Raw genomic sequence first — 57,671 nt, 5'->3', positions numbered from 1 at the left:
CATGAGCGCAGGCGACGTGACCGATGCGCAGCAGGCCGACTGGCTGGCCTGGCGCAACAGCAGCCGGGCCCGAGCAAGCGCTTGGCAGCGCGCGGAGCGGTTGATGGGCAAGTTGGGTAGCCTGCCACCGGCACTGTCGATGCCTGCACTGGACCGCCCGGCCGACCCTGGCCGTCGTGCACTGGTCAGCCGGCTGGCGCTGCTGCTGGCCCTGGCCCCGGCCAGCTGGGCAGGCTGGCGGCTGACCGAGCAACAAGGCTGGGCAGCCGACTACCGCTCCGGCATTGGCGAACGCCGTGACCTTACCCTGGCCGATGGCACGCAGGTTGTGCTCAATACCGACTCCGCCATCGATGTGCGTTTCAATGCCGGCGAGCGGTTCATCCGTTTGCTCCGTGGTGAAATCCTGGTGCAGACGGCCCCCGACATCGTGGTCCCTGCTCGCCCCCTGTGGGTAGGGACGCGGGAGGGGCGCATGCAAGCCTTGGGCACCCGGTTCACCGTGCGGGAGGTCGGCGGGCGCACCTACCTGGCGGTCATCGAAGGTGCAATTCGCATCGAACCTGGCAATGCCGATCACCTTGCCCGCCGCGTCGTGCAAGCCGGCCAACGCGCTGACTTCGACGCCCGAACGATCGCTGCACCAAGGCCGGTAGACGAGGCTGTCACGGCCTGGACCCAGGGCATGCTGCTGGCGGACAAGATGAGGCTGGACGCTTTCGTTGCCGAGCTCGCACGTTACCAACGGGGGTTCATTCGTTGTGACCAAGGCATTGCCGACCTTCGCGTATCGGGGGCATTTCCCATCAGCGACCCGCGTCGAACGTTGAGCATGCTGGAGTCGACTTATGCCCTGCGGGTGGAGGCGCACATGGGGGGCTACTGGACGATGCTTGCGCCGCGCTGACCGCACTGCAAAAAAAGTCGTGCCCCAGGTGATACTTTTTTCCGCCTCGGCTGGCAGTAGGAGTGAACACCTCCATTCCTGGTCAGAAGGACCCTCCTGTCATGCCTGTTGCAAGTCGTCCCCAGCTCGCCATTGCAATCCGTCGCGCCCTGTTCAGCTGTGTGCTGGTGGCAGGTGCCAGCCATTCATGGGCGGCGCTCGCACAACCACTGGAGGCGACGGCTACCAGGCCGTACGAGATCGCCCCAGGGCCGCTCGGCCGGGTCATGGCCAGCTTCGCGCTGGCCTCCGGTGTGGCCCTGTCGTTCGAGCCTGCATTGACGGAAGGCCTGTACAGCCCAGGCCTCAACGGTCGCTATTCCCCGCGTGACGGCATGGCGCAACTGCTCGCCGGCAGTGGGCTCGAACTGGTCGAGCTGGGCGACGGCAGCTTCAAACTGATCAGGCAAGTGGCCAGTGGCGACGGCCTAACCCTGGCCGCGACCACCATCGACGCCAACAGCATGCGCCACGAAACCCTGCCAGAGGCTTATGCCGGCGGGCAAGTTGCCCGTGGCGGGCGGCTGGGCATGCTGGGCAACAAGGACGTGATGGACACGCCCTTCAACGTCACCAGCTATACCGCCAAAACCCTGTCGGATTTGCAGACGGTCACCGTCGCCGATGCCCTGGAGCGTGACCCTTCGGTGCGCTCCACGGGGCAGACCGGTGGCATCGTCGATTCGTTTTTCATTCGTGGCTTCCCTGTCGGTGAGGGCAACCTAGGGGAGCTTGCTTTCGACGGCGTGTATGGCGTGGCGCCCAACTACCGCGTGTTTACCGAATATGCCGAGCGCGTCGAGGTGCTCAAAGGGCCAGGCGCGCTGATGTATGGGATTTCGCCTAACAGCGGGGTCGGCGGCGTGATCAACATCGTCCCCAAGCGCGCCCTGGCCGAGGACCTGAGCCGTTTCACCGCCAGCTACAGCTCTGACACACAGACCGGTGGCCACCTCGACATCAGCCGCCGCTTTGGTGATCAGCGGCAATGGGGCGTGCGTTTCAACGGCAGCCTCGCCCAGGGCGACACGGCCATCGATGACCAGCAACGGGCGTTGGATATCGGTGCCATCGCCCTGGATTACCAAGGTGAGCGCCTGCGCCTGAACCTGGACTTCATCAGCCAGCGGGAGCGCTGGGATGCCGCGTCTCGGCCCTTCACCGTGGCGCCGGGTGTCGACGTGCCTTCGGCCGCCAATGGCCGCACCAACCTGCCACAGGACTGGGGCTGGTCGGACACCCGCGAGCAATCCGCGCTGCTGGGTGGGGAATACGACTTGAGCGATTCGTTGACTGTGTTTGCCCATGCGGGTGGCGGCAGGGCGGATGTCGCGCGGATGTCCGACCAGGTGCCGAAAATTCTCAATGACGCGGGCGACACCAGCAATACTCCGGGCTACTACAAGTTCAATGTCGACCGCTCCACCGCCGACGTGGGCGTACGCGGGCTGTTCGAAACCGGGCCGATCAACCATACCGTCACGCTCATGGCGACCCGTTACCAGGATGAGCTGTCGCAGGGCATCAACAATGGCACGGAAATAATCTCGAACATCTATCACCCCGTAGCGGTGCCCAAGCAGTACATCAGTGCGCCAAACGTGAATCGGGTGTCTGAAGCCGAGTTGTCCGGCGTAGCCATGACCGACACCTTGGCGGTGCTCGATGACCGCGTGCAACTGACCCTGGGCGTGCGCAGGCAAGCGATCGAGTCGCGTAACTACAGCACCGCAGGCGCTATGACTACCCGCTACAAAGACAGTGCGACGACGCCCGTTGTCGGGGTGGTGGTGAAACCCTGGGAGAATGTCTCGCTGTACTACAACTACGTCGAAGGCTTGAGCAAAGGCGATGTGGCACCGGCCACGGCGGACAATGCCGGTGAAGCCTTTGCCCCCTATGAAACCAAGCAGCACGAACTCGGGGTGAAGTTTGAACGGGACACCTTCATGACCACCTTGGCGCTGTTCCAGATCGAAAAACCCAGTGGCGAACTGGGCGCTGGCAACCTGTTTTCGGTGCAGGCGCAGCAGCGCAACCGTGGCATCGAGTTGAGCATGTTCGGTGAAGTCGCGCCCGGTACCCGATTGCTGGGCGGCGTGACCCTGCTGGACGGCGAACTGACCGATTCGGCCACGGCGGCCAACAAGGGCAATGAGCCTGTGGGCGTGCCCGATGTGCAGGCCAACCTCTGGGCCGAGTGGGACACGCCTTGGCTCGAAGGTGTCACCTTGACCGGTGGCGCGATCTACACCGGCAGCCAGTACATCAACCAGGCCAACACCCAGGAGCTCGATGCCTGGACACGTTTCGATGTGGGTGCGCGCTACACCACCCACATCGAAGGCCGTCCTACCACCTTCCGGGCCACGGTGCAGAACGTCTTCGACCGTGAGTACTGGTCGGGGGTCGCTTCGTATGGCGCGATATCGCCTGGCTACCCACGCGCCCTGCAGCTGTCGGCCACGGTCGATTTCTGAGGCCGGTTCGGCCTGGGCGCGTTCAGGGTTTTGCGGTCACTTGTTCATACGCCAGGGTCATGGTGTGCCAGGTATGCGTGTCTGCAGGTATCAGGTGTTCTATGCGCAGCGAGGCCACGGTCACGTCCAGCGGCATGCCAAAGGTGGTGAAGGTGGACAGGAACTTCAGCTCACCGTGGGCCGAGCGCAGGCGCGTCAACACGACCGGCGAAGGCGATGGGGCAATCGCCAGCGCGGCGGGGCAGGGCAGGTCTTGCAGTAGCTGCGCCAACTCAGGGTTGCCCGCCGCTTCCCGCGAGGCCCTGTGCCACGCGGTGGCGCGGATTTCATCGGCATTGATCAACTGGTCGCCCAGGCCCTCGGGGCGCAGCAGCGTTTCCAGCAGGTTGAGCGGCGCATCATCACGGGGCTGTACCCCCGCCATCTGCAACAGCAGCCCGGCGCTGGTGTTGGCGGCGGTGATGTACCACCTGCTATCCAGGACGATCGCTGGAGCGGGGTTGTTGGCCTGCAAAATATGCGCAATCGCCTCGTGCACCATTGCCATGGCGGGCGCATTCAGCGGCGACGCGGTGTAGCGGGGCGCATAACCTGCCGCGAGGAAAACCTCGTTGCACTCCTCCAACGGTACGTCCAACGCAGAAAGCAGGGCATGCAACGTGCCTGGGCTTGGTTTGGCGCGACCGGTCTCCACGCAGCTCAGGTGACGCTGGGATACGTTGGCGCGTAGCGCCAGCTCAAGCTGACTCAAACCTGCCTGTTGACGGTGCCGGCGCAAGTGGTTGCCTGCCGGGTTACCGGCTGAGGCGGTCGGGTGGAAAGGGTGGTTACTCATGGGGCAACTCTGACGGGGCGTGAGCGGGGGCGTCGATGACCTGTGAGGTCATTGAGCAGGCTGCAACCATAGCACTACCTTGGCGCGGTATTGGTTAAGGAGCGTTGCAGATGAAAAGCACGTGGATCGCGCTGGCTACCCTGATGTCATTTTCGCTATACACCGGCTGGACGATGCTCATTGCAGAGCAATCATTGCTCGCATTTGGCCTTGAACTGATGGCCCGGCCTGACACTGCGCAGGTTGTCATCGACTTGTACGTGATGGCTGGGCTTGCGTGCGCCTGGATGATCACGGATGCCCGTTCGAAAGGGCGATCGTGGTTACGGGTTGCCCCTTTTTTGATGCTCACGGCTGTGTTTGTGTCGGCGGGGCCGCTTCTGTACATCGTGTTTGAAGGCTTTGGCAGGCGCTCGGCACATCCTGCTCAGGAGGGGGCGTGATGCACGGTGCCCTGTCTGTCTATGCGGTCTGTGTGGTCGCGCTGTTCCTGAAGATGCTGGCGATTTCTTGCTACCAAGGCTATTACCGCCTGCGTTACCAGGCCTTAAGCGCCCCCAACAATCTCAAGCTTAAACAAAGCCAGAGCAGGTCAGTTACTCACCATCAACTCCGGCCCAAGGTAATTATTGACCAGCTCGATATCGTCATCCCCCAGGCTGCCCACCGATGACGCCAGGCGCAGGCGCGACATCAGGTAGTTCAACTTGGCCTCGAACAGGTCATGCCGTGCGTCGAACAGCAATTCCTCGGCATTAAGCACATCCGAGTTGGTACTGGTACCGCCCTCCTTGAAGCCCTTGCGTGTCGAGGTCAGCGAGCGTTCGTTGGACGCGACGGCCTTTTCCAGCGCATGGATACGCATGGCGCCACTCTGCACACCTCGGTACTCACGGGTGGTGCCGGATATGACTTCCTGGCGGGTGGCGTCGAGCTCGTCCAGCGCTTTCGAACTGTTGGCGCTGGCCTGGCGGGTCAGCGCGCTGGTGCTGCCGCCGCTGTACAACGGGATGTTCAGTTCCAAGCCGATCGAGCTGTACTGGTTGCGCTGGTTCAGCTCTGAAATCGATTGGCTGCTGCCCGCGGTGTAACCGGCAACGAAGTCCAGGGTCGGCCAGTGCCCGGCCTTGGCCCGGTTCACCTCTTCTTCTGCCAGTTCGTAGCTGTGCCGGCGGGCGTGAATCAGCGGGCTGTCGGTTTGTGCTTTGACCAGCCAGTCCTGCAGGTTGCCCGGTAGCAGCGGCGGGGTGGTGAAGCCTGGCTGCAAGGTGGTCAGCGATGCAGGGGTTTCACCGATGTACTCCTCGAGCTTGCGACGGGCGTTGACCAGGTTGTCCTGCGCCTCGATCAGGTCGGCTTCTGCCAGGTCGCGGCGAGCGACCGATTCGTCGATGTCGGTCACCGTGCCGGCGCCCAGCTCCATGCGCCGTTTCGCTGACGCAAGCTGCTCCTCGAAAGCGTTCAGCTTGGCCCTGGCCAGGGTGATGGTTTCGCTGGCCAACAGCACATCGAAATAACTGTCTGCCAGGCGCACGGCGGCATCCTGGCTCTTGGCATCGAACACCGCGACGCTGTAGTCGGCACGCTGTTGGCCCTGGCGGTATTCGGCCATCTTCTGCTTGTTGAACAGCGGTTGGCGCAGGCGCACGCTGGCGCCTTTGGAGTCGTAATCCAGGTCGTTGTCCTGGCCGCTCTGGCGCTGCGAGCCATTGACCTTGTTGTAATAAGCCGTGGCATTGATCTGCGGTAGCAGGCCGGCTTGGCCGATGGCCCGGTTTTCCAGGCCGGCTTGTTTCTCATGCTCGGCGGCATGGTAGATGGGCCCTTGGTACTGCAGCAGGTCCCAGGCTTGCTTCAGGTCCATGGCACTGGCTGGCAAGGACAACCCCAACAGGCACAACATCAGGCAGTGGCGGTTCATCTCATTGCTCCTTGAACGCGCTGTCGACGCGTTCGAGCATGGGTTTGAGCAGGTAGCTGAGCAGGTTGCGCTCGCCGGTCTTGATAGTGACGGTGGCCGGCATGCCGGGGCGTATGTGGTTGCTGCCCAGCAAGCTCATGCCGGCGGGTGAAACGTCCACCTGCGCCAGGTAGAACGGCTGCTTGCTCTCTTCATCGAGCAGGCGGTCGGCAGAGATGGTTTTCACACGGCCGGGGATGTTTGGGGTCTGAGCGTGGTTGAAGGCCGGGAAGGCGATGTCCACGGCAAGCCCTGGGACCATTTTGTCGATGGCCTGTACCGGGATCATTGCGTCGACCTGCAACGGCTCGTCGAGCGGGACGATTTCCATCAGCTTGGCGCCAGGCTGGATAACCCCGCCGACCGTGGCGATGCCCAGCGCCTGGACCATGCCATCGATGGGTGAGCGGATCACCGTGTGGGTCACTTCGTAGTCCAATGCACGCAAGCGGTCGGCGAGGGTGGTGTTTTCCTTGGCGGTGTCGGTCAGTTGCGACTCGACCTCTTTCAAGTAATCGTGCTGGCGCTGAAGCATGCGCAGCTTGATCTCCGTGGCCTGGCTGCGCACCCGGGCGATGTTGTTGAGGTTTTCGGCCTGGCCGGCGGAGAGGTCGGCGTTGCTGCGCTCCAGTTCCAGCAGGCGGTTGCGCGGCACATAACCTTCGGCGGCCAGCACGCGGGTCCCTTGCAGCTCCTGGCCGAGGAAGTTGATCTGCGAGGCGCGGGCACCGTACACCTGCTGCAGGCCTTTGAGCTGCACGGCCGATGCCGCCAAGTTCTCTTCGAGGATGCTGAGTTCGCCCGCCAGGCCGGCGCGGCGGGTGTCCAGCAAGCGCTGCTGCAAGTCCATGGCGGCCAGCAGGCGTGGGTCTGCGCCGAAGCGCTTGAGCAGCGCGGGGTCGAAGGTTACCGTGTCGCGGTTGTCGCGCTCGGCTTCGAGGCGGTTTTCCACGGTCTTGCTGACAATGTACTGGGCGCTGACTGCGCCCTGTTCGGCCACGGCCCGCAGGGCATCGAGGCGAACCAGTTCCTGGTCCTTCTTCACCACGTCGCCTTCGCGCACCAGGATCGCCTCCACGGTGCCGCCGCTCAAGTGCTGCACGGCCTTGCGATTGCTGGTGACCTTGACCGTGCCGGTGGCGACCACGCCGGCATCCAGCGGCGCCAGCCAGGCCCACAGCAAAAAGCCGCCGAAGCCGGCCAGCACCAGCCACAGGCCCCAGCGCACCGGCTTGCTGGCATCCAGGTCGATCAGGCTCTTGGTCTCGGCAGGGATCAACTCGGTCGGTTGGCTCATGTGCATGATCGGTTACTCCCGTACTTTTACCGAAGCCAGCGGCGCTGCTGCGGCCGCCGGTATCACGCTTGCCTTGCGCAGGGCGGCAAAGACTTCGTCGCGCGTGCCCAGCATCTGCACACCGCCGTCACGCAACATCAGCACCTTGTCGACGGCGCACAGCACGTTGGGCCGGTGAGAAACCAGCACCACCGTGGCGCCACGGCCTTTGAGTTCGCCCAGGGCATCGACCAGGGCCTTTTCCCCGACATCGTCGAGGTTGGCGTTGGGCTCATCCAGCACCACCAGGTTAGGTTCGCCATACAGCGCACGGGCCAGGGCAATGCGCTGTTTCTGGCCACCGGAAAGCGGGCTGCCATCGGTGCCCAGGCGGGTGTCGTAGCCCTGCGGGAAGCGCAGGATCATCTCGTGCACGCCGGTGCTCTTGGCTGCGCGGATGACCGCATCGCTGTCCACCTCGGCAAACCGCGCGATGTTGTCGGCGATGGTCCCTTCGAACAGTTCGACGTCCTGCGGCAGGTAGCCGAGCCACGGGCCCAGTTCGCCTTTGTTCCAGGTGAAGATGTCGGCGCCGTCCAGGCGCACCTTGCCGGCCTGGGTCGGCCAGACGCCAACCAGCAGGCGGGCGAGGGTGGACTTGCCCGAGGCGGAGGGGCCGATGATGCCGAGGCTTTCGCCCGGCGCCAGGCTGAAGCTCACCCCGCGCAGAATGGTGGTGTTGGTGCCGGGGGCGCCAGCAAACACATTCTCCACGGCGAGCATGCCCAGGGGCCGTTGCAGCGACATGCTCGGTGGGCGGCGCGGATAGTCCTGCAGCAGCTCGGTCAGCCGCCCCCAGGCTGAGCGGCAGCCAAGCAGTTGCTTCCACGAGGCGATGACCTGTTCCACCGGCCCCAGTGCGCGACCGGTGAGGATCGAGCAGGCGATCATCATGCCCGGGGTGATCTTGCCTTCGATCGCCAGCAGCGCACCGGTGCCGAGGATCAGCGATTGCAGGGTGATACGCACGAAGCGCCCGGCGCTGCTGATCAAGGCCGCACGGTCGGACGCCAGCGTCTGCATCTGCAGGATGCGCAGATGGCTCTGGTACCAACGCTTGCTGATCGACGGCAGCATGCCCATGGCCTCGATGACTTCGGCATTGCGCAGGTTGTTGTTGGCGTAGTTGGCAGACGACAGCGCCGCGTGGTTGGCCTCGGCCAACGGCTTGTGGGTGGCCTTTTCGGTGAGGTACGCCAGGCCGGCGAGGATCATCGAGCCGATCATCGTGACCAGCCCCAGCAGCGGGTGGATCAGGTAGCACACCAGCAGGTAGATGGGCGTCCACGGTGCATCGAAGAAGGCGAACAAGCCATTACCGGTCAAGAACTGGCGGACCTGTGCCAGGTCTTGCAGGGCCTGGGCCGGGTTGCCACCGGCGCGGTTCAGGTTGCGCTCGAAGGCGGCGCTGAAGATGCGCCGGTTGAGGTCCATGTCCAGGCAGTTGCCGACCCGGATTAACACGCGGGTGCGGATCATTTCCAAGGCGGACATCAGCAGAAACAGCCCGACCACCAGCACGGTGAGCATCGTCAATGTGGTGACGTTACGGCTGACCAGGGCGCGGTCGTAGACCTGGAGCATGTAGACAGCTGGCGTCAACATCATGACGTTTATCACGCCGCTGAAGCCTGCCAGTGAGTAGAAGCTGCGGCGCAGGCGAAAGAGCGCCTCTGCCAGCTCGGAACGGGTGCGCGGCTGCTTGTGCATCTGGGGCCTCCCTCTGTACCAAACCGGAGGCCGTTGCGGCGCTCTGGACTGCTCTAGATGTGGCTTCTGGACGGCACGCAGGCGGGTCGCTCTGTAGGCGAATCATCCGAAAACGCTGCGGTGCCCCACAAGCACGAGCGTAGGTTGCAACGAAATATCTTGTAATATCATTTCGCTCTATAAATTCTTTGAACTTTTTATAAGTCACGTAAAAACAGCGAGTTGCAACGCATTATCATCGAGAGTCATTTTTTCGACGGCTTATTGACAAGGTTTGAACCTACGACTTTAGTCTTGATTATTCGGGCCGCTCCAACGGGCCGCGCTTGACCAGAAGTCATCGCACCACCGATCCCGGAAAACCGAACCACGAACTGCGCACGTCAGCACTGACTGGGCGCGGGATGGACCCTGTTGCCCTGTGTCTTTCTCCCGATAGATCGAGGGCAATCTAAATGGCCAATTTCAGCAAGTCGGACCTGGAGTTCATCCTCAAGCAGATCTTCATCGCCGAAGCCCACGCCAAGGGCGCCAATCTCATCGATCTGCTGCCCAACAGCCAGGTGCCGTTTGGCTTGCGCACCGTGGACGGCAGCTACAACAACCTGGTGGCCGGGCAAAGTGAGTTCGGTGCCGCCGACAATTCCTTCCTGCGTTTGCTTGATGCGTCGTACCGCGCGGCCTATGCCGGCACCGGCACGGTGGTCGACGGGCAGCCGCGTACCATCAGCAACCTGATCGTCGACCAGACGCCGAACAACCCCGCCGCCGTAGAAGCCAATGGCGGCGCGGCGCCGGTGATGAGCCCTGGCCTCGATGGGGTGTTCGGCACGGCTGACGACAAGCCCGTGTTCTTCATCCCCAACCAGTCTGCAGACGCGGGCCTGACTGCCGGTTTCAACGCCTGGATGACTTTCTTCGGCCAGTTCTTCGATCACGGCCTGGACCTGGTGACCAAGAGCACCACCGACATCGTGTTCATCCCGTTGCAGCCGGACGACCCGTTGTACGTGCCCAACAGCCCGACCAACTTCATGGTGCTGCCACGTGCCGTGCGCACGGCCGGCGCGGACGGTGTGCTGGGCACGGCCGACGATGGCCAGCCCAACACCACCTCGCCGTTCGTGGACCAGAGCCAGACCTACAGCTCGCACCCCTCGCACCAGGTGTTCCTGCGCGAATACATGCTCAACGCCGCGGGCGACCCGATCGCCACCGGGCGGCTGATCACCAACCGCGATCTCGGCGCCGACGGCAAGTTCGGCACGGCCGACGATGGCAATGGCGAAAATGGCGGCATGGCCACCTGGGCCGTGGTCAAGGCCCAGGCCCGCGACCTGCTCGGTATCAACCTGACCGATGCCGACGTACACAGCGTGCCGCTGCTGGCGACCGATGCCTATGGCAACTTCCTGCGCGGGCCCAATGGCATGCCGCAGGTGGTGATGCGCGTCAGCAATGGCGCTGATGGGGTTGCCGGCACGGCCGATGACGTAACCCAACTGGTCGAGGGCAATCGCGCCGCGCCTATCAGCCTGGCCAATGCCGTCAGCACCGGGCACGGCTTCCTCGACGATATCGCCCACAACGCCGCGCCCGTGGTGGTCGGCGGCGTGCTGCAGGCCGACGGCGACACCGCGGTGGGCAACGCGCAGCTGGTGGGCCCAGGTGGCAACAACCTGACCTACGACAACGAACTGCTCGACGCCCACTACATCGCCGGCGACGGCCGGGTGAACGAGAACATCGGCCTGACCGCCGTGCACCACGTGTTCCACTCCGAGCACAACCGCTTGGTCCAGCAATCCAAGGACACCATCCTCGCCGCAGGCGACCTGGCCTTCCTCAACGAATGGCTGGTGGATGACGTTGCCGTGCTGCCGACCACACCTGCCGCCATCGCCGCGCTGGTGTGGGATGGCGAACGCCTGTTCCAGGCCGCCAAGTTCGGCACCGAGATGCAGTACCAGCACCTGGTGTTCGAGGAGTTCGCCCGCACCATCCAGCCGCAGATCGACGAGTTTCTGGCGCCTAACGGTTATGACACCTCGATCAACCCGGCCATCCTCGCCGAGTTCGCCCACGTGGTGTACCGCTTCGGCCACTCGATGCTGACCGAGACCGTCGATCGCTTCGACCCCGAGTTCAACCCCGTTCTTACCGACCCCAACAACCCCGACCAGCAGCTTGGCCTGATCGCTGCTTTCCTCAACCCGCTGGCATTCGCTGGCAGCGGGGCGACGGCCGATGAAGCGGCAGGGGCAATCATTCGCGGCGTGACGCGCCAGGTCGGCAACGAGATCGATGAGTTCGTTACCGAAGCCCTGCGCAACAACCTGCTGGGCCTGCCGCTCGACCTGCCGGCGCTGAACCTTGCCCGTGGGCGCGACACCGGTATCCCTTCGCTGAACGAGGCGCGCCGTGAGTTCTATGCCGCGACCGGCGACAGCCAGCTCAAGGCCTACATCAGTTGGGTCGACTTTGCCGACCACCTCAAGCACCCGGCATCGCTGGTCAACTTCATCGCCGCCTACGGCACCCATGCGACGATCACCGGGGCGACCACGCTGGCCGACAAACGTGCCGCTGCCATGGCCTTGGTGTTCGGGGGCGATGGCGCGCCGCTCGACCGCCTGGACTTCCTCAACGGCACCGGCGCCTGGGCCAACGTGACCCGGGCCGGCAAAGACGGCGTGCTGGGCACTGCGGACGACGTGAGCGGGGTGACCATCACCGGCGTCGACACCATCGACTTCTGGGTCGGTGGCCTGGCCGAGCAGAAGATGCCGTTCGGCGGCATGCTGGGTTCGAGCTTCAACTTCGTCTTCGAAACCCAGCTGGAGGCGCTGCAGAACGGCGACCGCTTCTACTACTTGTCGCGTACAGCGGGCCTGAACTTCGGCACGGAGCTTGAAAACAACTCCTTCGCCAAGCTGATCATGCTCAACTCCGACGTCACCCACCTGTCCAACACGGTGTTCCTGACGCCGACGTTCACCCTCGAAGTGAACCAGGCCAACCAGTTCACCGGGCTGGGTGCCGACGGCAAGGCCGACCCTACCGGCGGCATCATGATCTACGGCCAGGAAATCGTCCCGCTGGTGATCCGCGACAACCCGGATACCGTGGGCCCCGACAGCAACTACCTGCATTACACCGGCCTGGACCATGTGGTTCTGGGGGGCACTGCGGGCAATGACATCATCATCTCCAGCGAGGGTGACGACACGCTCTACGGCGACGGCGGCGATGACCGCCTCGAAGGGGGCGCCGGCAATGATGCGGTGCTGGGTGGCGCGGGCGATGACATCATCACCGATTCGTTCGGCGACAACCGCCTGGAAGGCAACGCCGGCAACGATGTCATCGTCGCCGGCAGCATGGGCGTTGCCGGCAACCTGATCCTGGGCGGTGATGGCCAAGACTTCATCATCACCACCGAAGACATCAGCACCACGTTCGGCGGCCAGGGCGACGACTTCATCCTCGGCGCCAAGACCAACCTGCCGCCCACCGGCAACGAGGGCGATGACTGGATCGAGAAGGGCACCCAGGACGGTGCGCCCGGCGACAACTTCGCGCCGCTGCTGGGTGACGAAGTGATCGGCAACGACATCTTCGTCGGCGGTGGTGGCTTCGACGAGATGATCGGCGAAGGTGGCGATGACATCTTTGTCGGCAGCGATGCCCAGGACAAGATGGACGGCATGTCCGGTTTCGACTGGGTCACCTACAAGAATGACCAGGTCGGCGTCACTGTCGACCTGAGCCTGGCCGCGCTGGCGCAGCCCCATGGCAACGCGCCTAACCAGAACGCCGGCGTGTTCAACCCGGTCGGCGCCTCGCCGGCCTCGATCCTCGACCGCTTTGCCGAAGTCGAAGGGTTGTCTGGTTCCAAGTTTGGCGATGTGCTCAAGGGTGACGACGTCGATGCAGTCACCATCCTCAACCACGGCGGTGCCACTGGCAGTGCGCTGACCAACGTGGCGCTGATCCACGGGCTGCAGCAGTTCCTGGCTGACGCGGGTTTGCCCACCACCGGCTTTGCCACCGGCAACATCATCCTCGGTGGCAATGGCAGCGACCTGATCGAGGGCCGAGGCGGCGATGACCTGATCGACGGCGACAAGTGGATCAACGTGCGCATCGCGGTGTATGCCGCCGGCGACGTCAACCATACCGGGCCGGAAATCGCCAGCTTCGACAGCATGGTCGACATGATCCCGTTCATGCTCGACCGCACCTATAACCCAGGCCAGCTCAAGGCCGTGCGGGAAATCCTGCCGGGCACTTCGACGGGCGGCGCGGCGTTCGATACCGCTGTATTCTCCGGTGTTCAGGCCGACTATGTGGTTACCCAGAACAACCGTGGCACGGCCGATGTGTCGGACGATGTATGGACGGTGACCGACACCGTTGCCGGCCGTGACGGCGTCGACACCCTGCTGCATATCGAGCGCCTGCAATTTGCCGATGGCCAGCGCGTACTGGTGACCGGCGTGAATGCGCAGCCAACCGGCAGCCCGACTGTCACCGACAACAACGCTGGCGCGATCACCGTGGGCGACATGCTGACCGTGAGCATGGCCGGGGTGCGCGATGGCGACAATGTGTCGCTGACCAATCCGCAAGGCGTGCTCAACAACACCTCGGTGTCGTACTACTGGCAGTTCGAGGCGGACCCGGGCAGCGGTGTGTTCGAGGACATCATCCTGCTGCCGGCCGGCGACCTGGCGTTCCAGAGCGCCGATGGCACGGCGTTCAAGGTCTCGCCAGACCTTGCCGGGCTGTCACTGCGGGTGAAGGCGATCTACCAGGATGCGCACGGCACCACTGAAGTGCTGTTCTCGCAACCCACGGCCGTGGTCGAGGCGGGCGCCCCCGTGGTCCCGACCGCGCCGACGCCGGTGGTTGACGCCAGCGAAGGTGGCGCGGGCCTGCACATGGTCCGTTCCGACCTCAACTTCATCCTCGCGCAAATCAAGATCGCCGAGGCTGATGCCGCCGGGCAGGACATCCTCTCGCTGATACCGAACATCCGTGCACCCCTGGGGCTGCGAGCAGTCGACGGTTCGAACAACAACCTGATGAACCTCAACGGCATCAACAACACCCAGTTCGGGGCGGCCGATAATGTCTTCCCACGCCTCACCGACCCGGTGTTCAACCCCGCTGAAGGCGCGCCTGCCGGCTTCTTCGGCCCAGGCTCGCCGGCCATTCCAGGGTCGTCCTACCAGCAAACCAGCGGCGCAGTATTCGATTCGCAGCCGCGCACCATCAGCAACCTGATCGTCGACCAGACCTCGAACAACCCGGCCGCCTACGCCACAGCCTATGACCCTGGCGCCGACGGCGTGCTCAACTTCGGCACACCGGGTAACGACGATGTGCTCAAGGATGGCGTGCGGGTCGTCGCCAGCCCCGGCCTGGACGGGCAGTTCGGCACCAATGACGACCACGACGTGTACCTGTTTGAAAACACCACGGCGGATGCCGGGCTGTCTGCGCCGTTCAACGCCTGGATGACCTTCTTTGGCCAGTTCTTCGACCATGGCCTGGACCTGGTCACCAAGGGCGGTTCGGGTACCGTGTACATTCCGCTGCAACCGGATGACCCGCTGTATGTGCCGGGTGGCAACACCAACTTCATGGTGCTGACCCGGGCCACCAACCAGCCAGGGCCGGATGGCATTCTCGGCAACGCCGACGATATCCATGAGCACAGCAACACCACCACGCCATTCGTGGACCAGAACCAGACCTACAGCTCGCACCCGTCGCACCAGGTGTTCCTGCGCGGCTATCAGATGACGGACCATGGCCCCGTCGCCACGGGCCGGTTGATCACCAACCGCGACCTGGGCGCCGATGGCAAGTTCGGCAGTGCCGACGACAGCGAAATCGGTGGCATGGCGACCTGGAAAGTGGTCAAGGCGCAGGCCAATGACCTGCTCGGCATTCACCTCACCGATGCCGACGTCAACAACGTTCCGCTGCTGGCGACCGATGCCTATGGCAACTTCATCAAAGGGCCCAATGGTTACCCGATGGTGGTCATGAAGGGCGCCGATGGCCTGGGCGGCACGGCGGATGACGTGCTGGTCGAAGGCAACCCGTTGGCGCCGATCGACCTGACCAACGCCGTGCGCACAGGGCACGAGTTCCTCGCCGACATCGCCCACAATGCCGTGCCAGTGTTCAACGGTGGTGTGTTGGCACCCGATGCCGGTACCCAGGTCGGCAACGCCGTCCCGGTCAACCCGCAGACCGGCGCCAACCTGGCCTACGACAACGAGTTGCTGGATGCGCACTACATCGCGGGCGACGGCCGGGTTAACGAAAACATCGGCCTGACCGCCGTGCACGCGATCTTCCACGCCGAGCACAACCGGCTGGTGGCGCAGACCAAGGACACCGTGCTCGACTCGGGCGACGTGGCCTTCCTCAACGAGTGGCTGCTCAACCCGGTCAACGCACTGCCGGCCAGCCAGGCCGAGATCGATGCACTGGTGTGGAATGGCGAGCGGTTGTTCCAGGCAGCCAAGTTCGGTACCGAGATGCAGTACCAGCACTTGGTGTTCGAGGAGTTCGCCCGCACCATCCAACCGCGTGTCGACCTGTTCTTCGCCCCGACCCAGGTGTACGACGTCGACCTCGACGCCTCGATCGTCGCCGAGTTCGCGCACACCGTGTACCGCTTCGGCCACTCGATGCTGACCGAGACCGTCGACCGTTTCGACATCGACTTCAACGTGGTCAAAGACCCCTCCAGCGCCGACCCCGACCAGCAGTTGGGCCTGATCGCCGCGTTCCTCAACCCGCTGGCGTACGCCGCCAGTGGCGTCACCCCCGAGGATGCGACCAGTGCCATCGTGCGCGGGGTGACCCGCCAGGCCGGCAACGAAATTGACGAGTTCGTCACCGAGGCGCTGCGCAACAACCTGCTCGGGCTGCCGCTCGACCTGCCGGCGATCAACATCGCCCGTGGCCGCGATGTCGGTATCCCTTCGCTCAACGCCGTACGCCGCGACATCTATGGGCAAACCGGCGATACCCAACTCAAGCCGTACACCAGTTGGGTCGACCTGGTGCAACACCTCAAGCATCCGGAGTCGTTGATCAACTTCATCGCCGCCTATGGCACGCACAGCACCATCACCGGGGCAACCACCCTGGTGGACAAGCGTGCGGCGGCGATGGCGCTGGTCTTCGGTGGCGACGGTTCGCCGCTTGACCGGCTCGACTTCCTCAACGGCACCGGGGCTTGGGCCAACGTGACACGGCCCGGCAAGGACGGCGTGCTGGGCACGGCCGATGACCTGAAGGGCGTCACGGTGACCGGTGTCGATGCCATCGACCTGTGGATCGGCGGCCTGGCCGAAGCGAAAACCCCGTTCGGCGGCATGCTTGGTTCAACGTTCAACTTCGTGTTCGAGAACCAGCTGGAAAAACTCCAGGACGGCGATCGCTTCTATTACCTGGAACGTACCGCTGGCCTGTCGATGAACGCGGAGCTGGAAAGCAACTCGTTCGCCAAGCTGATCATGGCCAACACCTCGGCCACCCACTTGCCAGGCCTGGTGTTCTCGGACCCGGCGTTCTACCTCGAAGTGGACCGCAGCAAGCAGTACAACGATGGCCTGGGCAATGCCGACCCGCTGGGCGAGAACGGCCAGCAGGTGGTGTTCCGCGACAGCCCGCTGACCGCAGGGCCGGACAGCAACTACATCCGCTATGCCGGTGACGAGCACATTGTGCTGGGTGGCACCAACGGCGCCGATGTGCTCGTCTCCGGCGGGGGGGACGACACGGTCTGGGGCGATGCCGGCAATGACCGCATCGAAGGCGGCAACGGCAACGACCAACTGCGCGGCGGTGCCGGCGACGACATCATCAGCGACATGGGCGGTGACGATAATATCCAGGGCGGCGACGGCAACGACGTGCTGCACGGCGGTAATGGCATCAACCTGATCATTGGCGGTTTCGGCAACGACTTCATCGTCACCGGTGAAGACGCCTCCGAGGCCATCGGTGGCCAAGGCAATGACTTTATCCTGGGCAGCAAGGCCAACGAACAGGACATGGGCAACGAAGGGGACGACTGGATCGAGAAGGGCACCTCGGACGGTGCCCCTGGCGACAACTTCGACCCGCTCGGCAACGACCCGATCATCGGCAACGATGTGTTTATCGGTGGTAACGAGAACGACAAGTTCAACGGCGAAGGGGGCGACGACATCATGGTCGGCAGCCTCGGCTTCGGTGACCGCTATATCGGTGGCTCGGGCTACGACTGGGCGACCTTCAAAGGGCTGGCCCAAGGCGTAACCATCGACTACAGCGACCGCTTCTTCGATGTGCCGCCGGTACCGGGTTCGGGGGCGTCGGCGCTGGTGCGTTTCGACATCATGGAGGGCCTGTCAGGCTCGGCGCACGGTGACTTCCTGCGCGGCGACAACGAAGATGCCGCCTCGCTGCCCACCGCCGGTGCCAATGGCAGCGTGCTGACCAACATCAACCTGATCAACGGCCTGGCCGATCTGCTGGCGGCTGGCGCGACGTTCTACGACGGCGGCAACATCATCCTCGGCGGCAGCGGCAGCGACCTGATCGAAGGCCGCGGCGGTGACGATATCCTCGACGGTGACAAGTGGCTCAACGTGCGCATCAGCGTACGCGCCAACAGCGATGGCACCGGCCCGGAAATCGCCTCGTTCGACAGCATGGAGCCGATGGTGCCGTTCATGCTCAACGGCACCTACAACCCCGGGCAACTGGTGATCGTGCGGGAGATCCTGAAAGGCACTGACAACTTCGACACTGCGCTGTTCTCAGGCGTGGCGACGGACTACAACGTCGTGGTCGATGGCAATACCGTGATTGTCACCGACCTGGTAGCGGGGCGTGACGGGGTCGATCGGCTGACCGGCATCGAGCGGCTGCAGTTCTCCGACCGGGCCATCGCCTCCGGTGTCGGCACGGCCGCCAACGCAGGCCCGTCGGGCCACCTGGTGATCCTCGACGATGCCACCGGCGTACGCGATGACACACCGGTGGCTGGCCAGCTGCTGCGGGTCACTGACCTGGCCGTGCATGATGCGGACAACGCCAGTGCAAGCAACCCGACCGGCGCGGTCAACGGCCCAGTGGCTTACTACTGGCAGGTCGAGCAATTGCCGGGTTCGGGGGTGTATGAGGACATCACCTTCGTCGCGGCCGGCGAAGTGTCGCGGGCCATCGGCAGCACCTACCGGGTGACCGACGATGTGGCGGGGCTGAGCATTCGGGTGCGGGCGGTGTATCAGGATGCCAAGGGCACCCTGGAAATCGTCGACTCGGCGCCCAACAGCGCGCCGAGCGCCGGGCCGGCCGTGACCGGCTTGCTGATACAGAACCAGACGCTGACCGCCAACCCGGCCACCATTGTCGATGCCGACGGCCTGAGCAACCCGCAGTTCACCTTCCAGTGGCAGTCGAACCGGGGCGTTGGCTGGGTCAACATTGCCGGTGCCATCAACAGCACCTTCGTCCTGACCCAGGCGCAGGTGGGGCAGAACATGCGGGTGGTGGTCAGCTACGTGGATGACTTTGGCGTGCACGAAAGTGTTGCCTCCGACATCCTCGACCCGGTGGCCAACGTCAACGATGCACCGACAGGCGCGGTGCTGATCAGCGACACCACACCCGACCGCGGCCAGGTGCTGACCGCGCTTACCGCTGGCATTGCCGACCTCGACGGGCTGGGTGCGTTCAGCTTCCAGTGGCAGCAAGGCAGCGGCAGCAGTTTCAGCAACATCGTCGGCGCAACGGCGGCCACCTTCACCCCGGGCTTTGCCCAGGGTAACCAGCAACTGCGGGTGATCGTGCGCTACACCGACGGCTTCGGCACGCTGGAGACGCTGACGTCGGCAGCAACCGCGCCCGTGGTGGTGCCGCCCGGTGTGACCCTGGTCGGTACCAACGCGGCCAACACCCTGACCGGTTCGGCGGGTAACGACGTGATCTCGGGCCTGGGCGGTAACGATACCCTCAACGGATTGGGCGGCGCGGACCAGCTGTTCGGCGGCCTGGGTAACGACGTGCTCAACGGCGGTGACGACCCCGACATCCTCAACGGCGACGATGGCAACGACACCCTCAACGGCGGGCTTGGCGCGGACGCCATGAACGGTGGTGCCGGCAACGACACGTTCGTGGTCGACAACGCCGGTGACACGGTGACCGAGGCGCTGAACGGCGGGACCGACCTGGTGCAGACCAGCCTGGCAAGCTACACGCTGACGGCGAATGTCGAGAACCTGACCTACACCGGCAGCAGCAGCTTCACCGGCACCGGCAACGCTTTGGCCAACACCCTCACTGGGGGGGCCGCCAATGATGTGCTCAATGGCGGTGCGGGGGCTGACCGCCTTGTGGGTGGCGTCGGCAATGACACCTACGTGGTCGACAATGCCAACGATGTGGTGGTCGAAGCGTCGGGTGCCGGTACCGACACCGTGCAGACCTCGCTGGGTACCTACACCCTGGCCGGCAACGTCGAGAACCTGACCTTTACCGGGGTGGGCAACTTCACTGCCACGGGCAATGGGCTGGCCAACCTCATCAACGGCGGGGCAGGTAATGACACGCTCAATGGTGACGGCGGCAACGACATCCTCAATGGCAACGCGGGCAACGACACGCTCAACGGTGACGCCGGCAACGACCAGCTGTTTGGTGGGCTGGGCATCGATACCTTGAACGGCGGGGGGGGCGATGACAGCCTCGATGGCGGTGATGGCAATGACTCACTGCTGGGGGGCGCTGGCAACGATACGCTGCTGGGCGGCCTGGGCAACGACACCCTGGACGGTGGCGTCGGCGTCGATTTGCTGCAGGGTGGCGATGGCAACGACACGCTGTTTGGTGACGTCGGCAACGACACCTTGCTGGGCGGTGCCGGCAACGACTTCATCAACGGTGCCGCTGGCAACGATACGGTCACAGGTGGGGCGGGCAACGACACGATGATTGCCACTGACGGCAATGATGTCTTCCAGTTCGCTGCAGGCTTTGGCAACGACCTGATCATCAACTTCGATGCCATCGCGTCGGGCGGCCAGGACCGGCTGGACATCACCGCGCTCAATATCACGGCTGCCACCTTCGCTGCCAGCGTCACCATCGCCGATGTCGGCGCTGATACGCTGGTCAGCATCGGCGCTGCCGACTCGATCCGCCTGGTGGGGGTGGCCGACGCCACGACGGTGACGGCGGCAGACTTCATTCTGGCGGGGTGAGTGGCTGAGCGTTCGTCGTCCCAGAGTTGACGCGCTCTCGTGTAGGAGCAGCCTTGTGCTGCGAAGAGGCCGGTAACAGCACAGCGTATTTTTGCTGCTGTCACCGGCCTCTTCGCAGCTCAAGGCTGCTCCTACCGGGTTCACGCATGACGAAGGGGTATGGAAGCGACCGCGGTTCACTCACGGCTCAATGCGGCATGCAGTTTCAGCTCTTCATCGATAAAGGCCGCAATCATCGCCCGGTACACCCGTTCCACCACGTCGGGCGACGCCCCGGTATCGCTGGCAATTGCACGCACCTTGGCAATCACCTGCTCGACCCGCGCCGGTGCGCGCACATCGTCGGTGGTCTTCTTGAAGGTGGCTGCCTGGGCGACCAGTTGGCCGCGTTGGGCGAGCAGCGCGACCAGGTTCTGGTCGATGTGGTCGATGCGCGAGCGAACGTCCTCGATCGATGTGCAACGTACGTCCATGTAGGGGGCTCCATGTTGATGGGCAAGCAAGTCGACCGACATTAGCACAGGCGCACCTCAATGCCCCACCAGCTCGCCCAGCAACCGCTGTTTGTACGCGTGCAGCACCGCACTGTCGCGCTCACGCGGGTGCGGCAAGTCGATGCGCAGGTCCTCGCGGATTCTGCCAGGGTGGGCATCCATCACGATCACCCGGTCACCCAGGTACAGCGCCTCCTCGATGTCATGGGTGACCATGATCACGGTGCACCGCTCCTGCACCCAGATGCGCTGCAGCTCTTGCTGCAGCCTCACCCGGGTCAGGGCATCGAGGGCGCCGAGCGGCTCGTCGAGCAGCAGCACCTTGGGTTTGTTCACCAGCGCCCGGGCAATGGCCGCGCGCTGGGCCATGCCGCCTGAGAGCTGGTGCGGGTAGGCGTGTTCGTAACCGCTCAGGCCCACCAGCTCGATGTGCTCAGCCACCAGGCGGTCCTTGTGCGTGGCTGGCATGGTGTGGTTTTTCAGGGCCAGGGCGATGTTCTGCTGCAAGGTCATCCATGGGAACAGGCGGTGGTCCTGGAACACGATGCCGCGTTCCAGGCCCGGCCCGCGCACGGGTTGCTGGTCGAGCAGGATCTGCCCGTGATAGTCCTGGTCGAGGCCGACGATCAGCCGCAGCAGCGTGGACTTGCCACAGCCGCTGGCGCCGACAATGCTGACGAATTCGCCAGGTTGGATGTTCAGCTCGATGTCCTTGAGCACTTGCATCGGCTTGCCCTTGAGGGCGTAGGTCTTGCTCAGGCCACGAAGGGTCAGTGCGCCGTGGGTGGCGGTGGTGGGTAGAGCATGGGCGATGGCGTTCATGGTCGGGCCTTTCAACGGGTCGGGCGCCAGCGCAGCAGGCGGCGGGAGAGGAGGGTGCAGAGCCAGGACATCAGGTAGCCGCACAGGCCGATGCACAGCACGCAGACCACGATGATCTCCATGCGCGCGCTGGCCTCGGCGGTCATCATCAGGCTGCCGAGGCCGGCACCGGAAGACAGGAACAGCTCGCTGCCGACCGAGGTCACCCAGGCGAATGCCAGTGCCTGCAGCACGCCAGCGGCGATGCCCGGCAAGGCGGCAGGTAGCAGGATCAGGCGCAGTTGCTGGGCGCGGCTGAGCATCAGCACGCGGGCGGCTTCACGGTGCTGGCCCTCGACCTGGCGCAGGCTTTCGAAGGTGTTGAGCACCATGGGGTACAAAGCCGCAAGGCTGACGATCAGCAGCTTGGCGCTTTCGCCGTTGCCCAGCCACAGGGCGATCAACGGGATCCAGCCCAGCATCGGCACCTGGCGCAGGGCATGGAACAGCGGCGCGATCAGGCGGTTGGCAGGGGCGGACAGGGCCATCAGCGCGCCCAGCCCGATGCCACCGACGATGCCCACCGCCAGGCCGGTGCAGGTGCGCACCAGGCTTGCCCACAGGTTGATCAGCAGCTCGCCGCTGCCCAGCAGTTCGACCCATGCCGACCCCACCTGCGCCAGTGGCACGAAGGCGTAGGCGCCGGCGGCGTCCTGGCGTGAGGCGTATTCCCAGGCGCCGAGCAGCAGCAATGGCAGCACCAGGCCGCGGGTATTGTGTAGCTTCATTACTGCCTCCTCAGCGGCTTTGCCAGCCAGACAAGCGCCGCTCCACGCGGCGTAGGGCAAAATCCAGGGTGAAGCCGATCACACCGGTGATCACCACCCCGACCATCACGACATCGATACGCAGCATCTGCCGGCCCATTTCAATCATCTGCCCCAGCCCGCTGTCGGCGGCCAGCAGCTCGCAGGCCACCAGCACCACCCAGGCGCGGGTCAACGCCACGCGCACGCCGGTGACGATCGCGGGCACGGCAGCGGGCAGGGCAATACGGCCGACCAACGTGGTCCAGCGCAGGCGGTACACCGCTGCGACCTCGAAGTGACTGCGCGGAATGGCGCGCACCCCTTCACAGGTGGCCAGGGCCACGGGGAAGAACGCGGTCTTGGCGACGATGACGATCTTGAAGGTTTCATCGACGCCAAACAGCAGCACGAACATCGGGATCAAGGCGATGCTGGGCACCTGGCGAAGCGTGTGAAACAGCGGTGCGCAGTAGGCCTCCACGGTGTATGACAAGGCCAGCGCCGTGCCGAATGCCAGGCCGCCGAGCGCGCCGCCGACAAAGCCCAGAGCCAGGCGCGAAAGGCTGCCAGAAAGGTGTTCCTGCAGCTCGCCGGTGGCCAGCAGTTCGGTGAAGCTGTGCCAGACCTCCAGCGGTGGCACCAGCAGGTTGGCAGGGAACAGCCCAGCGTTGGCCAGCACGGCCCAGAGCGCGAGCAGGGCTGCAGGGGAGATCAACCAGGAGAGGGGCGAGAGCAAGCGCATGGCGGGCCTTGGGGGAGCAGACGATACAAAGGGCTATCGCAAGAGCTGTGCCAGGCGCTGAAGGCCCGGAAATACGGGGGATGAGAATGTGGTGGTGCTGGAGCAGCACAGGGCTGCTGCTCCAGCAGCAGGTCGTCAGCACTACGTGTGCTGGCTTCATCGCGGGCAAGCCCGCTTCCACAAGTACGCAGAGTACAAAGATCGCAAGCGAGTTGCTGACCCTGTGAGAGCAACTGTCTTGTGGTGCTTGTTCTGGCCTCATCGCTGGCAAGCCAGCTCCCACAGGTGCGGTGCTAGCTTTGGAGGCTACACAGTTCGGGTGGGAGCGGGCTTGCCCGCGAAGAAGCCAGCGCGGTCGCTGATCAGAAATCGTAACTGACGCTGGTGTAGTAGAACGCCCCCTGCGCCCCCTCGGGGCTGGTGATGGAATACTTCGGCACCCCATACAGCTGCGCGCCTTCGAGCTTGTCTGGGTGGCTGTCGAACAGGTTGATCGCGCCCGCCGACAAGGTCAGGCCAAGGTCGAAGCGGTACGACACATCCAGGTCGGTCACCCACTGCGCAGCAAACGTCTGGTCCAGCGCCGGGTTGGCGGCGTTGCGGCTCTGCCATTCGCCATAACGGCGCTGGGCCACGGTGACGCTCCAGCCGTCATACAGCCAGTTGGCGCTCAAGGTCAGTTTGTCCTTGGGCGTACCGTCCTCGATCAGGCCTTGGGTGTTGCGGCCGATGATCTGGTTGCCGGAGATGCTGCCCACGTCGTCCAGCCCGGTGATACGGGTGTTGTTGCGCGCATAGCCGCCGTTGAAGTCCAGCCGGCCCCAGCCGCCCAGCTCGAGCTGGTAGTGGCCGGCCAGCTCGAAGCCATCGGTGCGGGTGTCGGCGATGTTGGTGTAGAACGCCGCACTCTGGATATTGGCGTAGGGCGTGCCGGCGAAAATCGGCGTGACCACTGACGACGGCAACTGGTCGGACAAGGTGATGCGGTTGTCGATGTCGATGCGGTAGGCATCCAGCGTCACCGAGGCATTAGGCAGCGGGCGCCAGACCAGGCCCACGGAGAAGTTGGTCGACTCTTCGGGCTTGAGCGACTTGCCACCCAGCAGCGCCGCTTCCGGGCTGTCGGCCCGCAGGGTGCGCTGTTGCACCTCGACCCAGTTGCCACTGCCCGGCGGTTGCTCCACCACCTGCACGCTGAACGAGGACAACCCGCTCTGCACCAGTGAAGGCGCGCGGTAGCCGGTGCTGGCGCTGGCCCGGGCGGCGATTTCGGGGGTGAAGTCATAGCGCAGCGACAGTTTGCCGTTGGTAGTGTCGCCAAAGTCCGAGTAGTGCTCACTGCGCACCGCCACGCCGGCCTGGAATTTCTCGGTGAGCTGGGCTTCGACATCCAAGTAGGCGCCGATCACCCGGCGGTCGAGCGACACCGCATCGACCTGGGTGATGCCCGAGTAATAACCGGGAATACGCCGGCCAGAAACCGGGTCGACGGTGTTGAACAGCGGCCCGTTGGACCAGCCGGCGGCGTCACCCTCGGTCAGGTCGAAGTTCTCCTGGCGCCAGGCCAGCCCTGCCGAAACGGTCAGTGGCTTGAACAGCCAGTCGTTGGCGAAGTCGCGTGTCCAGTCCAGGGTCAGGTTGGTCTGGTCGGCTTCGCGCCGGCCGGTGTAGAGGGTCGAGGGGCTGGCGGTGCCCCAGCTGGGGTTGATGGCGTCGCGGTCGGTGGAGTCGACACGGTTGTTGCCGTAGTTCAGCGCCAGGTCAAAGTTGCCCAGTCCTTCATTCTCCAGGCGCAGGCCACTGGTGACGGCGAAGTCTTCCAGGCCATAGCGGGTGACTGGCAAGCGGCCGTCGGGGTAGCGCGCCAGCGCCACGCTGCCGTAGTTGTTGCGCAGGGTGGTGGGCGGGTCGAAAAAGTTCTCGGCGTCGGTGTTCTTGTGCGCGTAGGTGGCGAAGCCATAAGCGCTCAGGCCCTCGCTCAGGCCCATCTCGGCGTTGGCGGTGAAGTTGTACTGGTCCGAGACGTTGCCCGAGCCCCAGCGCCAGTTGCGGTAGCGGTTGTTCTGCTCACGCGGGGTGTCGATGCTGGTCGAGCCGGGATAGAACAGGCGGTTGTCGTCGCGCGTGTCGCTGGCTGGGTCCTGGCTGCCAGCGTCGAAGGCCAGGGTAAGGAAGCCGTCGTTGGGCAGGGTAAAGCCTTTCCAGCCGCTGAGCTTGCGTTGCAGGCCATCGCCTTTCTTGTAGCCGCCGAAGCGGTAGCCGGCGTTGCCGCCGTCGTCGCGTTCCTTGAGGACGATGTTGATCACCCCGGCGATGGCGTCCGAACCGTATTGGGCGGCGGCGCCATCGCGCAGGATCTCTACCCGCTCGATGGCCGACAGTGGGATCAGGCTGAGGTCCACTGCCGCCGCGCCGCGGGCGTTGACCAGGCCTTGGCGGGTAACGTTGGCGCTGGTGTGGCGGCGTTTGCCGTTGACCAGCACCAGCACCTGGTCGGAAGCCAGGCCGCGCAGCGAGGCGCCCTGGGCGATGGAGCCGGCAAAGGCGCCTTGTGGCGATTGCGGGAAGCTGAACGACGGTGACAAGGCCGTGAGCGCGGCGGACAGGTCGCTGGCGCCGGTTTCCTGCAGTTTTTCGCCACTCAGGACGTCGACGGGCGCAGCGCTTTGCAGGGCGGTGACGTCGCTGCGGTGGGTGCCGACCACGACCACGGTGTCGAGGTTGGTGGCGGGTTCGGCGGCGAATGCGGGCACGGCAAGGCTGCCGATGGCCAGGGCGATGGCGCTGGCCAAGGGGGTGTGGTGGGGCATAGTGGGTTCCTGCTGGAATAGGTGTTGTCAGTGCTGACGTCTTCGCGGGCAAGCCCGCTCCCACAGGAACCCCATTGTGTTCAGGGGAGGTGTTGAACCTGTGGGAGCCGGCTTGCCGGCGATAGGGCCTTGCACGGTGACTTAGAAGCGGCTGGTGACACTCAGCCCGACCGTGCGTGGGTCGCCATAGGTGATCACGTACTGCCCGGCAGTCCCGTTAGGCCGGCCATGCACCTGGTAGCGGCGGTCGGTCAGGTTGTTGACGAAGCCGGTCACGCTCAGCTTGTCGTCGGGGCTGAACCAGGTCAGGCGGGCGTTGGCCAGTGTGTAGTGGGGCTGGCTGAGGGTTTCGTCAGCGCTGCTCTGGCGGTCAGCAAGAAAGTATTCCTTGTCGCGGAAACTCACGTCGCCGCCGGCCACCAGCTTGCCGCCGACCTGCAACGGAAAGGTGTAGTCGGCACCCAGCGACACCACGTTGCGTGGCGAGCGCACGAAGCTGTTGCCGCTGTAGTCGCCGGTCACCGCGCCAGTGGTGGGGTTGGTGTTCTTGAAGTCGGTGTATTCGGTGTCGAGGAAGGACACCGCCGCACGCACGTGCAGGCGGTCGGTCGGCTGGCCTTCGATCTCCAGCTCCGCCCCTTTTACCTTGCCCTTGGCGCCGTTGGTCAAGGCGGTGGTGAGCACGCCGTTGTTGACCGTCAGCAGGTTCACCTGAATGTCCTTGTAGTCGTAGTAGAAGACGTTGGCGTTAACCGTCAGGCGGCGGTCGAACCACTCGGATTTCAGGCCCAACTCGTAGGCATCCAGCTCTTCCGGGTCCACTGTGGTCAGCTGTGCAAGGCTGGTCGATAGCCCGGTGTTGAAGCCGCCGGAGCGGAAGCCATGGGCATAGCGGAAGAACACCCGCAGGTTGTCGTTGATGCGGTACTCGGGGGTCAGGTCGTAAGTCCAGGCTTCCCAAGTCTTGTCTTCCTGGCGATTGCCGTTGGTGCCCACGCCTGCCAGCGGGATCAGCGGGCCGTTGGCGGTGGTGCGGGTCAACTGGGTCAGGTCCAGGTCGATGTCTTTTTTCTCCTGGGTCCAGCGCAGGCCACCCGTCACGCTGAAGTCATCGGTGAAGTCGTAGGTGAGGTTGCCAAACAGCGCGTAGCTGTCGGTGCGGTGGTCATAGCCCAGGTCGCGGAACGCGGTGGTGCCGACCTGGTTCGAACCGGTGCCGTTGGGTGTCGGGCCCGGGGTGACGATGCGCTGGGCCGCGCTGTCGAGGTCTTCATGGAAGTAGTGCGCGCCCGCCAGCCAGTGCAGCGGGCGATCTTCCGGCGATGCCAGGCGCAGCTCCTGCGACCACTGGCGGTAGCTGTTGTCGGTGATCGACGCGCCGTTGACCTCGTACGGGGTGTAGTCGGCGTCGCTGGTCGAGCGGTTGCGGATGTAGTCGTAGGCGCTGATCGAGGTCAGGGTGTAATCGCCCAGGTACCAGTTGAAGGTCAGCGACGCGCCGTCGTGGTCGAGGCGGTAGTCCTCGTTGACGTTGAGCGAAATGTCGCGGCCATTGGGGCGCTCGTAACCGACGTTGTAATAGCGGCCCACCGGCAGCGCGCCGTTGCTGCCATCGCCCTTGAACTGGCGGCTGTGCAGCTTCAGCAAGGCGTCCAGGTCGGGGTTGAGCTGGGCGAGGAACTGCAGGCGGATGGCTTTTTTGTTGACGTCGCCATAGGTGTTGCCGTCGAAGTCGTTGTGCTGGAAGCCATCGCGTTCTTCGGAGTACAGCGACACCCGGCCGGCCAGTTTTTCGTCCACCAGCGCGCCGCCGATGGCACCGGTGAGGATCCGTTCGTTCTTGCTGCCGACGCCGACCGTGCCGTAGCCGTCGGTGTCGAAGGTTGGCTTCTTGGAGATCACGTTGACCGCGCCCGCCGTGGTGTTCTTGCCATACAGGGTGCCCTGCGGCCCGCGCAGGATCTCGATGCGTTCGAGGTCGAACAGCGGGCCGCCGCCGGCGATCGGTGCGTTGAGGTAGACGTCGTCGGCGTAGATGCCCACTGGGTAGACTGTCGCGGCACCGGTGTCACCGGTGCCCAGGCCACGGATGTACCAGCGCGGCCGGCCATCGCCGTCGGGGTTCTTGGCCGAGGCGTTGGGCACGAAGGTGGTGATGTCGCCCATCGAGCGCACGCCGTCTGCAGTGATGCTGGTGCCCTTGATCGCCGACACGGCGACTGGGACTTCCTGCAGGGTCTGCTCGCGGTGCTGGGCCGTGACGGTGACGGTTTCCAGGGCGGGCTCGGTCTTGGCGTCTTCGTTGGCGGCGACGGCCTGGCCGCCGGTGCCGGCCAGCAGCAGCGCGAGGCTGATCTGGCGGGCCAGTGGGTGGAGCTGGTGCATGGTGAATCTCCCCGTATGTAAAGCGTTGTTGGGGAGAGCTAGAGCAGGGACTGTGCCATGTTTTTAAGTTGTTGAATTATATGAATTTAATTGGATTATTAGGGGGCTGTTGCCGGTAGGGCAGCAGTGGGGTGCTTGGCGGGTGCTGCTGGGGCAGCAGCGTTTGGTTGAGCGTGTTGGGGCCGCGTTGCGGCCCTATCGCCGGCAAGCCGGCTCCCACCCGAACTGTGTAGCCTCCAAAGCTAGCGCCGCACCTGTGGGAGCAACTGTCTTTGAGGATTTTTGGAAGTTGCTCCCACAGATACGCCGCAGGCCAGGAAGCTGCGGTGAACCTGTGGGAGCGGGCTGGTCCCGCGAAGGGGGCGCATAGCGCCCCCAGGGTCACACAGCCAACCGCGAAGTCGAACCGATTACACGCTCCAGCACGCTGAAGTCGATCCACTCCCGCACATCGAACCGGCGCGGTATGAACCCCCACCTGAACAGGAACTCGGTAAAGTCCTGCAACGCATCGATCGAGCGGCTGTCCAGGGTCGTGCGCAAGCGCCGGTGGGCATCGTCGCCATAAGCCGCCGCCACCCAGTACTCGCTGGTGTTCAGCTCACGGGCAAGGAAGCGCCGGGTCTCTTCCGGGTTGGCCCACGCCCACTGCTCGGTGCGCAACACCGTGTCGACCAGTGTACGGCTGGCATCGAAGTGCTCTTCCAGCAAATGCCGGTCCACGGTCAAGGTGCGCGGTGTGCCGTTGTTGCTGCGGATCAGCGGGTCGGGGTGGCTGCCGGTATCGACGACTACACGCAGGCCAAACTCGTGGGCCAGGTGCACCGCATGGGCGCCCTTGAGGAAGATCGCGTCGATGTCGCCGCGCAGCAGGCCGATCAGTTCGTTGTTGCGGCGGCTGAAACGGCTGGTGTCCAGGCTCACTTCGGCGCCATACAGGTGCTGCTTGGCGTCGTCGCTGTAGGTACCGCCGTAGGGGTAGTCGACCAGTTCGACATCCGCCACGCTCAAGCCTTCGAGCTTCAGCGCGTTTTCCAGCCCGCGCAGGGCCTGGGCGCGGGTGAAATCGATCTGCACGTTGGCCCACTTGGGCAAGCCGAAGCGGCGGTTTTTCAGGTCGCGGATACTGCGCACACCGCTTTCTTCGGTGGTCAGGATCAGTTGCACTTCATCGCTCCACGACAACCCCAGCACGCGGGTCTCGACACCACTGGCGTAGGCCCAGATTGCTGGGATGTTGCCGCCGTGGCGTACTGAGTTCTGCAGGTGGTGGTCGTAGTGGGCTTCGCGCACTTCCCGTTCGCTGGATTCGCGCAATGACTGGATGTTGGTGCCGAACGGCGCAAAGGCCTCGGCCAGGCGCCCGGATTGCACGGCGATGCCGAGGCCGGTGGGCACAGGGCTGTGGGTGTACCAGAGCGTTTCCAATGGCTTGGTCATGGGGTAACGGGCTTCCTGTCCAGGGGAGTGGGGGCCAGCAAGTGGTCCAGGGGTTGGCGGGCGATCCAGTCACGTACCTCGAACCGGTTGGGGATGAAGCGCCAGCGTTTGAGAAATTCGACAAAATCCTGCAGGGCGTCGATAGCCTGGTCATCCAGGCGGGTGCTTAGGCGCAGGTGGGCATCGGCGCCGTACGCGACCGTGACCCAGTATTCACTGCTGTTGGTTTCACGGGCCAGGTAGCGGCGGGTTTCGTCCGGGTGCTGATGGGCCCAGCGTTCGGCGCGCAGTACGGACGAGAGCAGGGTGCGCACCACCTGCGGGTGTTGCGCCAACAGGTGGCTGTCCACAGCGAGGGTGCGCGGCGTGCCGTTGTTGCTGCGGATCAACGGGTCGGGGTGGCTGCCGGTGTCTATGACCGTGTGCAGGGCAAAGGCATGGGCCAGTTGCACGGCGCTCGCGCCCTTGAGAAAGATCGCATCGACCTCGCCGCGCAACAGCCCGGCCAACTCCAGGTTGCGGCCTTCGCTTTGCGTGCTGGACACCGGTGTACCCGCCACATTGCGCACTGGGCGGTCGCTGAAGGTGCCGTCGTAGCGGTAGTTGACCAGCGCGACGTCGCCCACTTGCAGGCCTTCGAGTTTCAGGGCGTTTTCCAGCCCGCGCAGGGCTTGTGCGCGGGTGAAGTCGATCTGCGCCGAGGCCCAGTCGGGCAGGCCGAAGCGCCGGCCCTTGAGGTCCTTGACCGTGTGGATGCCGCTGTCCGGGCGGGTCAGGATCAACTGCGCTTCATCGGCCCAGGACAGGCCGATCACACGGGTTTCGCGACCTTGCGCGCGAGCCCAGATGGCCGGGATGCTGCCGCCGTGGCGGACCGAGTTGAGCAGGCTGTGGTCGAAGTGCGATTCGCGCACGGCCTGCTGGTCGGATTCGCGCAGGGATTGTACCTGGGTGCCCAGTTTGGCCAGGTCATCCTGCAGCCAGCCTTGCTGCACGGCGATGCCCAGGCCAGTGGGGACTGGACAGCGGGTGTACCAAAGGGTGTCGAGGGGTGTGCTCATGTTCCGGCTCCGTCGGGTTCAGGCGCTGGCCTTCAAGGGGGTGGTGGCGGCAGCCTGTTGCACCAGGGGCAGCACTTCCTGGCCGATGCGCAAGGCTTCTTCCAGGTGCGGGTTGCTGGCCAGAATGAACGTGCTGAAACCCGCATCACGGTATTCGGCCAGGCGCTCGGCGATGTTCTGGTGGCTGCCCACCAGGCCCACGGTCGGGCCGGGCTTGGCCTTGGCGAAGCCGGCCCACAGGTTGCGCGCCAGGATCAGTTCGTCGAAGCCTTGCAAGCCTTGGTGATAGGCCGCCTGGCGAGCGCCGCCGACCGAGTCGGAGCCGGTCACGAAGCCCTTGGCCGAGGCGCTGGCCTTGCCTTCCAGGCGCTCGAACTGCTGGCGCAATTCCCGCCATGCCTGTTCCTCGTTCTCACGGGCGAACAGGTCGACGCGCAGGCCGAAGCGCACGGTGCGCCCTTGTTTGTCGGCCAGTTCCCTGACCCGCTCGATGTGCGGTTTGAGCGTGTCGATCGGCTCGGCCCAGTTGAGGTACACATCGGCGTGGCGCGCCGCCACGTCCAGCGCTGCATCGGAAAACCCGGAGAAGTACACGCCCGGTTTGCGCTCGTGCTGCAGGCCGGGTGGCAGGCTGCCGTTTTCCAGGCGATAGATGTCGCCGTCGTAGGAAAATTTGTCCTGCGCCCACAGGCCCTGGATCACGTCGAGGAACTCACCGGTGCGCTTGTAGCGCAGGTCATGTTCGAGGAAGTCGCCGTTGGCCCGCTGGCTGGCCGGGTTGCCGCCGGTGATGATGTTCCAGTCCAGCCTGCCGCCGCTGAGGTTCTGCAGGATCGCGGCCTGCTGGGCGGCATAGGCGGGCAAGGTCCAGGTGGCCTGGAACGCGATCAGAAAGCGTATGCGGCGGGTTTCGCGGGCCAGCGCTGCAGCAGCGATCCACGGCTCGGGGCCGGTGGGCAGCAAGGCACCCTCGAAACCTGCCAGCTCGGCGGCCTTGGCCACCTGGGCGATGTAGTCGATGTAGGTAAAGCCGTCGCTTTCGCCGTTGGGCAGGCGACCGGGGGCGATGTTGCCGGGGCGGTGCTGCGGGTTGCCACGGTTGTGGCGGTCGGTGGACAACTGCGGGCCATCGGTGCCCAAGGGCAGGCGCCAGAAAAATTCGGTGGTCATGGGGGCTCCTGAAGGGGAGGTTGTGCGGATGGGGAGGGTGGTGCAACGGCTGTGCCATGCGTGGCGTTGGGCTTGTGCGGCGGGGGCTTGCGGTGCAGGAGAGGGGCGGGGTGCTGCTGTGGCAGCAACCGGGAAGCAGTGGATGCTGGGAGAGCAGCATGGGCAGGCCTGGCCCTTTCGCGGGCAAGCCCGCTCCCTCAGGGTCGGCACTGGGCTCCGACCCGTGGCAGCGGGCTTGCCGGCGAAGAGGCTGCTGAATCAGGCCGGGGTAACTTCTATCGGCACCTCCCCGGCACTGCGCAGGTAGGCCTCATACAACGCCGCATAAGCCCCACCCCGGTCAATCAGCTCGGCATGCGCCCCTTGCTCCACCACCTGCCCATGGCGGACCACGGCGATGCGGTCGGCATCGCGGATGGTCGCCAGGCGGTGGGCGATGATGATCGCCGTGCGCCCTTGGCACAGCCGCCGCAAGGCCTGCTGGATACGCCGCTCGGTGTGCACATCCACCGCCGAGGTGGCCTCGTCGAGCACCAGTACCGCCGGGTCGGCCAGGTAGGCGCGCACCAGGCACACCAGTTGCCGTTGGCCATGGCTCAGGTGCGCGCCCAGGGGCCCGACTTCGGTGTGGTAGCGCTGCGGCAGGCGCTCGAGCACTTCGTCTGCCCCCAACTCGCGGGCAGCTGCCACCAGGCGTGCATCGTCGGCACCGGGTGCCGCCAGGCGCAGGTTGTCGAGGATGCTGCCGCTGAACAGCACGTTGTCCTGCAGCACCACGCCGACGTTGCGCCGCAGGTCATGCTGGGCCAGTTCGCGCAGGTCGATGCCGTCCAGTTTCACGGCGCCGCGTTGCACTTCGTAGAAACGCGTCAGCAACTGCACCAAGGTACTTTTGCCATGCCCGGACGGGCCGACGATGGCCAACACTTCACCGGCGCGGATGTGCAGGTCGAGGCCATCGATCACCGGGCGCGGGCCGTTTGGGGTGTAGGCGAAGCCTACCTGTTCGAAGTCCACCTGGCCGCGTGCCCTGGCCAGCGGGCGGGGTGATTGCGGGTCGAGTACCTGTGGGCGGGTGTCGAGCAGCAGGAAGATCCGCTGCGCCGACGCACTGCCGGTGGCATAGCGCTCGAACAGGTCCGACAGCTCTTGCAGTGGCCCCAGGAACAGGAACACGTAGAACAGGCTCTCGGCCACCTGGCCGACAGTGACCTTGCCTTCGGCCAGGCCGTGGGCGCCTACCAGCAGCAATACGGCCATGCCTGCCGTGCTCAGCAGTGCCGTGAACGGCGCGAACCAGCCGGCGCGCAGGCTGCCGCGGATCAGGGCCTGGTTGAAGTCCTCGAGCAGGCGCCGGTAGCGCGTCTGGTTTTTTTGTTCCTGGCCACATTGCTGAATCAAGCGCACGCCGCTGACGCTCTCGACCAGGTGCGCGGTGAAGCGGCTGCGCTGTTCGGCGACCTTGGCCCAGTTGCGTTGCGACACCCGCTTGAAGCGCCAGGTGGCCAACGCCAGCAGTGGCACCGTGGCGGCCAGGCTGTAGAAGAAGCTCGGCTCGATGCGCCACAGCATCACCGCCGCCAGGCCGCAGCGCAGCAGGGCGCCGAGCAGCTCTGGCGGGCCTTGCACCAACAACGGTTCGAGCGCATCGACATCACGGTCAACGCGAGAAATGATGCGCCCGGCGCGGGTCTGGTCGAAGTAGCTCACCGACAGCGCCTGCACGTGGGCAAACACCTTCACCCGCAGGTCGTTGAGCACGCGGATCGCCGCCCGCCCAGCAATGAACTGCGACACGCCTGCCAGCAGGAAGCGCCCCAGCCAGCTGGCCGCCAGGCCCAGGCCCAGCCACAGCACCAGGCGTTCGTCCAGCAACCAGTGATCGGCGCTGGCCACCAACCCCTTGTCGAGCAGCTCGCGGACGAACCAGGGCCGCAGGAACACGGTGAACACCAGCAGCAGTTCGATGCCGATCACCGCCAGGATCTGCCGGCGAATGGGCCGCAGCAGCGGCAACAGGCGGTGGAACATGCCACGGTCCAGGGCCTGGCGCGCCAGGTGCTGCTCGATCTCGATATCGCTGGGGGCCTTGTTGGGTGCATTACTCATGGTCGATCCCCAGCAGCTCGCGGTAGTGGGCATTGTTCGCGCTCAGCTCGGCATGGCTGCCACTGGCGCTGATGCGGCCGTTTTCCAGCATCACTACCCGGTCGGCCAACAGCAGGGTCGAAAGGCGGCTGGTGATCAGCAGCAAAGTCGGCCCCTGGCCCGTGTCGCCGCGCAGGCGGCGGATGTTGTGCAGCACCTGGCGCTCACCCAGGGCATCCAGGGCGCTGGTGGCGTCGTCCAGGCACAGGATGTCTGGCGCGCCGAGCAGTGCGCGGGCCAGGCACAGGCGCTGGCGCTGGCCGCCGGAGAGGGTCACGCCACGGTCGCCCAGTGGCGTGTCGAGGCCATGGGGCAAGCGTTCGAGTACATCGTCTGCCGCCGCCAGGCGCAGCCCTTCGCGCAATTCAGCGGTGCTGGCATTGGCTGCCGCCAGGCGCAGGTTGGCCGCCAGGCTGTCAGAGAACAGGAAGCTTTCTTGCGGCAACACCTGGACGCGTCGGCGCAGGTCGGCCAGGTCGAGCGCGCGCACATCCTGCCAGCCCACGGCGTCACTGCCGACCAGCACGGCGCCGCCTTGCACGTCGGCCAGGCGCGGCAGCAGGCTGGCCAGCAGGCTCTTGCCGGTGCCCGTGGCGCCGACCAGTGCCACCACCTCGCCGGGCTGCAGGGTCAGCGAGCAGTCCTGCAAAATGGCGCGCTCGCCCGTGGGGGCGCTGACGCGCACCTGGGCCAGTTTCAGGCCCAATGGCCCAGGGGGCAGGGTGGCCTGGCCGCCAAGGATCGCCGGTTGCTCGTCCAGCAGTTGCCAGATGCGCTCCGCACTGGCGCGGGCATCGGCGAAGGTCTGCATAACCCGGCCGATGCCTTCGATACGGAACACCAGCGTGGTGGCCACCAGCAGCGAAGTGACCAGCTCGCCGATGCCCAGCGCGCCCGCCGCCACGCGGTGGGCACCGTACACCAGGATCCACACATGCCCCAGCGCCACCACCGCCTGTGGCAGCGGGATGCGTGAGCTGGCATAGGCCAGGGCCGCGCGCGCGTGACCGGTGAACACGCCCACCTGGTGGGCAAACCGCTCGATGCGCTGGCCCTCCAGGCCGAACGCCTTGATCACGCGCACGCCACCGATGCCTTCTGCCAGGTCCTGGCTGACCTGATCGTAGGCAGCGCCCACGGCGCGATCGAGCGTGACCAGGCGATCGGTCTGCACGACGAACAGCCACAGCCCGGCCCCGGTCAGCAGCAGCGGCACCAGGCCGAGCAGTGGGTCATACCAGCTCAGCAGCCCCACGGCGGCCATCACCACCAAGGGCGTTTCGATGATCTGTCGCCAGAAGGTGATCAGTGCATCGCGCACCTTGTCGGCGTCGCGGGTGGTGCGGGTGACCAGTTCACCCATGCCGTGGCGCCAGTGGTAGCCCAGGTGCAGGCGCTGGACCTGCGTGAGGATGCGCTCGCGCAGGCGCGTCAGCAGCGCCTGGCTGAGCACCAGCGACAGCACTGCGGCGGCGTATTGCAGCACGCCACGGCCCAGGGCGATGGCCAGCAGCAGCCACAGCCAGTGCCAGGCCACGGCGGCATCCAGGTTGCCGTCGGGCAGGCGCACCACTGCGCGGCCAGCGCTGACATCGTCGACCGCGTGGCCGATCAGCCATTGCTGCCAGACCAGGCCAAGGTTGCCGGCGATGTACAAGGCGGTCACGAGGCCGAAGCGCCAGGGCATTTCACGGTAGATGGCCAGGGCGCGAAGAAGAGGGTGGTTCATGTAGAGGCTCGGTACTGGGGCTGCTACGCAGCCCATCGCAGGCAAGCCAGCTCCCACAGTGACGGTGGCGTGGCTTGGTGTGTGGGCGCTGGCTTGCCTGCGATGGGCCGCGCAGCGGCCCCCAGGGTTAGGTTCAACGGCGCGTTGCGCCTTGGGTTTCCTTGGCATTGAGCACGGCGGTGTACTCCCCTGGGTCGGCGCCATTGAGGTAGTAGTTGCCGACGTTGTGCAGCCGCCAGCGAATGGGGTCATGGGTGGTATGCACCCGGGCGTTGCGCCAGAAGCGGTCGAGGTTCCACTTGCTCAACGAGGCACTGGCCCCAAGCAGAGAAAACAGGTCGCTGGAGATCTTCAGTGACGCCGCATCGGCGTGGGCGCGGGCAGTGGCCACCGAGAGAATCAGTTCATCCTGCAGGGCTTTGTCCTCCGGGTCGCGCTCATGCGCGTCGAACACCCGTGCGGCATCGCGCAGTACCGACTCGGCACCGCGCAGCGCCACGGCGTACTCGCCAATCTGGCGAATCACGTGCGGCTCGTCACTGGCGCGGTCCACGCCACTTTCCACCCAGGCCCGGGCATGCTCGCGCAGGTAGTCGACGCCTGCCTGCAGCGCGCCGGCGGCGATACCGGTGTCGATGGCGGCATGAAGAATCTGCGGGAAGGTCAGCCCTGTGCGCTTCATCGGGCCGGTGCGCCGCGACAGGTAACGCTCGTCGAGCACGATCTCGTCGAAGTTGACCGTGCCGCTCACCGAGTTCTGCTGGCCGAAGGCCTGCCAGTCATCGACCAGGGTCAGCCCAGGGGTGTCGCGGTGCAGCAGCACACCGACGCCGCCGTCTTCGCTGGCGGCCGTCAGCGAGATCCAGTCGGCCAGGTAAGAGCCGGTGGAGTAGAACTTGCTGCCATTGAGCACCAGCTTGCCATCGGCGCGGCGCTCGACCCGGGTTTTCAGGGCGAACTTGTTCTTGCCGCCCACCTCGGCCAAGGCATTGCCGAAACGCTTGCCGGCCAGTACGTCGGCGATCAGGCGGTCGCGCACGTCGTCGGCGTAGCTGGTGAAGATGCCGCGCAGCATCACGTTGTGAATCTGCAGCAGTTGGCCCACACCGCCGTCGGCGGTGGAGATCAGGCGCACGGTTTCGACGATGGTTTGCACCGAAGCGCCAAGGCCGCCGAATTCGGCCGGTACGGCGATGGCGGTGAGACCGCTGCTGGACAGCAGGTCGGCCTGGCGGCGCGGCAGCTGGCCGTTGTTGCTGGGGTCGGCGGCGAGCACGGCGATTTGCGCGGCGACCTCGCGGGCGGCGGCGATGGCTTCGGCTTCGCTGGTCAGGCGGTGGATAGGGCTGGGTTCGATGGCGCTCATGGGTCGTCTCGCAAGGGTCTTCAAGGGCCAGTGCGCCTGCTTCGCGGGCAAGCCCGCTCCTACAGGTAAGGTGCCGGTTTCAAGGGCAATGAAGGTCCTGTGGGAGCGGGCTTGCCCGCGAATGGCCGCACCGCGGTCCCATAGCCTTGAGCAAGTTCTTTGCCATGACTCACCAGGCCCCGTGTTGCTTGGCTTCGGGCCGCGCCTGCTGCCCCAGCAACAGCCCGCCTGCTGATCTGGCAGCACCCCGCCCGCAATCCTGCTCCGTGCCCAGCACCCAACGCCTGTGAACGACACTCAAGTCCCCGTAAATCAAGGCCTCCAGCGGTTGGCACGCACGCTGCAATAGCGCTTTCACGACGCCCAAGGAGCCACCCCATGACACGCGCTACTGCCGCAACGCAAACCGACGACCCCACTGCCCTGGACCGCATCTGGTTTACCCGCTGCCCGGTGCCCACCGCTTCGGGCATCGCCTACAAGCTGGGCTGGCTGGACGAAGAATTCGCCCGCGACGGCCTGCCGGTCTCGACCCTGCAGGAAACCCGCCAGCTCGGCCATCACCACTACGATCACCAGCTCCCGGGGTTGTTTCGCGAGGGTGGCAACGTGCCGGCCTTGGCCGCCCGTGCAGCAGGCTCACCGAGCCGGCTGATCGGCCTGACCTGGATCGAGGAATGGCAGACCATCCTGGTCCGCCCGGACTCAGGCATCCGCAACGCCGCCGACCTGCGCGGTAAGCGCCTGGCACTGCCGGCCTGGGCTGACAGCCGCCCCGGCAGCATCGCCCGGGCCATGAGCCTGCACGGCTACAAAGGCGCCCTGGCCTCGGCCGGCCTGCACCTGGACGACGTGCAACTGGTGGAAGTGGCGTTGCTCGACCAGGCCAGCGCCGCCACCCCGCAGCTGGGCCTGCAGCGCCTGTGGTCGGGCCTGGATTACCTGGCGCGCGGCGAGGTCGATGCCGTCTACGTCAAGGGCGCGGCCGCTGCCGATGCGGCGCGGCGCCTGGGCCTGGTGGTGGGCGTCGATCTCGACCTGCTAGCCGACCCGCGCCACCGCATCAACAACGGCACGCCAAGGCCGATCACCGTGCACCAGAGCCTGCTCGACAACCACTTCGAGCTGGTCGCGCGCTTCCTGGCCCAGACCCTGCGCGCTGCCGAATGGGCGGCCGGCAACCGCGATGCGCTCAATAGCTTCCTTGAGGACGAGACCCGCGCCGGCAGCCAGGGTGTTGCCGAAGCCTATCGCGGCGCGTTCCACACCACCTTGGCGCCGGACCTGTCCGAGCAGCGCCTGGCGTTTCTGGGCACGCAAAAGGACTTTCTCTACCTGCATGGCTTCCTCGAAGCCGACTTCAGCATCGCCGACTGGGTCGACCCACGGCCCCTGCAGGCTGCCCATGAACTGCTGGCCCAGCGCCGCGCCTGACTTTGCATCCGCCTCCGGAGATTGAACATGACCGTACTGATCAACGAACGCCCCGTCACTGCCGAACTGCACGCTTTCATCGACCAGGTGGTCGCCGAAGCCGAAGCGGCGTTTACCGTATTCCGCGAGACCAACACCATCACCGCCAATGGCACTGTCGGCTTCATCGAGCGTGTGCCCGGTGAAGACCTGCTGGTGTCCGTCAACTACGGCGGCCCGTGGAACCACCGCAAACCGCTGCAGGCGACCGTGACCGACTTCTCCGGCAACGTGATCGTCGGCAAGGGTAAAGGCGGGCTGGGGCGCTACACCAAACTGTTCCAGACCCACGCTGACATCACCACGATCTCGCATGTGCACAGCCCATACCTCGGCGCCTGGGCCCAGACCCACCGTACCTTGCCGTTCCACTACGTGCCGGTGCAGCGCTATCAGCTGGCGCGGGAGCTACCGGTTTATATCGACCGGCGCCAGGCCGAGGTGGACTTCATCCTCGACAAGATCGCCGAAAACCCGTTCAACCTGGCCATTCTCGAAGCCAATGGCGGCTCCACGGTGTGGGGCAAGCAGGGGCTGCGTGCGACGGCCGAGTTCATCCTGCTGTTGGAAGAAGGCGCGCAGATTCAGCTGCTGGCCGATGCGCTGGGCGGTTCGCGGCCGTACGGGCCAGGGGTGCTGACGCAGCAGTGGAAGATGAGTGGGTTATACGAGCGCGCTACCGAGCTGGGGCTGGTGCCGGGTATCGATCGACGCAGCTGATTCGCAGTTCCAAGCCCACCACGCCCTCCTTTGTAGGAGCAGCCTTGTGCTGCGAAGAGGCCGGCCCGCCAGATGCAGTTGCTGCGCCTGGACTGGCCTCTTCGCAGCACAAGGCTGCTCTTACAGGGGGACGAGTGACAGTTTGGTATTTCACTCCAAGCAAGGACCACCCCCATGGCAGTAAAAATCCTCTGGTACCTCACCACCCCCGACGGCCCCTATCCCTGGGAGCCCGAAGGCCGCTGGAAAACCGACTTCGAGCACCTCAAGCAACTGGCCATCGCCGCCGATCGCCTGGGCTTCTACGGCTCGCTGCTCGGCTCCAGCCCCAACGAAAGCCTTGCGGTATCGGCCGCGCTGATCGACGCCACGTCACGCCTGCGCTTTCTGGTCGCACAACACCCAGGCGAGCTGTCGCCTGCGGTGTTGGCCAAGTGGGCACTGACCTTCGACCAGTTTTCCAACGGCCGCTTGCTGTTCAATGTGGTCAACGGCAACGACGCCGGCCTGGCCACGCTGGGCGTGCATTACCCACACGATGAACGTTACGACTTCAGCCTGGAATACTGGCGCGCGTTCCAGGGCTTTTACGCGGGTGAAACGGCAGGCTACGACGGCCGTTACGTCAAGCTTTCGCCACGCTCACCTGCGGCGGCCAGCCACCCCCTGGGCGGTTGGCACCCACCCAAGCAAAAGCCTGGCATTCCGTTGTGGGGCGCGGGCACATCGGCGCCGGGCGTGGCCCATTCGGTGCAGTTACTTGACGTCTACTTGAGCTTTGCCGATACCCCGCAAAAGCTAGGCGACAAGTTCCGCAGGGTGGCCGCCGAGGCAGCAAAAATCGGCCGCGAGCTGACCTACGGCACACGCCTGCAAGTCATCGTGCGCGAGACCGAAGAAGAAGCCTGGGCGCATGCCGAACGCCTGCTGCAGCGCACCTCGCTGGCCACCGCCCGCGCGGCCATCGAGCGTCAATTGCCGGCAGGGCAGACCCTGGACACCTACGTCAGCGACGACCCGCGCATTCAGCGCAACCTCGACAGCATTCGCGCCGGGCGCCTGCCCACTGCCCGCGAGCTGGAGATCTACCCCAACGTCTGGCTGGGCCCCAGCCTGTTCGGCTTCAACATCCTTGGCCCGGCTGCGGGTACCTACCTGGTCGGCAGCGCCGAACAGGTGGCCGAGCGCATCCGCGAGTACGAAGCCCAAGGCACGTCGGCGTTCATCCTGTCGGGCTTCCCGCTGATCGACGAAGCCCACCGGGTGGCCGACCTGCTGTTCCCGCTGCTCGACCTGGACCACGGGTTCGAGGTGCCGCGCCTGAGCGCCCGCACTAAGCCGACCGTGGCCCAACCGGCGTAAGGAGAGGGTGATGAGTGAGTTTTCGCGCCGGGTATTTCTCGGCAACAGCCTGGCCGTCGGGGGCGGCCTGCTGCTCGGTGGCGGGCTGCTCAGCGGCTGCGATGGCGGCGCGCCCGCTGCCACGGCTGACGGTATCGCATTACCCGCCACGCCGGTACATGGTGGGCGGTTGCGCGTGGGCATCATCGACGGTGACCAGGCGGGCAACCTCGATGCGCACAAGCCGGTGGGCGGCGGCATCATCCGCGGCTGGGCGCTGTACGCCAAGTTCTGGGAATGGAACCCGGATGTCAGCACGCGCCTGGCCCTGGCCGAGTTCGCCGAACCGAATGCCGATGCCAGTGCCTGGACCATCCGCCTCAAGCCAGGGCTGGAATTTCACCATGGCAAAAGCATCACCGCCGACGACATGCTGTTCTCGATCCTGCGTTTGACCGACCCGCAGTTGGCCTCGCCGTTTGCCGGGCTGGTCGGCGCCATCGACCGCCAGGCGCTGCGCAAGCTGGATGCGCGTACGATCGAGATCCGCTTCAAGCAGGGGCAAAGCTTCTATCCCTTGGATGAAACGCTGATCAGTTTCGGCGGCATCGTGCCGACCGATTATCATCCGTTGACCAACCCGGTCGGCGCCGGGCCCTACAAGCTCAAAAGCTTCATCCCTGGCCAACGCTCGCTCTACACCCGCTTCGAAAACTACTACAAACCCAACCGCCCTTATGCGGATGAGCTGGAGATCATCGAATTCAAAGACCAGGTCTCGCGTGCGGCGGCCTTGCGCGCAGGGCAGATCGACGTGGCCAGCGGGGTGCAGGCCGAGCACAGTGCCTTGCTCAAGGCTGACCCGCGCCTGCGCCTGTACGCTTCGCCCAGCACCTCGTTTACCGGTTTCAACCTGAACCTGGCCAAGGCGCCATTCCAGGACGTACGTGTGCGCCAGGCGTTCCGCCTGCTCGCCGACCGGCAAGAGCTGGTGGCGCGTGGGCTCAATGGTTTCGGCCGTATCGCCAACGACCTGTATTCGCCACACGACCCGACCTACAACCACACGATCGCCCAGCGCCCGTACGACCTTGATCAGGCCCGTTCACTGCTGCGCCAGGCCGGGCAGGACGACTTGCGTGTCGAGTTGACCACCACACCAGGGCCAGGGGTAAACGCGGCGTTGGTGTTTGCCCAGCAGGCGCAGAAGGCGGGGGTGCAGGTCAAGGTCAACCAGGTCGACGGCTCGGTGTTCAATGGCCCACAGCGCGAGCAGTGGCAGCTGTCACCGGGTTCGACGCCGGCCCGCGGTTTCCTCGCCTCGGCGCTGCACAACGATGCGCCGCAAGCCATCTACAACCGCAGCAATTTTCACGACCCACGGTTTACCGAACTGTACGGCCAGGCGCTGGCGCAGCCCGACCTGGAGCGGCGCAAGGCCTTGGTGCATGAAGCCCAGGTAATCCAGCACGAACGTGGCGGGCTGTTGATCTGGGGTTTCTCGGACGTGCTCGATGCAGCGTCCGCCAAGGTCGGCGGGCTCGCCCCCGAACAGACCACCTTCGCCTCCTGGCGCTTCGACGAACTCTGGTTGAACCATGCCTGATCACGCTCACCGTTCCCCACGTACGCCGGCCTGGCTGGCCTGGTTCATTGGCCGTCTGGGCTACGGCCTGCTGACCGCCTGGGTCATCAGCTTGGTGGTGTTCATCGCCACCCAGGCGCTGCCCTCGGACCCGGCGCGGGTCATCCTTGGCCCCGATGCGCCACTGGACAGCATCGTGACCTTGCAGCGCCAGCTGGGCCTCGACCAGCCGATCCTGGTGCAGTACCTGCGTTGGCTGGGGGCGGCACTGCGCGGTGACCTGGGCATCTCGCTGGACTCGCAGGTGCCGGTGGCACAGCTGCTGTTCGGGCGGCTCGGCCACACCCTGGCCTTGCTGGCCGGCGTGCTGGCGCTGGTGGTGCCACTGGCGCTGATCCTGGGCGTGAGCCTGGCACTGCGCCGTGACCGGCTGCTGGACCGCTGGGGGTTGTCGGCCTTGATCCTGTTGAAGGCTACGCCGAGCTTTCTGCTGGCCATCGGCCTGGTGCTGTTGTTTTCCATGCCCGGCATGGGCTGGCTGCCGGCGGTGTCGATCCTCGACCCGCAATTGCCTTTGTGGCGGCAGTTGCCATCGTTGGTGCTGCCGGTGGTTGCCCTGAGCCTGTCGGCGCTGCCGTACCTGACACGGATGGTCCGCGCCTCGATGATCGAGTCGCTGGAGTCCGACTACGTGGTGGCCGCACGCCTGCGCGGTATACCGGAGCGGCGCATCGTCTGGCGCCATACCTTGCCCAACGCCCTGACTCCGGCCATCCAGGGCGTGGCGCTGACCCTGCGTACGCTGGTCGGTGGCGCACTGTTGGCCGAAGTGATCTTCAGCTACCCCGGCATCGGCACGGCCCTCAATGCAGCGATCCAAATGCGCGACCTGCCGATGATCCAGGGCGTGGTGCTGGTCATCACCCTGGCTGTGGTGCTGATCAACCTGCTGGCCGACCTGCTGACTGTTCTGCTCACCCCCAAGCTGCGCACCGCGCGCCGGGTCAAGATGATCCGCCGCAACCGGCGCGGCATTCGCCCGTGGTGGCGACGCGCACGCCGTACACCTGCCCAGGAGGCAACCCATGACTGAGACCCGCTGGCTGGCCGACCCGCAGGTGCGGCGCGGCGCCGTGATTACCGCGCTGGTGATGTTGCTGGCGCTGCTGGGCCCTTGGCTTGCGCCGCATGCGCCGACGGCCATGGTCGGGCCGGTGTATGGGCCGCCGACTGCCGGTGCGCCGCTGGGGCGTGATTTTCTTGGCCACGACTTGTTGTCTCGCTTGCTCAGCGGGGGCGTGTCGGTGCTGTGGATGTCGGTGGCGGCGGCCACCCTTGCGCTGGTGGTCGGCGGCAGCCTTGGGTTGTTGGCCGGTTTTTCGCGGCGCCGCCTGGACCAGGCGATCAGTTGGGCGGCGGATGTCTCGCTGGCTTTTCCGGACCTGATTCTGGTGTTGCTGATCGTCTCGATGCTCGGCCGTGCGCCGTGGCTGATCGTGTTGACCGTGGCCATCGCGTTTACCCCAGGGGTCGTGCGCCTGGCGCGTGGCAGCGCGGTGGCGGTGGCGGGCCAGGAGTTCGTCGAGGCGGCGCAGATGATGGGCTACTCACGTTGGCGCATCCTGTTCAGCGAAATCCTGCCGAACATCCTGACGCCGCTGCTGGTGCATTTCGGCAACATGCTGACCTGGGCGGTGGGCATGCTCTCGGGCTTGAGCTTCCTGGGTTATGGCGTAGCGCCGCCGGCGGCGGACTGGGGGCTGATGATCAACGAAAACCAGGCCGGCCTGCTGGTGCAGCCCTGGGCAGTATTGGCACCGGCGCTGCTGATTGCCGTGTTCGCCTATGGCACCAACATTCTGGCGGAAGGTATCGGCCGGGTCAGTGCACGTATTGGGGAGAAGCAACCATGACGGCGGAGTTGAAAGTCGACAGCGACGTGTTGCGAGTCAGCGACCTGCGGGTGCAACTGGCCGGGCAGGTCGATGTGCTGGCCGATGTCTCGTTCAGCCTGGCGGCGGGAGAGATCGTGGGGTTGGTGGGCGAGTCCGGTTCGGGCAAGACCACCCTGGCCACGGCCTTGCTGTGCCATGCGCGGCAAGGTGCGCGGATTACCGGCGGGCGCATTGTGGTGGCGGGGCAGGCGGTGCTGGAGCTTGAGGGCGAAGCCTTGCGCCTGGCGCGGGGCGGGTTGGTGGGCTACGTCGCCCAGGACCCGGCCACAGCGCTGAACCCGGCTCTGCGCATAGGCGCCTTGTTGCGTGAAACCGTGTTGGCGCATCAGCCCAAGCTGACTGCAGATGCATTGCAGCAACGCATCAATGAGACCCTGGTGGATGTCGGCTTGCCAGACGACGCAGCCTTTCTGCGGCGTTTTCCTCATCAGTTGTCCGGGGGGCAGCAACAGCGGGTGATGCTGGCACTGGCGTTTGTTCTGCGGCCTAAACTGATCGTGCTCGACGAGCCGACCACGGCGCTCGATGTGACCACCCAGGCGCATGTGCTGGAAACCCTCAAGCGCCTGTGCCGGGGGCACGGTGTGGCGGCGTTGTACGTGACGCACGACCTGGCCGTGGTGCGCGACCTGGTTGACCGGGTGATGGTGATGTATGCCGGGCGGCTGGTGGAGGTAGCAGGGCGCGAGACCTTGTTCAAAGCACCGGCACACCCTTACACCCGTGCCTTGCTCGCGGCCATTCCTGATATTGCCCGACGCCAGCCGCTGCAAGCCATCGCCGGCCATGCACCGGCGCCGGGGCAGCGGCCTGCGGGCTGCGCGTTTGCCCCGCGTTGTGCCAGGCGACGTGCCGAGTGTGCGGTAATCGAGCCTTCGCTGCTGGCGTTCGAGGGCGGTCAGCAAGTCGCTTGCCTGGCGCCCTACCGTGAGCCGCTGCCCCTCGGCGAGCAGGGTGTCGAGGTAGCAGCGGCGCCCAGCGCAGAGGTGTTGCTGGAGGTGCAGGGGCTGGATGTGGCTTACGACCGACAAGTGCTGTTCGATGTTTCACTGCAGGTAGCGCAAGGCGAATGCCTGGCGCTGGTGGGCGAGTCCGGGTCGGGCAAGACCAGCCTGGCCAGGGCCATCGCGGGGTTGGGCGAGAACGTTCAGGGGCAACTGCGTTACGGCGGCGAGCCGCTGGCGTTCACCGCGCGTCAACGGGATGCACGGCTGCGTCACCAGATCCAGTACGTGTTCCAGAACCCCTACCGGGCGTTGAACCCTCGGCAGACGATCGCGCAGACCCTCAGCGCGCCCCTGGCGCATTTCTTCGCTGTACGTGGCGATGAGGCGCGTCATCGGGTCGAAGCGGTACTGGCGCGGGTGTCGCTGCCGGCGCGTGTGGCCGATCTGTATCCGCACAGCCTGTCAGGGGGAGAACGGCAGCGCGTGGCGATTGCCCGGGCGTTGATCTGTGAGCCACGGCTGTTGGTTTGCGACGAGATTACCTCGGCGTTGGATGTGTCGGTGCAGGCGTCGATCCTGGCATTGCTGAGGCGTTTGCAGCGTGAAGGGCTGACCGTGTTGTTCGTCACCCATGACTTGGGCGTGGTGCGGGCGATAGCCGACCGGGTGTTGGTGTTGCGCCAGGGCAGGGTGGTGGAAGAGGGGGCGGCTGAGCAGGTGCTTGGGCGGCCTGTTGATGCCTATACCCGGACCTTGGTGGCGCATTCGCCTAGCCTGTCAGTAGGTTGAATTCTGCTGACGCGATCTCTGTAGGAGCGGCCTTGTGTCGCGAAAGGGCTGCGCAGCAGCCCCACGATCTAAGCATCGACGCTTAGATTGCTGGGGCCGCTTCGCGGCCCTTTCGCGACACAAGGCCGCTCCTACAGTAGGTTGGGGTATCACCCGACAAATCGCGCCTGCCGCCGCCGCACTTCCTCGCGCACCGCCGGAATCACCCAGCGCCCGTAATCCACCGTGTCGTACAACGGGTCATACCCGCGGTTGAGGAAGGTGCTCACCCCCAAATCGACATAATCCAGCAACGCCTGGGCAACGGTCTCCGGCGTGCCCACCAGCGCCGTTGTATCGCCATAAGCCCCCACCGCTGTCGCCGTCGGCATCCACAATGCCCGGTCATGCCGGTCCGCCCGGGCGGCGGCGGCGAGCAGGCGTTCGGAACCGGTGCCCTTGATGCGCTTCTGCCAGGGGCTGTCCGCCGCAAACTGCGGGTTGGCCTTGATCTGCGCGAGGATCTGCTCCGCGCGCTGCCAGGCCAGCTCCTCGGTGGCACCCAGGATCAGCCGCACCGACAAGCTCACCCGTGGCGCCGCCACGCCAGCGGCACTCGCCGCAGCCTTGAGCTTGGCGATCTGCTCGGCGACGCCGCTCAGCGGTTCACCCCACAGGGCATACAGGTCGGCATGTTTGACGGCGATCTGGTAAGCGATGTCGGACGAGCCTCCAAAGGAAATCGGGATATGCGGCTGCTGCAGCGGCTTAACCGGCGAAAAAGCGCCCTTGATGGTGAAGTAGCGGCCTTCGAAGTCGAAGGGCTCTTCGGCAGTCCAGGTGCGCCGGACAATCTCCAGGTACTCGTCGGCGCGCTGGTAACGCGCGGTCTTGTCCAGCAGTGTGTCGCCTTCTTGTGGCTCGGCCGTGATGCCGGTGATCGCATGCAGGCGAATGCGCCCGCCGCCGGTGGTGTGGTCGAGGGTGGCGAATGCCCGCGCGGCCACCGTCGGCGCGGTCAGGGCAGGGCGGTGGGCGATCATGAAGCCGAGGCGCTCGGTGTGCGCGGCCGCATAGGCGGCAATCTGCAGGCTGTCGGCACTGCCTGGGCCGCTGGCGATCAGTACCCGGTCGAAACCGGCATGCTCATGGGCGCGGGCGTGGTGGCGGATGAACGGCAGGTCGAAGTCGGGCGAGCGCACGCCGCGGGTCTCGGACCACTGGCGGGGGAAAATCATGCCGACGAATTCAATGGACATGGCGATGGCCTTTTACGTTGAGGAAGGGTCAGAACTGGTAATCGACCTGGGCCAGCAAGGTGCGCCCAGGCATGGGTTGCAGGAAGGTGTTGGTCGAGCCGGCCAGGCCGCTGACGAAATTCAGTTCGTCGGTGACGTTGAGCATGCGCAGCGTCACGCCCCACTGTGGCTGGCGGTAATACGCGGCAAGGTCGAGGTTGTATTCGTCGGGCACCTTCACCGTCTTGCTCAGGTTCAGGTACCAGCTGCTGGTCCACCAACCAGAGAGCTCCACGCCGAACCCGGAATCGAAGCGGTAATCGACATAGCCGCCGGCGTTGTACTCAGGAATCTGCACCGCATCGAACTTGCCGGACGGGCGCTGGTTGAGGCTGTTGTTGTCGCCGAACACGGTGCCGTTGTCGGGGATGAACCCTGCGGAGGCGAACCCGGCCTGGCTGGTGAACTCGTTGTAGGCACTGATGCGGCTGAGGTTGAGGCCGCCGCGCAGGTGCGGGTCCTGGTAGCGCAGGGTTGCTTCCCAGCCTTTGACGATCAACCGGGCGATGTTGTTGTTGCTGTCTGGCGACTGGTCGCGCGCCTGCTTGTAGGCGGCCAAGGTGAAGAACAACTGGTCGGGCATGGCCTCGACCTTCAGCCCCACTTCGTGCAGCACGCTAAGGCTCTCGAACGCCAGCGGGTTGAGCTGGTTGGCCCCGGCGCCACTGCCCCAGCCCAAACCATTGGTGAAGAACCCGGTGTTGACGGCGAGGGAGCGGTCGAAGGTGTAGTACAGGGTGCTGTTGTCGGTGGGTTTGAAATAGGGGCTGACCTGTACCGAGAACAACCGGTAATTGTCCGAGTCCTTGCGCGGGTTGCCGCCGGCGAGCACGAAGGGGTTTTCGATACGGGCATCGATCCAGCTGCGGCTGGCCCCCACGTTCAGCCCCACGCGCTCGCCCAGGCGCAGGTTGTGCTGGCTGAACAGGGTTTGGGTGGTCCAGGTGCTGTCGGCGGTGTAGGGCGCCACCGATTCAGCGTACAAACCGTGCCCTGCCGGGTACATGGCGGGCAGGTTGAGCCAGCCATAGTAATTGGACAACTGTGGCACGCCGGGCCGGCCGATCCAGGCTCCGTTGCCACCGGCGGGGTTGCGCCCACTCAGGCCGAGCAGGTCGCCAGGGTTTTTCAGCGTCGGGTCGAGGGCGAGGTCGTAGGCGTTGATGGTGGAGCCAAAATTGTTGTTGGCGGCGATCGACTCGTTGGTCTCGCGGCGGTAGATCAGCCCGCTGTTGCTGTCGTCGACCAGCGTCAGGCCGCCCAGCTGCCATTGGCCACGGGCGCGGAACTCGAAGCGGTTGTCGAAGATGTCGTCCTTGCCCTGCACCTGGAACGCGCCCACCGCGTCGGTGGTGTCGGTGGAGTGCTGGTAGAAAGTGCTGTTGGCCAGGGTGATCGACGGGGTCAGGTCGCCCTCGACGCGCAGTTGTGTGGTGAAGCGCCGCGAGCGGTTCTGGTCCTGCGCGCGCTGGCCGGTCTGTGACGACAGCGAGGTCTGGCCATTGCCTGCCAGCGACGGGTCGTACACCCAGCCGCGCAAGCTGCCTGGGCTGGCCTGGGTATTGGGTGAGGCGCCCTGGAAGCTGCCATCGACCACCTGGTACTGGCCCTGCGCGTTGCGCTGGCGCTGCACCCAGCCAAGTACCTGGGCATCGCTGGCACCCGATGACAGCACCGGCGACCACAGGCTGTTGCCGTTCTGGATGATCGGCGTGGCGCGCCCGGCGTTGTACCTGCCGTGGTCGACCAGGTCTTGGGTGGCGCGGTTCCAGCCGTGGGTGATGTTGTAGTCGTAGTAGTCGTCGTACGCGGCGTTCCAGTCCACCCGCAGGTTGTCGTTGCGCCAGGCGAGGGCGCCGTAGAACGCGTCGAAGTTGTTGTCGACGTTGTCGTAGAAGGTTTCCTGGCGCTGGCGGGTGATGCTGACCCGGTAGGCCAGGCTGTCACTGAGGGGGCCGGTGTTGTCGATGCTGAATTGGGTGGCATCGCGTGATTCGCCATCGGGGATCCAGCTGCCGATTTCGCCACTCAGGCGGGTGCGGAAGCGGTTGAAGTCGGGCTTCTTGCTTAGGTAGTTGATGTAGCCGCCGCTGCCACTGACCGAGCCGTAGGTGACCGACGAAGGCCCGGCGACGATGTCGGCGCCTTCGTAGGCGTTGAAGTTGGCGGGGTGGCGTACGCCGTAGGCGCGTTGGCCATCCTGGAACACCTCGGAGCTTTGCCCGCGCATTTGCGGGGCGATGCCGGCGTTCTGGCCGCCGCCACGGGTGATGCCGGGGGCGTATTTGACCAGGTCGTCCGAGCTCTGGATCGGGTCGCGGGCCAATTGCTCGGCGTTGATCTGGGTGACCGAGCGTGGGGTGTCGAGGACTTTGCTTTCCAGGCCGCCGTAGATCGAGGCCGGTGGGCGCGTGGGCAGGGCGTCGTCGTCAGCCTGTTCGGCTTGGACGGTGACGGTTTGCAGTTGGGTGTCCTCGGCGTAGGCCAGCGGTACGCTGGCGGCCAGGATGGCCAGTGCCAGGGCGCTTGGCTGGAATGTCGGGTGCAGCAAGGCAACGCGGAGCATGGGGCTGAGCCTCGTTCTGTTCGGGAATGGGAAAAGCGAGGGCGCAGCCGCGCCTGCGGTTATTGGGTGCCTATGGCTCCCACAGAAGATTGTGCTGGCCCAGCGTTTAGCTCTTGAGCCACAGGCTCTCGAACCGCCAGGTACTGAACAGCGATTGCTCCGCCTGCGCCCCACCGACCCGTGTGCTGACACTGTCGAGCAAGTCGGCAAAGCCCCAGATCAGCATGCCGCCCCGTTCGTACTGGATGCGTTGGGCGCGGTGCACCAGGGCTTTGCGTTTTTCAAGGTCGGGCTGGGCCATGGCAGCGAGGAAGGCCTCGCTGAATGCCGGGTCGTGGAAGTGGGTCTTGTTGGCCACGGCGAACGGCGCGTCGGTATGAATGGCGCTGGCCAGAAACGGCGCACCGATGCTGCCCCCAGTGCTCAACGTCCAGTCGTCGCGTTGCGGCCCCTGGAACGTCGCCAGGTCGACTTGGCGCACCGTGATCGTCACGCCGATGCGCCGTGCTTGTTCGGCCAGCACCAGGGCCGAGGCAAGCCCAGGCCCTGGGGTCGTGACCAGTTCCACCTGCAGGCCTTCGCGGCCCGCGTCCTTGAGCAATTGCGCCGCCCGTTGTGGGTCATGCGGCCGTGGCCCGAGGCTGTGGTCGAAGGTGGGGTCGAACGGTGCGTACAGGTCGTTGGCCACCCGGCCCTGGCCATTGAGTGCCCGGCGCACCAAGTCCTCTCGGTCTGCCAGCAGGCGAAACGCCTCACGCACCCGCGGGTCGTTGAAGGGCGCTTTGGTGGTGTTCATGTCGAACGACAACCAGTTGCCACTCACCGACTTCAGCAGGCGCAGGCGTGGGTCGGCCTGCAGCACTTGCAGGTGCTCGGTGGACATGACGTTGGCCATGTCGATCTGCCCGGCGCGCAAGGCCGCCAGGCGGCCGGTCTGGTCCTTGAAGTCGATGATCTCCAGTTCATCGGCATACGGTTTGCCGGGCTTGTAGTAATTGTCGAAACGGGTGAACAGCGAGCGCTGGCCCGGGGTGAAACTTTTGAGTTTGTAAGGGCCGGCACCGACCGGGTTGGTGACCGGGTGGTAGTCCACCGGCACGATGCCGCCGAAGTTGACCCACGTCTCGGGCAACGGCAGGTAGCTGCGGCCTTCGCGAAAAGCCAGGCGCACGGTGCGATCGTCGAGCTTGACCAGGTTGTCGCGGTCGACCCAGTGCAGCAGCGCCGCATAGGGCGAGGCCAGCTGCGGGTCGGTCAGGCGCCTGATGGAGAAGATCAGGTCGTCGGCGTCGATGGTCTTGCCGTGGTGAAACTCCAGCCCAGGCTTGAGCCGCAACGTCCAGCCGCTGGCGTCGGCGTTGGGCTCGGCGAACTCGGCCAGGGCCAGGCGCGGCTGCATCTGCTCGTCCCACTCCCACAGCTTGCTGTACAAGGCAAAGCCGCGGACGATGCCGCTGCCGACCGGTTTATGAGCGTCGAGGTTGCCGCTTTGGTTGCCATCGATGATGCCAAGACGCAGGCGCCCGCCATGGCGTGGCTGATCGGCAACCGCGTCGCCGGGGCTGTCGCTTGGGCCGCAGCCGGCCAGCAGCCCACCGGCCAGTACGCCGGCATGGCCAATGAAGGCGCGCCGGCTCAATGGGTAACCGTCCCAGGCCATGGCGTCAGCCCCCGTTGCTGGCGTGCAGTTGCACGGGGGTGGGCGCCGGGCGGGCGAGGGCGGCGCGCTGGCCACGGAAGTGCGGCAAGATATGCTCGCCGAGGCGGTAGGCTTCTTCCAGGTGCGGGTAGCCGGCAAGGAAGAACAGGTCGATGCCGATGCCGTGGTACTCGCGGATACGCGCCACCACGTTGGCGTAGCTGCCGACCAGCGCGCAGCCTGGCGGGATGCCGATATAGCCGAAGCCGGTCCACACGTTGGGGTGGATGAAGAAATCGTCGAAGGCCTGCTGCTCGTCCTTGTCGCTGTAGCCGTGCTCGTAGCTCAGCTTGCGTGCGGTGCGCAGGCCCGCGTGGGCGGCGCGGGCCTTGACCGTGCCCTTGGCCACGCCTTCGTCGAAGAAACGTTTGGCCTCGGCCCGCGCGGCCTCTTCGGTCTCGCGGGCAATCACGTCGATGGACAGGCCGAAGCGAATGTCGGTACGTCCCCACTTCAAGGCGCGGGCGCGGATGTCGGCGATCAGCGCGGCGATCTCGTCCGGGTGTTCGGCACGCATCAGGTAGAAGTCCGCATGCTTGGCGGCGAACTCGCGCGCAGCTAGCGAAGAACCGGCGGTGCAGATCAGCGGCAGCTCGGCTTTTTTCAGCGGCCCGCGCAGCCCGCCGCCCTCGGCACGGTAATAGGTGCCCTCGTAGTGGAATTGCTCGTTGTGCCAGTAGCCGCGTACCACGTCCATGAACTCGGTGGCGCGGGCGTAACGTTCGTCGTGGCTCTCGAAGTCGCCGACCTGGCGCTGGAGGGCGTCGGAGCCGCCGTTGATGATGTTCCATACCAGCCGGTTGCCGGTGGCGCGCTGGTAGGTCGCGGCCTGTTGCACGGCCACCCAGGGCGTGTAGTGATAGGGCTGGAACGCGGTGACGAACTTGAGCGTGCGGGTTTCCCGTGCCAGCAGCGAGCACACGGTCCACGGCTCTTCGCCGGTGGGCGCATTGACCATCAGTGCGCCGCCGAAGCCGTTGATTTCCGCAGCGCGGGCGATTTGCCCGAGGTAATCGATGTAGGTGAAGTGATCACCTACCGCGAACCCGGAAACCGCACCGCTGCTATCGCCGCCTGCGTGCCAGTCGCCGCGGTTGCGTGGGTCGCCAGGCAGGTACTGGGTTTCGCCATGCAGTGGCAGGCGGGTGAAGAATTCGATGCTCATGGGGTGGCCTCCTTACTGGACGCTGGGGCTGCAGTTGGGCGTGACTGGCTGGCCGCTGATGACCTGGCGGGCGAAGGGGATCGAGTCCTTGAGCGAGGCGTTGACCGTTTCGCTATGGCCCAGGCCTTTGTACAGGTGGCCCTGCACCACCGAGCCGGCCTTGCAGGCATCCTGCATCAGTGCAACCTGGGTCGCGGCGGCAGGGGTCTTGTCCTCGGCACCGGTGCCGATGAAGATCGGCTGGGCCAGTTTGAGGGTGGGGTACGACACTTGGGCCAGCCACGGTTTGAGCTGGTCGCCCTGGTAGTCCTTTTTGGCGTTGGCGGGGGTCAGGCCGGTGCCGACCACATCACTGACCAGTGCCGACAGGCAACTGGTGCGCGCCTGCTCGAACAGCGGCAGGGCCTTGTCGGTGTAGAAGTCGCGCGGGTCGATGCTCGGGTCGTACTGCTGTGCGGCGAGCAAGGTGTAGAAGCCGTAGGCCAGGGCCGGGTCGACCTTGTTCTGGTCCTGCTCACCGACGTTTTTCGACCCCACGGTGTAGATCACGCCGGTGCCGATGCTGCCCTTGACCCCCAGTTTGGGTGCATAGGTTGCGGCATAGGCACCGGCTGCAAAGGCACCAGCGCCACCCTGGGATTGGCCGATGATCAGGACCTTGTCAGCCAGCCCCGGTACGCCGGCGACCACGGCCTTGGCGGCATCGAGAATGCCGTAGGCGGCCATGCGGTTGTTCAGCAGCGGGTGGCCACCGGGCACACCCAGGCCTTGGTAGTCGGTGGCGACGATGGCATAGCCCTCTTCGAGCCAGCGGTTCAGGTATTGCACATCGCGGTAGGAACGCCCGGCCCAGGACGGTGCGCAGATATCCGCCACCCCGACGGTGCCGTGGCCCCAACTGGCGACCGGCCAGCCACCGGCGGGCGCCGGGCCCTTGGGAATGAACAGCGCGCCAGAGACCACGATTGGCGTCTTGCCGTCGATGCCGTCCAGCGAGGTGTAGAGGATGCGCTGGGCACTGGCGGCGTTGGGCAAGCTGAGCGCTGAGTCCAGCGGCTCGCTGCGCAGCAGTTTACCGGGGGTGTCTGGGATTGCCTTGGACCAGGTGTAGAAGCTCGAAACGCGGCCGTCGCCTTGTTGCGGGTCGGGTTTGGGGGCGTAGGTGTCGGCGGCCAGGGCACCAATGGAAAAGGCCAGGGCACTGAGGCCGAAAACGATGGAAACAGGCAATTTCATGGAAGATGTTCTCAAGGTTGTTGGCTGATTTGAGCGTCCAGGGACGGCCAGTAGTGGGTGAGCTGCAGGTCGATCAGCGCCTGGCGGGTGAAGCCTGTGGCCAGGTCGCTGCTGATGTCGTAGGGCGTGCGGATCAGGCGGTTGGCCAAGGCGTAGTGGCCCAGGGCGTCGTAGTGGGCTTTGAGTTGGGCATCGCTTTTCGGCGCCCAGCGCGCTTTCCAGGCCACCGGGTCGTCCTGGTCATCGCGGCGCAGCACGCTTTCGGCCACCCCGGCGCGGGACGACAGCGCGTAATAGGCGTCGCGGTTCTGCGCTTGGGAGATCCACCAGGCCGCGCGCACCCAGGCCGTGGCCACCAGCTGCGTAAGGTCGGCGTGCTGCTGCACGAAGCGGTCGGTGCCCCACAGGTCGGACACCAGCCGCCAGTCGTTGGCGCCTTGCTTGGTCGACCAGAGAATCCGCGCCACGCCTTTGTCTTCCAGGGCGTAGGCTTCGTTGAGCAGCACGGCGGCATCGACCTTGCCGGCCGACACGGCGGCGGCACCGACCTGCGGGTTGAGGTTGGCGATCTTGAAGTCGGTCAGCTTGAGGCCCTGGCTTTCCAGGAAGTTGCTGAAGGCAAATTCCCAGGGCCGCCCGCGGTGCAGGGCCAGGCGCTTGCCTTTGAGGTCCTGGATGCTGCGCACCGCTGAGCCGCTGGGCACCACCAGGTAAATGTTGTTGCCGCTGCCACCCGGCACGATCAGCTTGCCGGGCACTTGGCCGGCGCCAGCGATGACCGAGGGCAGGTCGCCGCGTACGGCGAAGTCCAGGCTGTCGTTGCTGAAGCCTTCGTTGATTTGTGGCCCGGCGCCGGCGTGGGGCAGGGCGGTCCATTGCAGTTTCACGCCGCGGGCGGCCAACTGCTGTTCGAGCCAGCCGTCTTCGATCACCCGCCCCGGGATGCCCCCGAAGACCGGCGCGCCGCCTTGGGTGAAGGCAACGATGGCGATGCGCACCGCTGCCGGTGGCTCGGCGGCCAATGTGGTCAGGCTGAGTAACAGGCCGCCCAACAGGGCCAGGCCGTGACGCCAGAGTGTGTTCATGTGCGGCTCCAAACAAGGGTTCAACAGGTCTGGGCCGCGTGCTGCAGCGAACCAGGCATTGCCAGGCCAGGAGCGAAATGCATGCCAGTCTTTGAAAAGGTGGCTGCAGGCCTTTAACGGCGGGGCCTTCAGCACATGGGAGGGGCGCGGCGTGGAGCCCAGCCTGCTGATCGGCACGCAGGGCAGTGCTGGCGCGTTGCTGCTGCAGCAGCAGTCGGCTGCTGGAAAATCAAATATTCAAAAATGGAATATATAAAGATGAATTAATAATTTTTTGATCTAATTTGTTTCGGGCACTATGAGGCTGCGCGTCAATTGCCAGGAATGCCCCCATGTCGCTGATCACCCACCCTAATGCCCGAGAGCTGACCAAGTCGGTACGTGCCACCGTGCTTGTGTTCAAGGACCCTCGCTCCCAGGAGCTGCTCAGCCGTATCGAGCGCCTGGCGCCCAGCGAGGCCAATACCCTGATCATCGGCGAAACCGGAACCGGCAAAGAACTTGTCGCTCGCCACATCCATCAGCTGAGCCGCCGTGGCCGCGAACCGTTCGTGGCGGTGAACTGTGGTGCCTTTGCCGAAACCCTGGTGGAAAGCGAACTGTTCGGCCATGAGAAAGGGGCGTTCACCGGTGCCACCTCGAACAAGGCCGGTTGGTTCGAGGCGGCCAATGGCGGCACGCTGTTTCTCGACGAGATTGGGGACCTGCCGTTGAGCATGCAGGTGAAGTTGCTGCGGGTGCTGCAGGAGCGCGAAGTCGTGCGGCTGGGCTCGCGTACACCGATCCCGATCAACGTGCGCCTGGTGGCCGCGACCAACGTCAACCTGGCCGACGCCGTGGTGGCGGGGCATTTTCGCGAAGACCTGTTCTACCGCCTGCACGTCGCCACCATCCGCCTGCCACCGCTGCGTGAGCGGCCCGGCGACATCCTGCCCTTGGCCGAATTTTTCATCGAAGAGCATTGCCGGCGCCTGGGTTATGAACGTGCGTCGCTCAGCCCGGATGCCGAGCGCAAATTGCTGGCCCACAGCTGGCCGGGCAACATCCGCGAGTTGGAAAACGCGATCCACCATGCCTTGCTGGTATGCCGCTACCAGGTGGTAGCGCCCGCAGACCTGCACTTGGTGGACATGAGGCCGCAAGGGGCGGCCCAGGTGTATGCCACGCAGGCCAACGCACCGGCCGCGCTCGCGGCGCCGCCTAACCTTGAAAGCGCCTTGTTGGCGTTGTTCGAGCAGAACGTGCCGAACCTGTATGAGCACATCGAGGAGACGGTGTTCCGGGCGGCGTATCGGTATTGCCACGGGAACCAGCTGCAGACCGGGCGGTTGTTGAACATCAGCCGCAACATCGTGCGGGCGCGGCTGGAGAAGATTGGCGAATTGTCGAAGGCATGAGGTGCCTGTATCGGGGCTGCTGCGCAGCCCATCGCCGGCAAGCCTGGCTCCCACAGGTACTGCACATGGCTTGAGGTCTGTGCAGTCGAGGTGGGAGTCCGGCTTGCCGGCGATGGGCCGCATTAGCGGCCCCGATTTGGCGCGGTTATTTGATGAAGCGAACCTGGCTGTTGATCTTCTCGATCACCGCCCCTTTGCGCGCGTTGAAGCGGGCCTTGTTCTGTTCGAACAGGTTATTGCCCTTGGTGTCGATGGAAATGATCAGCGGGCCGAACGCCCGTACCCGGTTGACCCACAGGGTTTCAGGCATCCCCAGGTCTTGCCACTCGGCACGTTCGATCTCTTCTACCTGCGTTGCAGCCAGCACCGCACAGCCCCCTGGGAACACCGCATGCACGGCTTTGTTTTCCAGGCAGCCGGTGGTGGTTTCCGGCCCCATGCCGCCTTTACCAATGATCAGCTTGACGCCGGTTTGCTCGATGAACTGCTTTTCGAACTTCTCCATGCGCATGCTGGTGGTCGGGCCAATGGACACCATCTCGAAACTGCCATCGTCTTTTTTTCGCACGATAGGCCCAGCGTGGAAGATCGCACCGCCGCGCAAGTCAACCGGCAACTCTCGCTTGAGCTCGATCAAACGACGGTGCGCGACGTCGCGGCACGTCACCAACTGGCCGGTGAGATAAACCACATCGCCGACATTGAGGTTGGCCAGGTCTTCGTCTTTGATCGGGGTGGTCAGGATCTTTTTCACAGTACTACCCCTTCGTGCGAGAGGATGTCGTAGGACAGGTCGGCGTTGATGCGGATCTTGCCGCGGCGGTGCGCCCAGCAACCGGTCGATACCGCGACGCCAATGGTCGAGGGGTGACGCGCGGAAGACTCGATGTTCACGCCCATGACACTGCTGTTGCCAGTCAGCCCCTGCGGGC

37 protein-coding genes (2 of these 37 only partly in view) are annotated in these 57,671 nt (G+C 65.2%); 13 read left to right on the top strand and 24 right to left on the bottom strand.

Annotation, left to right across the window (positions count from 1 at the left end):
- Both D886_RS0109895 and D886_RS0109890 read left to right on the top strand, forming a co-directional pair.
- Window positions 1–907 carry the 3' portion of a FecR domain-containing protein gene (locus D886_RS0109895; RefSeq protein WP_027593778.1) on the top strand. The gene continues 71 nt to the left of window position 1, outside the view, so the window shows 907 of its 978 coding nt (coding positions 72–978); its start codon lies off the left edge, out of view; the stop codon is at window positions 905–907.
- A 101-nt stretch (window positions 908–1,008) separates the two neighbouring features.
- Window positions 1,009–3,426, top strand: a complete 2,418-nt coding sequence (locus tag D886_RS0109890) for a TonB-dependent receptor (protein ID WP_027593777.1) — start codon at window positions 1,009–1,011, stop codon at window positions 3,424–3,426.
- 22 nt (window positions 3,427–3,448) lie between these two features.
- On the opposite strand, the gene D886_RS0109885 is transcribed toward D886_RS0109890, so the two are convergent.
- Complete coding sequence (locus tag D886_RS0109885) at window positions 3,449–4,261, bottom strand: helix-turn-helix domain-containing protein (protein WP_027593776.1); 813 nt, start codon at window positions 4,259–4,261, stop codon at window positions 3,449–3,451.
- Window positions 4,262–4,371: 110 nt separating this feature from the next.
- Between D886_RS0109885 and D886_RS0109880 the strand changes: the two genes are divergently transcribed.
- Window positions 4,372–4,704: a hypothetical protein gene (locus tag D886_RS0109880; protein ID WP_027593775.1), complete on the top strand. Its 333-nt coding sequence runs from the start codon at window positions 4,372–4,374 to the stop codon at window positions 4,702–4,704.
- Between the two features lie 149 nt (window positions 4,705–4,853).
- Here D886_RS0109880 and D886_RS0109875 read toward each other — a convergent pair whose 3' ends face one another.
- From D886_RS0109875 to D886_RS0109865, 3 genes are read right to left on the bottom strand one after another with little or no spacing between them, the layout of a single operon-like run.
- On the bottom strand, window positions 4,854–6,182 hold the full coding sequence (locus tag D886_RS0109875) for a TolC family outer membrane protein (RefSeq protein ID WP_027593774.1): 1,329 nt from the start codon (window positions 6,180–6,182) through the stop codon (window positions 4,854–4,856).
- Between the two features lies 1 nt (window position 6,183).
- Complete coding sequence (locus D886_RS0109870; RefSeq protein ID WP_027593773.1) at window positions 6,184–7,524, bottom strand: HlyD family type I secretion periplasmic adaptor subunit; 1,341 nt, start codon at window positions 7,522–7,524, stop codon at window positions 6,184–6,186.
- A gap of 6 nt (window positions 7,525–7,530) precedes the next feature.
- Window positions 7,531–9,267 (bottom strand): type I secretion system permease/ATPase, encoded by a 1,737-nt coding sequence (locus tag D886_RS0109865; protein ID WP_027593772.1) that lies wholly within the window; start codon window positions 9,265–9,267, stop codon window positions 7,531–7,533.
- 455 nt (window positions 9,268–9,722) lie between these two features.
- Between D886_RS0109865 and D886_RS0109860 the strand changes: the two genes are divergently transcribed.
- Window positions 9,723–20,549 carry a peroxidase family protein gene (locus D886_RS0109860; protein WP_027593771.1) on the top strand — a complete coding sequence of 3,609 codons (10,827 nt, stop codon included), beginning with the start codon at window positions 9,723–9,725 and terminating at the stop codon, window positions 20,547–20,549.
- A gap of 176 nt (window positions 20,550–20,725) precedes the next feature.
- Here the strand turns inward: D886_RS0109860 and D886_RS0109855 are convergent, their stop codons facing one another.
- The 12 genes from D886_RS0109855 to D886_RS0109795 form a co-directional block, all read right to left on the bottom strand.
- Window positions 20,726–21,022, bottom strand: coding sequence for a chorismate mutase (locus D886_RS0109855; RefSeq protein ID WP_027593770.1), 297 nt, complete (start codon window positions 21,020–21,022; stop codon window positions 20,726–20,728).
- A gap of 57 nt (window positions 21,023–21,079) precedes the next feature.
- Entirely contained in the window at window positions 21,080–21,865 is a 786-nt protein-coding gene (locus D886_RS0109850) for an ABC transporter ATP-binding protein (protein WP_027593769.1), read from the bottom strand.
- Between the two features lie 11 nt (window positions 21,866–21,876).
- Window positions 21,877–22,632 (bottom strand): ABC transporter permease, encoded by a 756-nt coding sequence (locus D886_RS0109845; RefSeq protein WP_027593768.1) that lies wholly within the window; start codon window positions 22,630–22,632, stop codon window positions 21,877–21,879.
- 10 nt (window positions 22,633–22,642) lie between these two features.
- Window positions 22,643–23,395, bottom strand: coding sequence for an ABC transporter permease (locus tag D886_RS0109840; RefSeq protein ID WP_027593767.1), 753 nt, complete (start codon window positions 23,393–23,395; stop codon window positions 22,643–22,645).
- A 362-nt stretch (window positions 23,396–23,757) separates the two neighbouring features.
- The gene (locus D886_RS0109830) at window positions 23,758–26,205 is read right to left on the bottom strand and encodes a TonB-dependent siderophore receptor (RefSeq protein ID WP_027593766.1); all 2,448 of its coding nucleotides are present in this window, start codon (window positions 26,203–26,205) and stop codon (window positions 23,758–23,760) included.
- A gap of 141 nt (window positions 26,206–26,346) precedes the next feature.
- Window positions 26,347–28,590: a TonB-dependent receptor gene (locus tag D886_RS0109825; RefSeq protein WP_027593765.1), complete on the bottom strand. Its 2,244-nt coding sequence runs from the start codon at window positions 28,588–28,590 to the stop codon at window positions 26,347–26,349.
- A gap of 381 nt (window positions 28,591–28,971) precedes the next feature.
- A complete protein-coding gene (locus tag D886_RS0109820; protein WP_027593764.1) occupies window positions 28,972–30,030 on the bottom strand; it encodes an ABC transporter substrate-binding protein in 1,059 nt (352 codons plus the stop codon).
- Window positions 30,027–31,091, bottom strand: coding sequence for an ABC transporter substrate-binding protein (locus D886_RS0109815; protein ID WP_027593763.1), 1,065 nt, complete (start codon window positions 31,089–31,091; stop codon window positions 30,027–30,029). Before D886_RS0109815 ends, D886_RS0109820 begins: the two co-directional genes overlap by 4 nt.
- Window positions 31,092–31,109: 18 nt before the next feature.
- Entirely contained in the window at window positions 31,110–32,261 is a 1,152-nt protein-coding gene (locus D886_RS0109810; RefSeq protein ID WP_027593762.1) for an LLM class flavin-dependent oxidoreductase, read from the bottom strand.
- Window positions 32,262–32,519: 258 nt separating this feature from the next.
- Window positions 32,520–34,370: an ABC transporter ATP-binding protein gene (locus D886_RS0109805; RefSeq protein ID WP_027593761.1), complete on the bottom strand. Its 1,851-nt coding sequence runs from the start codon at window positions 34,368–34,370 to the stop codon at window positions 32,520–32,522.
- Complete coding sequence (locus D886_RS0109800) at window positions 34,363–36,138, bottom strand: ABC transporter ATP-binding protein (RefSeq protein WP_027593760.1); 1,776 nt, start codon at window positions 36,136–36,138, stop codon at window positions 34,363–34,365. The genes D886_RS0109805 and D886_RS0109800 overlap by 8 nt, the downstream gene beginning before the upstream one ends.
- A 133-nt stretch (window positions 36,139–36,271) precedes the next feature.
- Window positions 36,272–37,504: an acyl-CoA dehydrogenase family protein gene (locus D886_RS0109795; RefSeq protein WP_027593759.1), complete on the bottom strand. Its 1,233-nt coding sequence runs from the start codon at window positions 37,502–37,504 to the stop codon at window positions 36,272–36,274.
- Between the two features lie 378 nt (window positions 37,505–37,882).
- Here D886_RS0109795 and D886_RS0109790 point away from each other — a divergent pair, with 378 nt between their 5' ends.
- The 7 genes from D886_RS0109790 (at window position 37,883) to D886_RS0109760 (ending at window position 46,314) form a co-directional block, all read left to right on the top strand.
- Window positions 37,883–38,938, top strand: a complete 1,056-nt coding sequence (locus tag D886_RS0109790; RefSeq protein WP_027593758.1) for an ABC transporter substrate-binding protein — start codon at window positions 37,883–37,885, stop codon at window positions 38,936–38,938.
- Between the two features lie 27 nt (window positions 38,939–38,965).
- Window positions 38,966–39,697, top strand: a complete 732-nt coding sequence (locus tag D886_RS0109785; protein WP_027593757.1) for a class II aldolase/adducin family protein — start codon at window positions 38,966–38,968, stop codon at window positions 39,695–39,697.
- 174 nt (window positions 39,698–39,871) lie between these two features.
- Window positions 39,872–41,059: an LLM class flavin-dependent oxidoreductase gene (locus D886_RS0109780; protein WP_027593756.1), complete on the top strand. Its 1,188-nt coding sequence runs from the start codon at window positions 39,872–39,874 to the stop codon at window positions 41,057–41,059.
- 10 nt (window positions 41,060–41,069) lie between these two features.
- A complete protein-coding gene (locus D886_RS0109775; protein WP_027593755.1) occupies window positions 41,070–42,644 on the top strand; it encodes an ABC transporter substrate-binding protein in 1,575 nt (524 codons plus the stop codon).
- A complete protein-coding gene (locus D886_RS0109770) occupies window positions 42,637–43,716 on the top strand; it encodes an ABC transporter permease (RefSeq protein WP_027593754.1) in 1,080 nt (359 codons plus the stop codon). The genes D886_RS0109775 and D886_RS0109770 overlap by 8 nt, the downstream gene beginning before the upstream one ends.
- Complete coding sequence (locus D886_RS0109765; RefSeq protein WP_027593753.1) at window positions 43,709–44,536, top strand: ABC transporter permease; 828 nt, start codon at window positions 43,709–43,711, stop codon at window positions 44,534–44,536. The genes D886_RS0109770 and D886_RS0109765 overlap by 8 nt, the downstream gene beginning before the upstream one ends.
- Window positions 44,533–46,314 (top strand): ABC transporter ATP-binding protein, encoded by a 1,782-nt coding sequence (locus D886_RS0109760; protein WP_027593752.1) that lies wholly within the window; start codon window positions 44,533–44,535, stop codon window positions 46,312–46,314. The genes D886_RS0109765 and D886_RS0109760 overlap by 4 nt, the downstream gene beginning before the upstream one ends.
- A gap of 149 nt (window positions 46,315–46,463) precedes the next feature.
- Here D886_RS0109760 and D886_RS0109755 read toward each other — a convergent pair whose 3' ends face one another.
- From D886_RS0109755 to D886_RS0109730, 6 genes are all read right to left on the bottom strand, one after another.
- Window positions 46,464–47,552, bottom strand: coding sequence for an LLM class flavin-dependent oxidoreductase (locus tag D886_RS0109755; RefSeq protein WP_027593751.1), 1,089 nt, complete (start codon window positions 47,550–47,552; stop codon window positions 46,464–46,466).
- Between the two features lie 28 nt (window positions 47,553–47,580).
- Window positions 47,581–50,157 (bottom strand): TonB-dependent siderophore receptor, encoded by a 2,577-nt coding sequence (locus D886_RS0109750; RefSeq protein WP_027593750.1) that lies wholly within the window; start codon window positions 50,155–50,157, stop codon window positions 47,581–47,583.
- 106 nt (window positions 50,158–50,263) lie between these two features.
- A complete protein-coding gene (locus D886_RS0109745) occupies window positions 50,264–51,817 on the bottom strand; it encodes an ABC transporter substrate-binding protein (RefSeq protein WP_027593749.1) in 1,554 nt (517 codons plus the stop codon).
- Between the two features lie 4 nt (window positions 51,818–51,821).
- Entirely contained in the window at window positions 51,822–53,021 is a 1,200-nt protein-coding gene (locus tag D886_RS0109740; RefSeq protein ID WP_027593748.1) for an LLM class flavin-dependent oxidoreductase, read from the bottom strand.
- Window positions 53,022–53,033: 12 nt separating this feature from the next.
- A complete protein-coding gene (locus tag D886_RS0109735) occupies window positions 53,034–54,257 on the bottom strand; it encodes a lipase family protein (protein ID WP_027593747.1) in 1,224 nt (407 codons plus the stop codon).
- An 11-nt stretch (window positions 54,258–54,268) separates the two neighbouring features.
- Entirely contained in the window at window positions 54,269–55,342 is a 1,074-nt protein-coding gene (locus D886_RS0109730) for an ABC transporter substrate-binding protein (protein ID WP_027593746.1), read from the bottom strand.
- On the opposite strand from D886_RS0109730, the gene D886_RS0109725 reads away from it, so the two are divergent.
- A complete protein-coding gene (locus D886_RS0109725) occupies window positions 55,341–55,598 on the top strand; it encodes a hypothetical protein (RefSeq protein WP_027593745.1) in 258 nt (85 codons plus the stop codon). The two genes, D886_RS0109730 and D886_RS0109725, sit on opposite strands and share 2 nt — an antisense overlap.
- Before the next feature lie 76 nt (window positions 55,599–55,674).
- Entirely contained in the window at window positions 55,675–56,739 is a 1,065-nt protein-coding gene (locus D886_RS0109720; protein WP_027593744.1) for a sigma-54-dependent Fis family transcriptional regulator, read from the top strand.
- 145 nt (window positions 56,740–56,884) lie between these two features.
- Here D886_RS0109720 and ttdB read toward each other — a convergent pair whose 3' ends face one another.
- Together ttdB and ttdA are read right to left on the bottom strand one after the other, a co-directional pair.
- Window positions 56,885–57,493, bottom strand: a complete 609-nt coding sequence (gene ttdB / locus D886_RS0109715; RefSeq protein ID WP_027593743.1) for a L(+)-tartrate dehydratase subunit beta — start codon at window positions 57,491–57,493, stop codon at window positions 56,885–56,887.
- A protein-coding gene (ttdA, locus tag D886_RS0109710; RefSeq protein ID WP_027593742.1) for a L(+)-tartrate dehydratase subunit alpha crosses the window boundary here: on the bottom strand, window positions 57,490–57,671 show its end. 718 nt of this gene lie beyond the right edge of the window; 182 of the gene's 900 nt are visible here — the last part of the coding sequence; the start codon falls outside the window, past its right edge; the stop codon is at window positions 57,490–57,492. Before ttdA ends, ttdB begins: the two co-directional genes overlap by 4 nt.

Source organism: Pseudomonas sp. LAIL14HWK12:I7, from assembly GCF_000483465.1.
Taxonomy (GTDB): domain Bacteria; phylum Pseudomonadota; class Gammaproteobacteria; order Pseudomonadales; family Pseudomonadaceae; genus Aquipseudomonas; species Aquipseudomonas kermanshahensis.
Note: the sequence above shows the minus strand (reverse complement) of the source record. Positions and strands in the feature narration are given on the sequence as shown.

Bases quoted from the DNA above. Each gene is read 5' to 3' on its own strand.
- D886_RS0109790 (WP_027593758.1), top strand. From the start codon at position 37,883: ATGACACGCGCTACTGCCGCAACGCAAACCGACGACCCCACTGCCCTG.
- D886_RS0109865 (WP_027593772.1), bottom strand. From the start codon at position 9,267: ATGCACAAGCAGCCGCGCACCCGTTCCGAGCTGGCAGAGGCGCTCTTT.
- D886_RS0109760 (WP_027593752.1), top strand. From the start codon at position 44,533: ATGACGGCGGAGTTGAAAGTCGACAGCGACGTGTTGCGAGTCAGCGAC.
- D886_RS0109725 (WP_027593745.1), top strand. From the start codon at position 55,341: ATGTGCGGCTCCAAACAAGGGTTCAACAGGTCTGGGCCGCGTGCTGCA.
- D886_RS0109755 (WP_027593751.1), bottom strand. From the start codon at position 47,552: ATGTCCATTGAATTCGTCGGCATGATTTTCCCCCGCCAGTGGTCCGAG.
- D886_RS0109840 (WP_027593767.1), bottom strand. From the start codon at position 23,395: ATGCGCTTGCTCTCGCCCCTCTCCTGGTTGATCTCCCCTGCAGCCCTG.
- D886_RS0109825 (WP_027593765.1), bottom strand. From the start codon at position 28,590: ATGCACCAGCTCCACCCACTGGCCCGCCAGATCAGCCTCGCGCTGCTG.
- D886_RS0109735 (WP_027593747.1), bottom strand. From the start codon at position 54,257: ATGAAATTGCCTGTTTCCATCGTTTTCGGCCTCAGTGCCCTGGCCTTT.
- D886_RS0109815 (WP_027593763.1), bottom strand. From the start codon at position 31,091: ATGAGCACACCCCTCGACACCCTTTGGTACACCCGCTGTCCAGTCCCC.
- D886_RS0109855 (WP_027593770.1), bottom strand. From the start codon at position 21,022: ATGGACGTACGTTGCACATCGATCGAGGACGTTCGCTCGCGCATCGAC.
- D886_RS0109775 (WP_027593755.1), top strand. From the start codon at position 41,070: ATGAGTGAGTTTTCGCGCCGGGTATTTCTCGGCAACAGCCTGGCCGTC.
- D886_RS0109845 (WP_027593768.1), bottom strand. From the start codon at position 22,632: ATGAAGCTACACAATACCCGCGGCCTGGTGCTGCCATTGCTGCTGCTC.
- D886_RS0109720 (WP_027593744.1), top strand. From the start codon at position 55,675: ATGTCGCTGATCACCCACCCTAATGCCCGAGAGCTGACCAAGTCGGTA.
- D886_RS0109730 (WP_027593746.1), bottom strand. From the start codon at position 55,342: ATGAACACACTCTGGCGTCACGGCCTGGCCCTGTTGGGCGGCCTGTTA.
- D886_RS0109830 (WP_027593766.1), bottom strand. From the start codon at position 26,205: ATGCCCCACCACACCCCCTTGGCCAGCGCCATCGCCCTGGCCATCGGC.
- D886_RS0109820 (WP_027593764.1), bottom strand. From the start codon at position 30,030: ATGACCAAGCCATTGGAAACGCTCTGGTACACCCACAGCCCTGTGCCC.
- D886_RS0109885 (WP_027593776.1), bottom strand. From the start codon at position 4,261: ATGAGTAACCACCCTTTCCACCCGACCGCCTCAGCCGGTAACCCGGCA.
- D886_RS0109780 (WP_027593756.1), top strand. From the start codon at position 39,872: ATGGCAGTAAAAATCCTCTGGTACCTCACCACCCCCGACGGCCCCTAT.
- D886_RS0109770 (WP_027593754.1), top strand. From the start codon at position 42,637: ATGCCTGATCACGCTCACCGTTCCCCACGTACGCCGGCCTGGCTGGCC.
- D886_RS0109870 (WP_027593773.1), bottom strand. From the start codon at position 7,524: ATGCACATGAGCCAACCGACCGAGTTGATCCCTGCCGAGACCAAGAGC.
- D886_RS0109805 (WP_027593761.1), bottom strand. From the start codon at position 34,370: ATGAGTAATGCACCCAACAAGGCCCCCAGCGATATCGAGATCGAGCAG.
- D886_RS0109850 (WP_027593769.1), bottom strand. From the start codon at position 21,865: ATGAACGCCATCGCCCATGCTCTACCCACCACCGCCACCCACGGCGCA.
- D886_RS0109745 (WP_027593749.1), bottom strand. From the start codon at position 51,817: ATGGCCTGGGACGGTTACCCATTGAGCCGGCGCGCCTTCATTGGCCAT.
- D886_RS0109785 (WP_027593757.1), top strand. From the start codon at position 38,966: ATGACCGTACTGATCAACGAACGCCCCGTCACTGCCGAACTGCACGCT.
- D886_RS0109740 (WP_027593748.1), bottom strand. From the start codon at position 53,021: ATGAGCATCGAATTCTTCACCCGCCTGCCACTGCATGGCGAAACCCAG.
- D886_RS0109810 (WP_027593762.1), bottom strand. From the start codon at position 32,261: ATGACCACCGAATTTTTCTGGCGCCTGCCCTTGGGCACCGATGGCCCG.
- D886_RS0109880 (WP_027593775.1), top strand. From the start codon at position 4,372: ATGAAAAGCACGTGGATCGCGCTGGCTACCCTGATGTCATTTTCGCTA.
- D886_RS0109795 (WP_027593759.1), bottom strand. From the start codon at position 37,504: ATGAGCGCCATCGAACCCAGCCCTATCCACCGCCTGACCAGCGAAGCC.
- D886_RS0109750 (WP_027593750.1), bottom strand. From the start codon at position 50,157: ATGCTCCGCGTTGCCTTGCTGCACCCGACATTCCAGCCAAGCGCCCTG.
- D886_RS0109765 (WP_027593753.1), top strand. From the start codon at position 43,709: ATGACTGAGACCCGCTGGCTGGCCGACCCGCAGGTGCGGCGCGGCGCC.
- D886_RS0109890 (WP_027593777.1), top strand. From the start codon at position 1,009: ATGCCTGTTGCAAGTCGTCCCCAGCTCGCCATTGCAATCCGTCGCGCC.
- D886_RS0109860 (WP_027593771.1), top strand. From the start codon at position 9,723: ATGGCCAATTTCAGCAAGTCGGACCTGGAGTTCATCCTCAAGCAGATC.
- D886_RS0109875 (WP_027593774.1), bottom strand. From the start codon at position 6,182: ATGAACCGCCACTGCCTGATGTTGTGCCTGTTGGGGTTGTCCTTGCCA.
- D886_RS0109800 (WP_027593760.1), bottom strand. From the start codon at position 36,138: ATGAACCACCCTCTTCTTCGCGCCCTGGCCATCTACCGTGAAATGCCC.